The following is a 57,671-nucleotide window of genomic DNA, read 5'->3' as shown; positions in this document are numbered from 1 at the left end:
TCGTTCCCGCGGGCGAGGTCGGCCGTGCCATCCTCACTCCGCTGCGGGCACTGGACGAAGTCGCCTATCTGCGCTTCGCCTCCGTCTACTCCGGCTTCAACTCGCTCGAGGACTTCGAAGCCGCCATCGCAGAGCTACGCGCCGAACGCGACGACGCCTAAGCAGCCGCGCATTCGCTCAGCGGGCACGTCTTCGTAGCGGGCACGTCTTCGCTCAGCGGGCACGTCTCTGCTAAGCCACCGCGCGACGGTTACGAGTCGTCGCGGCCGCGCAGCCGGTCCGAGGCGTCCTTCATCGATTCGCTCGCGCTCATAATCTGCTCGCGCACCTTGCGGCGCAGCGTCTTACCCAGCTGGGACTTCGGCAGCTCCTGAAGCACCTCGACCTGCCGCGGGATCGCATAGTGGCTGAGCTTCTTATCGCACCAGGCACGCACCGATTCCAGATCGACGCGGGCACCGGCCTCCAGCACGAGCGCGGCGACGACCTTCTCGCCCACCGCCCCCGAGGGCACACCGACGACGGCCACGTCGACGACGCCCGGCATATTGCGCACGGCGTCCTCCACCTGCGAGGGGTAGATGTTAAAGCCGCCGGAAATGATGAGTTCCTTGCGACGATCCGCGAGCTTGATGAAGCCGTCGTCCTCCACGACGACGTCCCCGGTGCGTAGCCACCCGTCGGCGGTAAACAATTCGGCGTTCTCCTCCGGCGCGTCGAGATAGCCCGCAAAGATCTGCGGGCCCTTCGCGATGAGTTCGCCCTTCTCGCCCGGCGCCACGTCGACGCTCGGATCCTCCTGATCGACGATGCGGATATCGGTATTGGGAAAAGCGATCCCGAGCGTGCCGGGCCGGCGCTGCGGCGAGGTCGGATTGCCGACGAGCACGGGGGAGGCCTCCGTCATGCCGTAGCCCTCAATGATGAGGCCGCCCGTCGTCTCCTCCCAGCGGCGCGCGACCTCCCCGTCCAGGCTCATCGCGCCCGCCAGCGCGATCCGGATGGAGGACAGGCTGCGGCCCTTGGCCCGGGCCTCTTTTTCGACCCGGTCGAAAATCGGCGGCACGCCCGGTAGGAACGTCATGGGGCGACGACGCTGCGCCGAGAGCACCATCTCCACGTCAAAGCGCGGGAAGACGACCTGGCTCGCGGCCATGTGCGCGGCAAACAGCAGGGAGAGCGTGAGCCCGAAGGCGTGGAAATAGGGCAGCACCGCGCCGAAGGTTTCGGTGCCGCGCGCGAACTGCGGCAGCCACACGCGCCCCTCCTCGACCATCGCGACGAGGTTGCGGTGCGTTAGCGGCACCGTCTTCGGCGAGCCTGTCGTGCCACCGGTGTGCAAATAGAAGGCGGTATCGCCCGGCTTGGGGCGCTCGACGTCGTCGCTGATCGGTTTGGCGCGCTTGAGGAAGTGGACGAAGCTGCCGACGCCCGCGGGGATCGGGGCGCGCATGGTGTCCTTGAGCTCCTGGGTGCGCTTTAGCGGCAGCGAGAGCAGGCGGCGGCTGACATGCGGCAGGTCGCGCGTGAGGTCCATCGCGAGGACGACGCGCCCGCCCAGATCGCCGTCGGGGCAGACGGCGTCGAGCGATTTCTCCCACGCGATGACGACCTTCGCGCCGTGGCGCGCGAGCTGGGATTGGATCTCGTCGGCCGGGGCGAGCGGATTGTGTTCGGCGACGATTGCGCCCAGGCGCAGCGCCGCGAAGATCGCGATGGCGTGCTGCGAGCAGTTGGGCATGACGAGCGCGATGACGTCCCCGCGCCGCACGCCGAGGTTATGGAAGAGCCCGGCGGCGCGGTCCACCCGATCCGCGAGCTTCGCGTAGCTCGTCTTGCGGCCCATAAAGTCGATGGCGAGCCGATCCGGAAAATCGCGCGCCGCGGCATCCAGCAGGTCCGGCAGGACGAGCTCGGGGACCTCGATCTCGGCAGGAACGGCGGCGGGATAGTGGGCGCGGGAGCGCGCAGTGACGTCGGAAACCATGCCCCCATTCTACCTACGGGCGCGTAACCTACGCCCACGTAACCGCACGGGCGATGCGCGGGCGATGCGCGGCCGGGCTAGAGGTAGCCCTGCCCGGAATGCGCGGCCAGCGTCACGCCCTTGCGGTCGATGATGCGCAGCCGGATCGTGTCCGGCAGCTGCGTAATCCCGGCGATAAAGGCGTCGTCGATATCGGAGGCGATATCGGTAATGACGTAGCCAATCTCCGCGGCCGTGCCGAGGATCTGGCCGGTGATGTTCACCCCGTGCTCGGCGAGCGACTGGTTGATGAGGGCGAGCACGCCCGGCGTATTGCGGTGGACGTAGGTGAGGCGGAACTTCGTGTCCTGGCTGGGGTCGAGCGCGAGCCGCGGCAGGTTGACCGACATGCTCGTCGTGCCATCCATCACGTAACGCGAGATGCGGGTGCCGACGAACTGCGCGATCGAGACCTGCGCCTCCAGCGTCGAGCCGCCAATGTGCGGGGTGAGGATGACGTTGGGCAGGCCCCGCAGCTCGGAGGTAAACGGATCGCCGTTCGCGTCAGGCTCGTCGGGAAACACGTCGATCCCGGCGCCGGCGATATGCCCCTCGATGATGTAATCGCGCAGCGCCGAGGTATCGACGACGAAGCCGCGCGAGAGGTTCAAAAAGATCGAGCCGGGCTTCATGGCCGCGAACTGCTTGGCGCCAAAGAGCGAGGCGTTGGAGCTGACGCCGTCGACGTGCAGGGTGACGATATCGGCGGTACGCAGCAATTCTTCCAGGCTGCGCATCCGGCGCGCGTTACCGAGCGCGAGCTTTTCGGCCTTGTCGTAAAACACGACGGACATGCCGAGGGCTTCGGCGACGACGGACAGCTGCGCGCCGATATTGCCGTAGCCGACGATGCCGAGCACCTTGCCGCGCACCTCGTGGGCGCCGGCGGCCGATTTTTCCCACCGGCCCTCATGCAGGGCGCGGTCGCGCTGGGTCAGGCGCCGCAGCAGCGCGATGATTTCGGCGATGGCGAGCTCGACGACGGAGCGCGTGTTCGAAAACGGCGCATTGAACACCGCGACGCCCTTGGAGGTGGCCGACTTCAGGTCGATCTGGTTCGTCCCGATGCAAAAGGCGCCGATGCAGCGCAGCTTGGGGCAGCGATCGAGCACCTCGGCCGTGATCGTCGTCTTGGAGCGGATACCAAGGACGGTCACGCCCTGCAGCGCCTCGATGAGCTCCTCACCCTGCAGCGCGCCAGGATGGCGCGCGACGGCGAGCCCGGCCGAGGCGAGGAACGGGTCGGCGTCGGTGTGCGGGTTTTCGAGCATGAGGGCCTTCATGGCCTCCAGCATGCCGCAGCGGGCGCAGCCGCGCGGCAAAGTTCCGCCCAGTGGGAAGCGGCGCGGGCGCTAGGCGTACCAGCCCGCGGGCAGGCCGGTGTGCACGGCGTGCAGCCGCCGCGTCGGGCGCGTCATCGCGACGTAGATATCGCCCGCGGCATCGTCGGCGATGAGCGAGGGCTCCACGAGCACGACGACGTCGAACTCCAGGCCCTTGACCTCGGTGGGGTCCATGACGACGAGCGGGGAGCGCAGCAGCGAGCCCGACGGGTTGGTCATCGCGCCGCCGAGCTGCGGGGCGAGCAGCTCGAAGGCCTCCTCGCGCAGGCCGTGCGGGGTGATGACGGCGAGGCGGCCCGGCCCCATGTGGCGCAGCTCCGCGGCGACGACCTCGGCGAGGATCCCGCGCCACGGCCCGGGAGTATCCGCGAGCGAATTCTCCGCATCGCGCGCGGCCGTCACGGGGATGTAATCGCCCGGGGCGTAGGCCTGCAGGACGCGCATCGCCGTGTCGAGGATCGTTGCCGGGGTGCGGTAGGAGACGGTGAGCGCGGCCTGGCGCACCTGCTCGCGACCGGCCTTGCCCATGATCGCGCGCCACGAGGAGGCCGGCGCCGCGGTGGAGCGCTGGGCGAGATCGCCGACGGCCGTGATCGAGCGCTGGGGGCAGCGCCGCAGCAGCGAACGCCACGCCATGGGGGAGAGCTCCTGGGCTTCGTCGACGACGATGTGGCCGTAGGCCCACGTGCGATCGGCGCGGGCGCGTTCGGCCAGGGTGCGGCGCGGGCCGCGGTCGGCAAAGCGCGCGGCGAGTTGTTCGGCCGAGACGATGCCGCCGCCGAGGTTTTGGCCCTCGATCGCTTCGGCCGCGAACTCGACGTCGGCGCGAGCCTGGCGTTCGGCCGCGATCCGCTCCTGGCGCGCGGCCGCGCCCTCGTGTTCGCCGAGCAGCTCGGCGAGCTCGTCGAGCATCGGGATGTCCTCGATCGTCCACTCGCTGCCCGCGCCGCGGTAGAGCAGTTCGCGCTCACGCTCGTCGAACTCCTCGCCGTATTCGGCGAGCACGTCGCGGTTGGCGTAGAGCTTTTCTAGCAGGCCCTGCGGCGTCGTCGGCATCCACGCGAGATTCAGGGCGACGCGCACATCACGCGCCTGGCGCACGTCCTCGTACAGGAAGGCGTAATCCTCCTTCTCATCCATCCCGCGAGCCTTTGCGTAGGCGCTCGTGAGCTGCTTGAGCAGCGGCAGCACGAAGCTCACGCGGGCGACATTGTGGGGGGCGCCGGTGCGGCGGGCGCGCTCCATCGCCTCGGCGATCTGCGCGCGGGTCAGCGTCAGGCGCGTGCCCTCGATCGTGAGCACGCGGTCCTCCTCGGGCACGCGCTGCAGCCCGCGCACGGCCCGCTCGGCCAGGCGCGACATGAACAGCGAGCCCTTGACGTCGGCGACGTCGAGCTCATCGTGCTCGGTGGCGCGCACCCCCGGCAGCAGCGAGCCCATCGTCGTCGCGACGACGTTCGTCTCCCCGAGGGAGGGCAGCACCTGGTCGATATAGTCCAAAAAGATCGAGGAGGGCCCGACGAGCAGGACGCCGCGCTTTTCCATCCGCTCGCGGTGCGCGTACAGCAGATAGGCGGCGCGGTGCAGCGCGACGGCCGTCTTACCCGTGCCCGGCCCGCCCTGCACGACGAGGATGCCGTCGGGCTGATCGCGAATGATCGCATCCTGCTCGGCCTGGATCGTCGCGACGATATCCGTCATCCGGCCATCGCGCGCCTGGCTGAGGCTCGCGAGCAGCGCGCCCTCGCCGGTGAGGGTTTCGGCAAGTTCCGGGCCGGCGGCGGCGACGTTGAGCAGATCGTCTTCCAGATCGACGACGGTGCGCTCGCGGGTCGTGATGTGGCGGCGGCGGACGACCTCGCCCGGGTGGGCGGCCGTCGCCTGGTAAAACGGGCGGGCATTTGGAGCGCGCCAGTCGATCAGCAGCGGTTTGCGATCCTCGTCGCTGATCCCCATCCGCCCGACGTACAGCCGGGTATCGTCGGCGAGGTCGAGGCGCCCAAAGACGAGGCGGTTTTCGACGTTGTCGAGCCGGGCGAGGGTGTCCTCGTAGTGCGTGGCGAAGGCGTCGCGCTCGGCGCGGGCCTGCGCGCTGCCCGTGGCCTCCTGGCGCCGCACCTTGGCGAGCTGGTGACGGTAGTGGGCGCGCAGGGCATCGAGTCGCGCGTAAATTCGCGACACGGCCCGCTGCTCGACTTCGATTTCCCTCATGGCGCGGCGAGAGTTGGTCTGCACGGAGGCTAGCCTTTCATGGCAAAAATGGCGGCCTTCCATTATCCGCCACCGCGCGCCGAATGCCAAGAGGTAGGCGGGCGGCGGCAGGTGGGCGGCGCGTGGGCGCCGCACCTTGGCGAGCGCGGGAATGTCCGGCGCTCGGGCCGCGTTAGGGTAGATAGAAGGACCTATTTCGGAGGTGGAACATGAGCGAACACGAGCAGAGTGCGGGCCAAACGCGCCGCCAGCGGCATGGCCGCACCGAGTTTCCGCTCGATGACGGCGCCGTGACGCGCCACCGTGCCACGCCGCAGGCCGATGTTTTCATTCACGCCCTCGGCAGCCGCGGCGAGCCCGGCCAAGCGAACTATCTGCTGGCGCAAAACCTGCTCACCAGCCTGCACGGCGAGCGCGTCTTCACCTTCGATCCCGATCAGTTCATCGACTATTCCTCCCAGCGCCCGCTCGTGACGCTCGACCGCAACCGCTTCGTCGACTATCAGCCCGTCGAGATCGCGATCGACGTGCTGCGCGATGACGAGGGCCGCACGGTCGCACTCCTGCACGGCCCGGAACCGGACCTCGGCTGGGAGAAGTTCTCGCGCCACGTCGTCGAAATTGTCAAGGAGTTCGACGCCGAGCTCGCGATCGGTGTGCGCTCCATCCCGATGACGGTGCCGCACACGCGGCCCGTGCACGTCATCCAGCACGCCAACCGCGAGGGGCTTGGCGCCGATGAGGAGATCGTCGACGGCGTCGCTCAGTGGCCGGCGTCGATGGCCTCAACGATCGAATACAAGCTGGGCCAGGCCGGGATCGACGCGATCGGCTTCGGGGCGGGCATCCCGTTCTACATCGCGCAAAATCCCTATCCGCAAGCCGCCGCCGAGCTCATCCGCAAGATTTCGGACGTCTCGGGCCTTGCGCTGCCGCTGGGGGACCTGGAGGTGGCGTCCTTGCAGGTTTCGGCCGCGATCAGCAATGAGCTCGAGGGCGATGCGCGCATGGAGCAGATGCTCGGGTGGATGGAATCGCAATACGACGAGCGCTCCGAGGCGGGCGCCGAGCAGGGCCAGACTAGCCTCGCCGACATTCCCAGCGCCGACGAGATCGGCGCCGCCGCCGAGGCCTTCCTCGCGGACTTCATCCGCGAGCAGTCCGCCCGCGAGGGCGAGCGCGGGCGCGAGCACTTTGGCGAACTGCCGAGCAACGGCGATCAGGCGGCAGACGCGAGCGAGGACGCGGCAGACGTGAGCGAGGATACCGACGCTAGCCTGCGGCCGGATGCTGAGAGCAGCCCGCGGCCGGATACCGACGCCGGCCCGCGGCCGGATGCTGAGGGCGAGGAGCCCCGCTAGCCCACGTCATGCCACGATAGGGGCGTGCCCTTCACCATTCCTGCGCGCCCCTCGGTGGCGATGCGCGTCTGGCTGGCCGCCGTCGTCGTCTACATCATCGCGATCGCCGGGCGGACGAGCTTCGGCGTCGTCGGCGTCATCGCAAGCGACCGGTTCTCGATTTCTGCCGGGGCGCTCGCGACCCTCGTCGTCGTGCACCTCGGCGTCTACGCGCTCGCCCAGGTCCCCGTCGGCCTAGCCCTGGACCGATTCGGGCCGCGCCTCATGCTCGGCGGCGGCGCGCTGCTGCTCGCCGCCGGTCAACTCGCCGTTGCCCTCGCGCCCAGCTACGGGTGGGCCGTCGCCGCGCGAGTGCTCGTCGGCGCCGGAGATGCGACCGCCTTCGTCTCCGTCATCCGCCTCATTCCCGCGTGGTTTCCCGCGTGCCGCATCCCGCTCATGACGCAGCTGACGGCGATTCTTGGGCAGGCCGGCCCCATCATCTCCGCGGTGCCATTCCTCGCGACGGTCCGCGGCTTCGGCTGGAGCGCCGGTTTCATCTCGCTCGCCGCGGCGGGCGTGCTCGTCGCGCTGCTGGCCTTCCTCGCGATCCGCGACGTCCCCGGTGGCGGGGCTGCCGCCGCGCCGCCGCGCGATCGCGTCGCGACGATCATGTCCTCGGTGACGGCGCACCCCGGTGCCTGGCTCGGGTTCTTCACCCACTTCACGCTGCTGTTTTCGCCTAACGTCTTCCTCATCCTGTGGGGCATGCCGCTGCTGACCGTCGGGCAGGGCTACTCCGCCGCCACCGCTGCGGCGCTCATCTCCTTGAACTCGCTCGCCGGCGTAATCGCGGGGCCCGCCGTCGCCGCGATGCTCGTGCGACACCCGTGGCAGCGCGCCCTGCTTGTCCTATTCATCATCGGCGTGCTCGCGGCCACCTGGGCGGCCGTCCTTGTGCCGAGCGGGCAGCGACCGCTGTGGCTGTGGGCCCTGCTCGTCATCGTGCTCGCCTTCGGCGGGGCAGGCTCCTCCATCGGCTTCGACATCGCGCGCACCTCGCTGCCGCCGCACCATTACGGGACGGCAAGTGGGCTCGTGAACATGGGCGGCTTCATCTCCTCGATCGCCGCCGTCTGGGGCATCGGCCTCGTCCTCGACTACCTCGCGCCCGATAAGAACTACACGAGCGATGACTTCCGGCTGGCGCTCGCGGTGATGGTGCCGATCGCGCTCATCGGCGTCGCTGGAATCGTCATCTCGCGTGCGCTCATGCGGCGTCGACTCGCCACCGAGGGTGTGTATCCGATGTCGGTGCCGCAGATCGTGCGGCATGTGACGCGCGGCGGGCGGTTGCCGCGGCGGCGCCGGCGCGGGGTCGAGGGCCCGCAAGGGCACTGAGGGCCGACGAAAGGCGTCGGCCTGCGAGCGAGCTGAGCGCTCGGGATCGAGGAACTAGGCGACGCTCTCGTCGTCAGCAATGCTGGTGCCGACGGGGGTAGCGTCGTCGGCGGCCGGCCCTCGGTAGGGCTTGAACCGGTCGTGGATGACCGGGCGCTGGTCCGGATCGACGCGCAGCGGCGGGATCAGCTCGGGTAGGCCCGCGGCGGTCATGCGGATCCGCCAGTTCTCGGTGTCGCCCGTGTCGTGCTGGACCTCGCGGTGGTGGAAGGCGCACAGCAGGACGAGGTTCGACATCGTCGTCGGGCCGCCAAGCGCCCAGGCCTCGATGTGGTGGGACTCGCAGCCCGCGGCGGGCACGGTGCAGCCGGGATAGACGCAGCCGCGATCGCGGATGGCCAGCTCGCGGCGGAGCTTGGCGCCGACGACGCGGGAGCGGGGGCTGGAGCCGCGCGGCAGGCCGTGCTCATCGAGGTCGACGAACATGACTTCGGCGTCGCACGCCAGCAGCCGCAGGTGCAGCGCCGAGAGATGGTGGCCGCTATCGAAGCGACGATGCCAGTAGCGTGAGGCGGTGGTGCGCAGGGCCTCGACCATCGCGCGGGCGCGGGCTCGCGCCACGTTTTCTTCCGGCGACGACGGTGGCGGGTAGTCCTGCCGTGGCGGCGCGATGGAGCGCGGCATCCTCACGATGGAATGCGGCAGCGGGACGAGGGACGTCGGTTGCGGAGCGATGGACTCCGGTGGTGGGGTGGATGGTTGTGTCGGTGGCGGCGGTGGATCCTCATATTCGCCGGGCAGTGGTCGCGCGAAATCCGGGGCGTCGGCGATATCGCCGTCGACAAGCGGCGGCCAGGCGTCGAATATTGCCATGGGATCCGCTTCGGCAGCCTCGGCGAGGTCGCGTTCGAGGTCGGTATCGCTCACCAGGTCCGCTGCGGCGGGCTCGGGAGCGGTAGAGAAAAGATCCGCGGGCGGCGCGAGTTCGGCCTCGGTGATGCCAAGGAGCTGGCAGGACTCGGCGAGCAGGGAACGGAAGTCAGCGGTGATGACGATGCGGGGGCGGTCGCCGCCCAGCATCGGGGAACCGCCCGCGCGTTGCTCTTCGGTGATGACCTCCAGGAAGGCGTCGGCGAGGTACTTGCGCACGGTAGCGGGGGAGGTATCCCGCGCGAGGTCTGGGCTCGCGGCCTCCGGCCCCGTCGATGAGGCTCCGGCGGTATCACGCGACTGGGAGAACTTGGCTTGGGCGCGAGCGTTGAGTATCGCGATGGCGTTCAGTGCGTCGACCGTTGCGAAGGTTCCGTTGATATACGTCGTGTGGCCGTCAGCGCTCGTCGAGATTGACAGGGAGCGCGCGGCTCGCACGCGCGCCGTCGCGCGGGCGGCGGCCTCTTCCGCATCGTTCGTCGAGCGCGCGGCAATCGACTCCGTCAGGCGCGCGGCTTCCGTCTTGAAGGTGCGGGGTTCGAGATCGCGAGCGAGGTTGATGAGGGCCTGCTCGGCGGCGACGAGGATGCTCGGATCCGCGATGACGTGCGCCTCGCGGGAGAGGATCTCGAGCTGGGTGAGCGCGGTGTGCCGGTGCGCGTCGGTGATGCTGCCTTCACGCAGCGCGGCGAGCAGCGCGGGATAGCGGGAGGTGGCCGTGGCCTGCTTGACGAGGCGGGTCGCGGTGCCCTGGGTGGAGTTTGTCGTCGTGCGAATCCATGTGGAGGTGGGCTGGCCCGTGACGCGGCGCGTCGTCTCGTCGGCCTCGACCGCAGCGATCAGATCATCGCGCAGACCCGCGAGATTCGATTCGATCGCAAAGGTCAGGCGAGCGGCCTCCAATTTCTCGGCATCGCTCACGGCGGTGAGCATCGAGGCGTCAATAGCGGCGAGCGCGTCATGTGCGCTGCGCAGCTGCTCGAGCATCGTGCCGGTTGTCATGCAAGCGACGCTAATGGCCGTCGTCGTACCCGACAAGGGCCGACGCCTGGCCTGTGGATAACTGCTAGGGGGCGGTCGGGGCCTCGTCGTGCAGGACGGGCATCGTGCCCGCAAAGTCGCGCAGCTTCTCGCCCGCGACGACGGTGACAGGCAGCGGCAGGCCGCGGCAGGCCCGGGCGAGCGCGGTCACGTCGAAGGGGATCTTCGCGGCGACGATGAGGGCGTTGCCGTAGCGGCGGCCGCGCAGGATCGCCGGGTCGATGATCATGGCGACGTGCGGGAATACCGCCGAGATCGTCGCGACCTCACTGCGGGCCATGGCCAGCGGCGGACGGTCGGTGAGGTTAGCGAGGAACAGCCCGCCCTCGGCGAGGGTGTGGGAGGCGGAAAGCGCCACCTCATAGGTGCGCATATGGGCGGGCACGGCGCCGCCGGTAAAGGTGTCGCGCACGACGACATCCCAGCGATCTTCCGGAAACCGCTGCAGCGCAGCGCGGGCTTCGGCGACGCGGATCTTCACCTCGGGCGCGCGCGGCACGTCGCAAAACTCGCGGGCGAGCTCGGCAAGAATCGCATCCCATTCGACGACGAGTTGGCGCGAGCCGGGGCGGGAGGCCGCCCAGGCTCGGGCGAGCGCGCAGCCGGCGCCACCAAGGTGCAGGGCTCGGATGGGTCCGTCGCCGAGCGCGACGCGGGCGGCGAGGTCCATCTGCTGCATGTACTCAAATTCCAGGTGCGTCGGATCGTCGAGATCGATGTAGGAAGATTCCATCCCGTCGAGGACGAGGAGCGCGGCGCGGGGCGTGATGGCGTCGAAGGTGAGGGAGCCGGTGGAGGTCGTCAGGGTGCCAGCGGGAAAAGCGGTGGGAGAGCCGGATGCTCGAGTGCGGGCCATGCCGATAGCCTAACGAGGAAGGGAGGTGGCAGCGATGTCGCGAGGGATCCGGCCGGCGATTGCCCGACATTGGGGCGATGACGATACCGGTTGCACCGTGCTGCACGTCGACATGGACTGCTTTTTCGCCTCCGTCGAGCTGCTTTACCGCCCCGAACTGGCGGGAAAGCCCCTCATTGTGGGCGGGTCGGGCAACCGGGGCGTCGTCACGAGCGCGACCTATGAGGCGCGAGCCTTCGGGGTGCACGCCGCGATGCCGATTAGCCGGGCCCGGCGGCTGTGCCCGCAGGCCGTCGTCGTGCCGAACCGCAAGGGGGTCTACTCCGAGGTCTCAGCGCGCGTGATGGACGTGATCTCTCGGGTTTCGCCGACGGTCGAGCAGGTCAGCGTCGATGAGGCCTTCATTGACGTGGCGGGCTCGCTGCGGCGCATGGGATCGCCGACGCACATCGCACAATGGATCCGCGCGCGCGTGCGCGAGGATGTTGGCGTGCCCGCGAGCGTGGGGGTGGCGAGCGTGACGCACGTGGCGAAGATGGCCTCTACGTTCGCCAAGCCCGATGGGATGATGCTCATTCCTCATGCGCGCACGCGCGAGTTCCTTTACGGACTGCCCGTCGCAGCGATGCCGGGGGTGGGGGCGAAGGGCACGGAGGTGTGCGAACGCTACGGGCTGCACACCGTCGCGGACCTCATGGCGGTGCCACCGGCGCGCCTTGGAGCGTGGCTCGGGCGCGCGCAGGCGGCCGCGCTGCGGCGCTATGCGGCGGGCGAGGAGGTGCGCGGCATCCATCCGGAGCGGCGGGAAAAGTCCGTGAGCTCCGAGGAGACGTTCGCCACCGATGTGCGCGATCGCGACGTCCTGGAGCGCACGATCATCGGCCAGTCCCACGGGCTGGCGCGCCGGCTGCGCGCGGCGGGCCTGCTCGGATCGAGCATCGGGATCAAGGTGCGGATGGCGGACTTTTCCACGCTCACGCGCTCGGTGTCCATCGGCGTCGGGACGGACGTGGGCGGTGAGATCGCGCAGGCGGCGCTCGCGTTGCTCGACAAAATCGTCATCCCGGACTCCGGTATCCGCCTCATCGGCACGAAGGTGGACCAGCTGCAGGACCGCTCGCGCGGGGTGCAATTGGCGCTTGATGACGACGGTCGCACGCGCAAGGCGGAGAGCGTCGCCGACCAGATTGCGGCCCGCTTCGGCAGCGATGCAATCCGACCGGCGAGACTGCTAGATCAGCAGTGAAACCCCAGTGGCAATTGGGTCCTTAACGACGTACGATAAAAGCCCGAAACAATGCCGCGAGGCCAAGGAGGACGTCATGGCTCTCAGCGAATATGAGCAGCGCGTCTTAAAGGAGATGGAGCAGCATCTGCGGGCGGATGATCCGAAGCTCGCTCAGCAGATGGGTTCTGCGCGTCCCCAGTTTGACGCGAAACGGATCTCGCTTGGCATTTTGGGCTTTATCGTCGGCCTGCTCGGGCTGATTGGCGGCGTTGCTGCCAGCCAGATCTGGCTCGGGGTCCTCGGGTTTGTGGTCATGCTCGGCTCGGTGCTGTGGGCGATGTCGCCCACGCGCGGTGGGCGGGTCGCCCGCGGGGGAGCGCGCCCCAAGCCGAAGGCGCCTACGTCGGGTTCCTCGTTTATGGATAAGCAGGCCGAGCGCTGGGAGCAGCGCAAGGACGGCCGCTAACCTCCACTTCCCTCCCCTTCTCCTGGCCGCCCGGTCTCCGGGCGGTTTTTTCTTGCCCCTTTTCGGGTCCTCGTCCGGCCCGAATGTGGCTCATCCCTCCACTGCCCGCCACTTGCTGGTTTTCCGCGAGATCACGCGAATGTCGTCGGGAAAGAAGGAGGCAAAACAAGCAAATAACGCTTGCGCGTGGAGCAAAGTGGAGTATTGTGGAGGCAATCGGCGGTTCGTGGCAGGACGGAGGTGGATCCGAATGTTCCTCGGGACGTATGAACCGAAGCTGGACGACAAGGGTCGACTCATCCTGCCCGCCAAGTACCGTGAGCAGCTCGCTGGCGGCCTCGTCATCACCCGCGGACAGGAACGATGCCTGTACGTCTTTCCGATGCGGGAGTTTGAGGCGATCCACGAGCAGCTGCGCGCGGCACCCCTGACGAGCAAGCAGGCGCGGCAGTACCTGCGCGTGTTCTTGTCCGGGGCGGCGGACGAACAGCCCGATAAGCAAGGCCGGATCACCATTCCCGCGAACCTGCGCTCCTATGCCGGGCTCGGTCGGGATCTTGCCGTCATCGGCATGGGGACCCGGGTGGAGATTTGGGACAACGAGGCATGGCAGGACTACCTGTCGGCTCAGGAGTCCGAATTCTCCGACACGGAAGACGAGATTGTTCCCGGTGTCTTTTAGCAAGACGCGTGGACTTACTCCGATGCTCCGGCGAACTTCCCCGTCGCCGGATCAGCCGGAGTGGGTCCAGACCTCTTGTGAGCACCTCGAAACTGAAAGGGCGTGAGTATGGCGGGCACGACGCGGCACATCCCGGTGATGCGCGATCGCTGCGTCGAGCTGCTGTCTGCAACGCCCAAGGGCGTCATCATCGACGCGACGCTGGGCCTTGGCGGCCACAGTGAGGCGATCCTTGAGGCGAACCCCGAGCTCGTCGTCGCGGGGATCGACCGCGACGACCGCGCCATCGCCCTCGCGAGCGAGCGCCTGGCGCGCTTTGGCGATCGCTTCCATACCTTTCACACCACCTACGACGAGATCGGCGACGTCGCCGAGCAGATGCGGGAGCGCGCCGGGCTCGCCGTCGTCGGCATTTTGATGGACCTGGGTGTCTCCTCGATGCAGCTCGATGAGGCCGAGCGCGGGTTTTCCTATGCGCGATCCGCGCCGCTGGACATGCGGATGGATCCGACCAGCGAGGTCACGGCCGCCTCGATCCTCGCAACCGCGAGCGTCGGGGAGCTGACCCGAACGTTTCGGACCTACGGCGAGGAAAAGTACGCCAACCGGATCGCGGCCCGGATCGTCGAGGCCCGCGAGCAGGTGCCACTGACCACGACCGATGAGCTCGTGGCGATCATCCGCGAGTGCATCCCGCAATCCGCCAAGCGCACCGGCGGCCACCCCGCCAAGCGCGTCTTCCAGGCGCTGCGCGTCGCCGTCAACGACGAACTGCGGATCCTCGCCGAAGCGTTGCCGCGCGCGATCGACGCCCTCGATGTGGGCGGCGTCCTCGTCGTCGAGTCCTACCAGTCGCTGGAGGACCGCATCGTCAAGCAGGTCTTCGCCGCCGGCGCAACGAGCACGGCGCCGCTCGACCTGCCCATCATCCCCGAATCCGCCAAGCCCCGCTTGAAACTGCTCACCCGCGGCGCCGAGCGCGCCGATGAGCGAGAGCTCGAAGCAAACCCCCGTTCGGCCCCGGTACGGCTGCGCGCCGTGCGCAAAATTAGGAGTACGACATGAGCATGCTCGCGACTGCCGCCCGCCCACGGCGGACAACGACGACGATCGAGCGGCCGAGCCTGTCGGTCGTGCGCACCCCGGCGCTGCGCCGGTCCATCGCGCCGTTCCTCACCCTGCTGATCACGATCCTTGCCACGGCCATGGGGCTGACGCTCATGCTCAACACCCAGATGGCTGTGACCTCCTACGAGATTCGCGACACGCGCGCCCAGTTGGTCGAGTTAACCGAAACAGCACAGACACTGAAAGCTGAGGTCGAGACTCTCGGCTCACCCGAATACCTTCGCGGTGCCGCGGGCAAGATCGGGATGGTTCCGGCCTCGACGACGTTCATTATGAACCTGCAGGCAGGCACGATTACGGCCCTGCAGGAGGGCCAACAGTAGAGGAGACGCGCGATGGCACGGTCGCAAACTTCGCTCTACGCGCGCGTCAAGGCCTGGTGGCACCGGTCCAATAAATTCCTCGTCCTGACACTCGTCGCGCTGCTCGCCGGGTTCACCAAACTCATCTGGCTGCAGATCATCATGGCTCCGGCCCTCGCCGAGCAGGCGCGCGATTTTCGCACCAAGACCTTCGAGATCTCCGCGCCGCGGGGCCCCATCGTCGACGCCGAAGGCAACGTGCTCGCCGCTTCCACGCAGATCGTGCACGTCGGCGTCAACCAAATCAAGGTGCGCGACTACGTCCAGCGCGGCGAGGACGGCAAAACGATCGTCGGCGTCGGGCCCGCGGCGGCTGCCAAGCAACTTGCGCCGCTGCTCGGCGAGGATGCGGCCGTGCTCGGCGGCAAGCTCACCGGCGATTCCACCTACCGCGTGCTGGCCAAGAACCTCACGCCCGCGCAGTGGCGCCAAATCAAGGACTTGCGCATCGATGGCATCGAACCGGATTTCCGCTCGGTTCGCACCTACCCCAACGGCACGACGGCCGGCAACATCATCGGGTTCGTCAACAAGGAAGGCGTCGCCTCCGCGGGCCTGGAGATGAGCTACGACAAGGACCTGACGGGCATACCCGGCAAGGAACGCGTGGAGGTCGGCATCGGCGGCCCCCACATCCCGACGGGCCTGAACGAAAAGGTCGATGCCGTGCCGGGCTCGACCGTCCACCTCACGCTGCTGCGCGACCTGCAAGACGTCAGCCAGCAGGCGGTGCAAAACGCGAAGGACACCTACGGGGCGAGCTGGGCGGCCGCGATCGTCCAGGAGGTCGGCACCGGCAAGGTGCTCGCGATCGCCGATTCGGACACCGTCAACCCGAACGAATACTGGAAGTCGGACGCCGCCAACCAGGGCGCCCGCTCGATCTCCGCGGTCTACGAGCCGGGCTCCACCGGCAAACTCCTGACGTACGCGACCGCGATCGACCAGGGCAAGGTCACGCCCGAATCGCACTTCGAAAACCCCTCGCGCTATACGACGCCAAACGGCCAGGTCATCAAGGACTTCGCCGATCACGGCGTCGAAAAGCGCACGGTGGCGGGCATCCTCATGCGCTCCTACAACACGGGTACCGTCAAGATCGGCGAGACGATCTCCGACCAGGTGCGCTACGACTACTTCAAGAAGTTCAACCTCGGCCAGGTCATCGACGTCGGAATGCCCGGTCAGTCCGCCGGCATCCTCGTGCCGCCCGATAAGTGGGATGGCCGGCAAAAATACACGACGATGTTCGGCCAGGGCTATGCCGTCACGCTGCTGCAAAATGCGGGAATCGTGCAGGCGATCGCGAACAAGGGGCAGTGGGTAGCGCCCACCCTCGTGGCAGGCGTGACCGACGCGCAGGGCGTCTACCGCGCGGCCGAAACTCCCGAGCGGCACGAGGCGATCAGCGAGAAGACGGCGCAGGAAATGCTCACGATGATGGAGGGCGTCACCCAGCCCGGCGGCACCGGTATCCGCGCCGCGATCGACGGCTATCGCGTCGCCGCGAAGACGGGTACCGCGCAGGTCGCGGGTCCGACGGGCGCGCTGACGCAAACCGCGGGCGTCTTTAACGCCGTCATTCCGGCGGATAACCCGCGCCTCGCGATCTCCGTCGTCGTCTATAACCCGTCCTCCGGCTTCCAGGGCGGCATCGTCGCCGCCCCGGTCTTTAAGGAGATCGCGACGTTCGCGGTACGCTATCTAGGCATTCCGCCCTCGGGTAAGGCCCCGGAGCTTTACCCCGTCGATTACGAGTAACCTCAAGTTCTAAGGACCTAGCTGCGTGACTGATGAGTTGCTGCTCCGCCGCCCGCGCGTTTTCGGGCTGAGCGTATGGGATCTAGCGAGCGCGATCGGCGCGCGCGTCGTGCGTGATGCCGGCGAGGGGCCGGTCACGGGCGTCTCGGTGGACTCGGCAGACACCCGCGCCGGGGAAGCCTTCATCGCGATCGGCGGTTTCACTACCCACGGCGCGAAGTACGCCGGGCAGGCGATCACCGGCGGGGCGCGCGCCATCATCACCGACGTGCAGGGGCTCGACCTCATCGACGACGCGCCAGGCGTCGCGCTGCTCGAGGTTGCCGATCCGCGGGCCGTCGTCGGGACGGCTGCGCGCCTGGTCTATGGCGATCCCGCCCGCGACGTGCAGGTCATCGGCGTGACGGGCACCAACGGCAAGACGACGACGTCGACGATCCTGTCGCAAATCCTCGCGCGCGCGCATGGGGAATCGGGCCTGTTCGGCACGGTCGAGGTGCGCCTTGGCCAGCAGACCTCTGTCTCGCCGCGCACCACACTGGAGGCGAGCATCGTGCAGCGGCTGCTGGCCCTTGCACGGGAGGATCACGTGCCCGCCGTCGCGATGGAAGTCTCCTCACATGCCGCCCACCTGGGGCGCGTCGCGGGCGTGCGTTTTGCCGCGGTCGGGTTCATCAACCTGCAGCATGATCACCTGGATTACCACCGCACGATGGAGTCCTATTTCGAGGCCAAGGCGACGATCTTTACGCCCGAATATGCCGAGCGCGCCGTCGTGTGCGTCGACGATGAGTGGGGCGAGAGGCTCGCGGCGCGCTGCGAGATCCCGGTGCTGACCGTCGCCACCGACAAGCCGGCCGATCTCGTCGCCACCGAGATTACCTCGATCCCGGCTGGCACGCGCTTCACCGTCATCGACGGCGAGGAACGCCACGTTATCGAGATGCCGCTCACCAGCCAGATCATGGTGCAAAACGCGATGGTGGCGATCGGATTGGCGCGCACGCTCGGGATCGACTGGCAGGACGTGACGGACGCGATGGCGACCGTCTCGCCCGCGCCCGGGCGCATGCAGGTCGTCGCGGCGCGAAGCGAGCGCTACCCGCTCGTCATGGTCGACTATGCCCACACCGCCGAGGCGATCGAGGCGATCCTCACGACGCTGCGGGAGCTGACCCCGGGTGAGCTGACGATCGTCTTCGGCTCGGACGGGGACCGCGATCGCGTCAAGCGCCCGGATCTGGGGCGGGTCGCCGCGCGGCTCGCCGATCGGCTGTATGTGACGGACGAGAATCCGCGCAGCGAGGATCCGGCCACGATCCGGGCCGAGATCCTGGCCGGCGTTCGTGAGGTGCGCCCGAATATGGCGGGGGTCATCGAAGGGGAGACGCGCCGGCAGGCGCTGACCGATGCGATCCTTGCCGCGGGGCCGCGCGATACCGTTGTCGTCACGGGTAAGGGCGCGGAGCCCTACCAAGAAATTCAGGGCGTCAAGCACCCGTATAACGATGTGCCGGTCGCCCGCGAAGCGCTCACGCAACGGGAGGATGCATGATCACGCTGAGCGCCGCCGAGATTGCGGCGGCAACCGGGGGAGAGCTCGCCGGCGGGCTCGCAGCCGATGCGAGCGTCACCGGCCAGGTCATCACCGATTCGCGGGAGGTCGCGCCCGGGGACTGCTTCGTCGCGATCGCGGGCGAAAACATCGACGGGCACCGCTACGTCGCCAGCGCCGCTGATGCCGGTGCCGCCGTCATCCTCAGTGAGCAAGACGTTGCCGTCCCGCACGTGCGGGTCGACTCCACCGTGCAGGCGCTCGGCGCGCTCGCCGCCCACGTGCTGCGAGCCTTGCGCGAGCGCGGCGAGATCAGCGTCATCGGCGTGACCGGATCCTCCGGCAAGACGACGACGAAGGACTTGCTCGGGGCGGCGCTTTCCGCTTTCGCGCCGACGATCTGGCCCGTCGCGAGCTTCAACAATGACATCGGCCTGCCGCTGACGGTGCTGCGCTGCGACGAGAACACGCGCTACCTCGTCGCCGAGATGGGTGCGTCGGCCGCAGGCGAACTCACCCGGCTCACGACGATCGCGCCGCTCGATATCGCGATCGTGCTTATGGTCGGCCACGCCCACGTCGGAGGCTTCGGATCGCTCGCCGACGTCGCGAAGGCCAAGAGCGAACTCGTCGCCGCGATCCGCCCCGGCGGCACCGCCATCCTCAACGCCGATGACGCGCGAGTTTCCGCGATGCGTCCCACCCACGCCGATGGCAGCGCCCTTGCGGCCGATCACGTGCGCTACTTCTCCGCGCGCGGTGAGCTCGCCGGGCGCCCGGGTCTTGCCGCCGCGGACATCCGCGCAGACGCGCTCGGCCGCGCAAGCTTTAGTCTCAGCGGCATCGAGGTGCGCCTGCCGATCGTCGGCGTGCATCACGTCAATAATGCGCTGGCGGCGCTGTCCGCCGTCGCCGCGCTGGGCCTGGATCTGTCTCGGGCGGTGCGCGCGATCGAGGACGCCGAGATCAGCCCGCACCGGATGGCGCTGACCGAGCGCGCCGATGGCGTAACGATCCTCGATGACGCCTACAACGCCAACCCCGAGTCGATGCGCGCCGCGATCGATGCGCTCGCCAGGCTCTCGGCCACGCGCCGCATCGCGCTGCTTGGCACGATGCTCGAAATGGGGGGCGAGGCCGAAGCCCAGCACGCCGAGGTCGGCTCCCATGCCGCGGCCGCCGGCCTGAACTGGGTGATATCCGTCGCAGCCGATGCGATCGCCACAGGTGCTCGTGAGGCAGCTCGCGGCGAACTTCGCGTCGACGCCCTGGAAACCAACGAAGCTGCGCTCGCGCTGCTTGAAGGTGAGCTTCGTGACGGTGACGTCGTCTTAGTCAAAGGTTCCAACGGCGCCAGGCTATGGTCGGTAGCGGATCATCTCGCAGCAGATCAGAAAGCCGGCGCATGACCGCGATTTTGTACTCAGGCACCATCGCCCTGGTGCTGTCCCTGTTGGGGACGCCGCTGTTCATCAAGTTCCTCGTCAAGCGCAACTATGGACAGTTCATCCGCCAGGACGGGCCGGCCGCGCACTTCACCAAGCGCGGCACGCCGACGATGGGCGGCGTCGTCATCATCCTTACCACGGTCCTGGGTTACGCCGGCGCGAACCTCATCGCCGGCCGGCTGCCGAACGTCTCGGCCGTGCTGCTGCTCTACCTCATCATCGGGCTCGGCATCATCGGCTTCCTCGACGACTACATCAAGATCTCGCGCGAACGCTCCCTTGGGCTGAACCCGCTCGGCAAGATCCTCGGCCAGGCGTTCATCGGGATCACGTTCTCCGTCGCCGTCTTGCTGTTCCCGAACGAAAACAACCGCACGCCCGCCTCGATGCGGATCTCCTTCGTGCGTGATTCGCCGATCGACCTCGCCTTCGCCGGCGTCGTCCTCGGGATGATCCTGTTCGTCATCTGGTCCAACTTCCTCATTACGGCCTGGTCGAACGCCGTGAACCTGACCGACGGGCTCGACGGGCTCGCGACCGGCGCCTCCGTCATGGTCTTCGCCGCCTACACCGTCATCGCGATGTGGCAGTCCAACCAGTCCTGCCAGTTCCTGGCAGAGCCCACCCAGGCGTGTTACGAAGTGCGCGATCCGCGAGACCTCGCGATCCTTGGTGCGGCCCTCATGGGCGCGTGCTTCGGGTTCCTGTGGTGGAACGCCTCGCCCGCCCAAATCTTCATGGGCGATACCGGCTCGCTCGCCCTCGGCGGCGCCGTCGCGGGCTTTTCCATCCTCACCCACACCGAGGTGCTCGCCGTTGTCATCGGTGGCCTGTTCGTCATCATCGTGATGTCCGACGTCATCCAAATCGGCTCGTTCAAGCTCACCGGCAAACGCGTCTTTAGGATGGCGCCGCTGCACCACCACTTCGAACTCAAGGGCTGGGGCGAGGTCACGATCGTCATCCGGTTTTGGATCATTGCCGGCCTGTGCGTCGCGCTCGGCCTCGGCCTGTTCTACGGGGAGTGGGTGTCACTCAGTGGCTAGCACCTCCCGCACCCGCGTTGATCTTTCCGGCGCGCGCGTCGCCGTCGCCGGGCTCGGCGCCTCCGGCAAGGCCGCGCTCGAGGTCCTCGGCACGCTCGGCATGGACGCGCTCGGCGTCGACCACTCCGAGGCCGCCATCGAGGCCGCCGCCGAACAGCACCTGCCCGGCCGTCTCGCCCACGCCACGAGCGATGAAGACTTTGCCGACCTCGCGACGCGCGATCGCGATATCGTCGTCGTCTCGCCCGGCATCACGCCCCACACGCCGCTGTATGCCCGCGCCGCCGAACGCGGCGTCGAGGTCATCAGCGAGATCGAGCTCGCCTGGCGCGTGCAGGCCCCGAAGGCCGACGGCAGCTTCGCGCCCTGGCTCACGCTCACCGGCACGAACGGCAAAACGACGACGGTGACGATGACGAGCGCGATCCTCACCAGCGCGGGCCTCGTCGCGCCCGCCATCGGGAATGTCGGCACCCCTGCGGTGCTCGTCGCCGCCCGCGGCGGCGTGGACGCGCTGCCCGCCGAACTCTCCAGCTTCCAACTCCATTCGACGTCCTCGGTGCGAGCGCTCGCCTCGGCATGCCTGAACATCGACGACGACCACCTCGACTGGCACGGCTCGGCCGCCGCCTACGCCGCCGCGAAGGCGCGCGTGCACCGCGGCACGCTGCGCGCCTGCCTATATTCGCGTCACGACGACGCAACCCGCCAGATGGTCGAGGAGGCTGACGTCACCGAGGGCGCCCGCGCGATCTCGATTGGCACCGATACGCCGCCCCTGGCGGGCCTCGGCCTCGTCGAGGATATGCTCGTCGATCGCGCCTACCACGCGGAGCGCCACACCCAAGGCGTCGAACTCGCAACACTCGCCGACCTCGCCCACCTCGCGCCCGGCGGCAGCCTGCCCGGCCACGTCGTCATCGATGCGCTGTTCGCTGCAGGCCTGGCCCGGGCCGCCGACGTGCCGCCGGAAGCGATCGCCGCGGGCCTGCGCTCCTTCGCGCCTGGCGCCCACCGGATCGAAACGATCGCCGAGATCGACGGCGTGCGCTACATCAACGACTCGAAAGCCACCAACGCCCACGCCGCCCGTGCCTCGCTCACGGGTATGGCCGATGGCAGCGTCGTGTGGATCGCCGGGGGACTGGCCAAGGGGGCGCGCTTCGAGGAACTCGTCGCCGATGTCCGGCCCAAGCTCAAGGCCGCCGTCCTCATCGGCGTCGACCAGGAACCCCTGGCGACCGCACTCGCCGCCGAGGCGCCCGAGATTCCGGTGCGTGTCATCGATCCCGCGCACCGCAGCGTCATGGCCGCCGCCGTCGCCGCCGCGCGTGAACTCGCGGGCAAGGGCGATACCGTCATGCTCGCGCCCGCGTGCGCCTCGATGGATCAGTTCGCGAACTACGCCTTGCGCGGTGAGGAATTCGCCACGGCCGTGCGCAACGGCTAGTCGCGGCGTGTTAGGCACGCCGCACACCATTCGCACCGCACAATAGGGGAGAGGGAAGGGGAGTCATGCCGGTCACGTTGACGCAAGAAACATCGAAGCGCTCGCTGACCCGTACCCACCCGGGCGCGCTGTCCTACTACCTCATCCTCGGCTCGGCCGTCGTCCTGCTCGTTTTTGGCATCACCATGGTGATGTCGGCGTCGACGGTCACCTCCATCAAGGAGGGGCGTACCCCGTATAACGACGCCACCCGGCAGATGGGTTTTGCCGCCGCCGCGCTGATCCCGGCATACGTCCTGTCTCGGTTGTCCATTCCCACGCTGCGCAAGATCGCTCCGTTTGCACTGCTTGGCTCCTGGGCGATAGGCGCGTTGATCTTCACGCCGCTAGCTGTCGGCAAGGGCGGTAACGTCGCCTGGATCCGAATTCCGGGCCTGCCGTTTGCGATCCAGCCCTCGGAGTTCATCAAACTCACGCTCGCGCTTTTCCTCGCTTCGATTCTCGCCGCGCATCTGCGACACCTGGAGAACTGGCGCCACCTCGTCGTGCCACTGGGCGCTGTTGGGGTCTCGATGGTCCTTGTCCTAGGTGGTCACGACCTCGGTACCGCGCTCGTCATCGCGGTCATGGTCGCTGCGATGCTGGTCTGCGCGCGGCTGCCGAAAAAGTGGTTGGGCGTGCTCGCGATCTTGGCGCTCGGGGCCGTCGTGTACATGGTGATCGACAACCCGACGCGCATGGCCCGAATCATTCAGTTCCTGCCCGGCATGGAACACGCGACCGAGGGCACCTCCGATGCGCTCGGCTATCAGCCGCGCCACGGCCGCTGGGCCCTTGGCACCGGTGGCGTCTTCGGGGTCGGACTGGGCGCCTCGCGCGAGAAGTGGGCCTACCTACCCGAGGCGCACAACGACTATATTTTCGCGATCATCGGCGAGGAACTCGGCCTCGTAGGAACCTCGCTCGTGCTCGTGCTCTTCGCCGTTTTGGCCTGGGGAATCTTCCGGCTCTACCGGGTGTTGACCGACGATTTCTCGCGGTTACTCGCGGCGGGACTCGGCACCTGGATCATCGGGCAAGCCTTCATGAACATCTTCGTTGTGCTGGGCCTTGCGCCGGTCATTGGCGTGCCGCTGCCCTTGATCTCTTCTGGCGGTTCCTCCCTCGTCAGTACGATAATGGCCATCGGAGTCTTGCTGGCCCTGGCTCGAACCGAGCCCGGCGCTAGCGTGGCCCTGGCGCAATCGACATCCGCGGTGAGGCGGTCACTATCGGTGATCGGCCGCCGTGCAAGGAGAAGTTCGTGATTCACTCGATCGTTCTGGCCGGTGGGGGCAGCGCGGGACACGTCAACCCGCTGCTCGCAACGGCCAGCGAAATCGCTGCCCGCTACCCGGCCGCCCGGATTACGGCGCTCGGGGTAGCAAGCGGATTAGAAACGGAATTGGTTCCGGCCGCGGGCATCAACCTCGTGACGATCCCGAAGGTTCCGATGCCGCGCAAACCCACCCCGAGCGCGCTCACCTTCCCGGTGAAGTTCCGCTCCGCGATCTCTCAGGTGCGCGGGGTCTTGGCCGACGTGAAGGCCGACCTCGTCGTCGGTTTCGGTGGTTTCGTCGCCACCCCCGCCTACCTCGCTGCCTGGCGCGATGGCATCCCGTTCGTCATCCACGAGCAAAATGCCCGGCCCGGCTACGCCAATAAGCTCGGCGCCAAGCGCGCCGCCGTCGTCGCCCTGACCTTCCCTTCGACGCCGCTTGCCGCTAAGCGCGGCCGGACCGTGACGACGGGTTTGCCCATCCGCGGTCCGATCCTGGATCTCGCGATGCGCCGGCGCGGGGGAGACGGCACGTGGGCGCGCAGCCAGGCCGCCGAAAAGCTCGGCCTGAACCCCGAGATGACGACCGTGCTTGTCACCGGGGGCTCGCTCGGCGCCAAGTCCATCAACGCCGCCGCCGCGGAGATCGCGCCCTACTTCGCCCAGCGCGGCGTGCAGGTCCTGCACCTGACCGGCAAGGGCAAGGCGGGCGAGGTGCACGCCGCGCTCGCCGATCACGGCATGGAGCTCGGCACCTACCACGTGCGCGAGTACCTGCCCGCGATGCACGAGGCCTACGCAGCCGCAGATATGGTCATCTGCCGTTCGGGCGCCGGCACCGTCGCCGAACTCACCGCGCTCGGGCTGCCCGCGATCTACATCCCGCTGCCGATCGGCAACGGGGAGCAGCGCCGCAATGCGGCCGATGTGCTCGCCGCCGGTGGCGGCTTGCTGCTGGACGATTCGGACCTCACTCCGGCCTCCCTCACGGCGACAATCAGCCCGTGGCTGACCGACCCGAGCGCGCTCGAGCAGGCCGGAGCGGCCGCCGCCCGCGTCGGAGCAATCGACGGCGCCGCGAAACTCGTTGACGAAATTGAAAAGGTCCGGCGATGAACCGCGAGCGCTACCACTTCATCGGGATCGGCGGTGCGGGGATGTCCGTCATCGCCGAGTTGCTCTCGGCCCGCGGCCAGATCGTTCAGGGCTCGGATGCGAAGGACTCCGCGGCGCTGCAGCGCCTGCGCGCCAAGGGCATCCACTGCTTCATTGGCCACGACGGCACGAACCTGCCCGCTGATTTCACCGTCGTGCGCTCCACGGCGATCAAGGACACAAACCCGGAACTCGCGCTCGCCATCGATCGCGGCCAGCAGATCCTGCACCGCTCCGAGGCCCTCGTACGCGCCGCCGAAGGCTTGGACTTTGTCGCGGTCGCCGGGGCCCACGGCAAGACGACGACCTCCGGCATGCTGGCCGCCGCCCTCGTGGAGGTCGGCACCGATCCGTCCTATGCCATCGGCGGCACGGTCCTCGGGCTCGGCTCCGGAGCGAGGCTTGGCACCGGTTCGGTGTTCGTTGCCGAGGCCGATGAATCCGACGGCTCGTTCTTGAACTACGCGCCGCGCGTCGCGATCGTGACGAACGTCGAACCCGATCACCTCGACCACTACGGGTCGGAGGCGGCCTTCAAGCAGGCCTTCCTCGACTTCGCCTCGCGCCTGACCGAGGGCGGGCTCCTCATTTGCTGCGCGGATGACCCGGGCGCTGCCGACCTGGCGGAGCGCGCTGCCGCCGAGGGGCTGCGCGTCGTCACCTATGGCCGCTCCAAGAACGCTGATGTCGGCGTCGCGGGCGATGACGTCATCATCGATGATCGCCACTATCGCCTCGCGCTGCAGGTGGCAGGGGACCACAACCGCCTGAACGCTGCCGCCGCCCTCATCGCCGGTATCGAACTCGGCGTGCCCGCCACCCTTATGTCGCGTTCGCTCGGCGCCTTCGCGGGTACCGGACGCCGCTTTGAACAGCGGGGCTATGTGCGCGGCGTGCGCGTCATCGATGACTATGCGCACCACCCGACGGAGGTCGCCGCCACGATCGCGACCGCCCGCACCCAGGTCGGTGCCTCGCGCGTCATCGTCATCTTCCAGCCGCACCTCTTTAGCCGCACCCAGGCGTTCGCCGATCGGTTCGCCGGAGCGCTCAAGGGCGCCGATTCCGTCATCGTTACCGATATTTTCCCGGCCCGCGAGGCCCCGGTTGCGGGCGTGACCTCCGAACTCATCACGGATAAGCTCCCCAAGGCCCGCTACGTCGGCGACATGGATGAAGCCGCGCGCCTGGCCGCAAGCCTCGCCCGCCCCGGCGACATCGTGCTCACCATGGGAGCCGGCTCGATTACCGAGGCCGGCGCAACCGTCATTTCCGCACTGTCGGAGCAGGCGCGGTGAAACCACCGCCACGCCCAAGGCCGCGCATCCACCGGCCGGGCCTGAACGAGGACGACCGTCAAGCGCTCATCACGCCCGAGGAGGAGGCCGAGGACCGGGCCAAGCCCGAGCCCCGCGCCGAAGCTGAGCGCTCGCCCGCCCCGATCACCCAGCTCGCCGCGCGCGCCAAAGAAACCCTGCGCCGGGACCACTCGCCCGTCACCTCGCTGAACCGAGTGCGCGATGAACGCCGCCGAGCCGTGTGGCACGCCCGCAAGCGCTATGCCTACTGGGCCGCCGCGGCCATCGTGCTCATCGCGGCGCTCGTGTGGGGCGCATTCTTCTCCCCGCTGTTTGCCCTGACGACGATCAAGGTGAAAACCGAGGGGCCCGAGGTCTCGGAATCGGCCGTGACGGCCGTCCTTGAGCCCTACCGCGGGACGCCACTGCCGCGCCTGTCCACCGGCGATATGCGCGCGGCCGTCGAGGCACTCACGGTCGTGGAAACCGTTCAGGTCGCACGATCGTGGCCGAAGGAAGTCATCGTGACGGTCAATGGACGCGAAGCCGTCGCCGCCCAGCAACTGGCCGATTCCGGCGAGTTCGAACTCCTCGATGCCCACGGCGTCGTCCTTGGCAAGCGCGGCGAAGCCCCCGAGGGCATCCCCGTCATCTCTGTTGGGGGAGAAGAACACCTGCGCGGCGCGCTCATCCAGGACGTCCTCACGACGCTTGGCGCCCTGCCAGATGTGGTGCGCTCGCGCCTGAGCTCCGCCGCGATCGACGGCGACGGCCTTATGAGCTTCACACTCGATAATTCCGCCCGAGTCATCTGGGGTGGCTCGAACGATATCGAGCTGAAATCGCGGGTGCTGCAGGTACTGCTCACCCAGGAGGCCAAGGTCTACGACGTCTCCGCGCCGCGAACCCCCGTGACGAAATAACTCGATTTCCCAACACGCCGTGTCGGTCGTTGTTCTGCCTCGTGCAAGCGCGTACTTTGCTTGCGCCTAACGACGACAAAAGTTTCACCTTCAACCTGAGCTTGAAGGTTGAAGGCTCGCAACGAGAGGGAAACCCGTGACATCACCACAGAATTATTTGGCCGTCATCAAAGTGGTCGGCATTGGCGGCGGTGGCGTCAATGCGGTGAACCGCATGATCGAAGAAGGGCTCGAGGGCGTCGAGTTCGTCGCGATCAACACCGATGCCCAGGCCCTGGTCCTATCCAACGCCCACTCCAAGCACGACATCGGCCGGGACCTGACCCGCGGCCTCGGTGCCGGCGCCGATCCCGAGGTCGGTCGCAAGGCCGCCGAGGATTCGATCGAGGAGATAACCGAAGCCCTGCGCGGCGCCGACATGGTCTTCGTGACCGCCGGTGAGGGCGGTGGCACCGGTACCGGTGGCGCGCCCGTCATCGCCAAGATCGCTCGCGAGATCGGCGCCCTGACGATCGGTGTCGTCACCCGCCCCTTCGCCTTCGAAGGCCGCCAGCGTTCCACCAAGGCCGAGGCCGGTATCGAGGCGCTGCGCAAGGAAGTCGATACTCTGATCGTCATTCCGAACGATCGCCTCCTGCAGATCTCGGATCGCAACGTCTCCGTCCTTGACGCCTTCCGCGCCGCGGACCAGGTGCTGCACTCCGGTGTTCAGGGCATCACCGACCTCATCACGACGCCGGGCCTCATCAACCTCGACTTCGCCGACGTCAAGTCGATCATGAAGGACGCCGGCTCCGCCCTCATGGGCATCGGCTCCGCATCCGGCGAGGACCGCGCCGTCCAGGCCGCCGAACTCGCGATCTCCTCCCCGCTGCTCGAGGCCTCGATCGACGGCGCGCACGGCGTGCTGCTCTCGATCCAGGGCGGCTCGGACCTCGGCCTCTTCGAAATCCACGAGGCCGCGCGCCTGGTCCAGGAAAACGCTCACCCCGAAGCCAACATCATCTTCGGTGCCGTCATCGACGATGCCCTCGGCGACGAAGTCCGCGTCACCGTCATCGCGGCCGGCTTCGATCAGCAGCCCGAGGGCCGCAAGCCCGCCGGCGGTCAGCAGGCCCCGCAGCGCCCGGCCCCCGAGCCCAAGCGCGAAGAGCCCGCACCCGAGCCCGCCGAGGATCGCACCCCCGGCCAGGTCGCCGACCGCCAGGGCCAGCACTCCGTACCGCGCACCGCTCCCGCCGTGCCCGGCTTCACCGAGTCCGACAAGAGCCCGGAGCCCGAAGAGGCCACCCCCGAGCTCGATGTTCCCCCGGTCTTTCCCGACGGGGGCCGCAACCAGTCCAAGGATGACGACCTCGACATCCCGGACTTCCTGAAATAACGAGCCCTCGTTAGGTGCGTTATTCCCTCCCATGCGGGCCGGGAGCGCTCGCGGTCATCACGACCGCGGCAGCTCCCGGCCCGTTCGAGCACTGCGGCGCCGTCGAGCTGACGCGCGCCGCCCAGATCCACTCCGACATCGTCCTTGAATCCGCCGCCCCCGGCGTCATCGGGGAAGGCGATGCCGTCATCACCCGCGAGGCCGCCCTCGCCCCCGCGGTCCTGACCGCCGACTGCGTGCCCGTCCTCATTGCGAGCGAATCCGGCACCGTGCGGGCGGCCACCCACGCGGGACGCAAAGGCCTGCAGTCGCGCATCATCACCAAGACGATCGAGCGATTGCGTGAACGCACGGGCGAACCGCTGTGGGCCCTCATCGGTCCGCACATATGTGCCCGCTGCTACGAGGTACCCGCCGAGCTGCAAGAAGAAGTCGCGCGCGAGCGGGACGAAGCCCGCGCCACCACCTCGTGGGGTACCCCAGGCCTGAACCTCACCGCGATGGCGCGCCGCGAACTTGCCGACGGCGGCGTCTGCAATGTCGAGGTCGACGTGCCCACCGAGCAGTGGTGCACGCTGGAAAACGAGGCGTGGTGGTCCTACCGGCGAGACGGAACGTCCCGGCGAATCACGAGCGCCCTCCTGATCGATGACACGCCGAGCCCGTTGCCGCCCGGCGCCCAGAATCACCCATAACGTAAAGACACGAGTACCCACACGAGTTTTGAGGAGATCCCGATGGCTGGATTCCTTCGCAAGTCCATGGAATATCTGGCGCTGTCGCAGCCGGAAGAAGAGACCGAGGAAGTCTACGACGACTTCACCACCGACATTGTCAACAACGTGAAGGACACCGTGGACGAGACGCCTGCTGCTCCCGTGACCCCCATCCACCGCGCCGCCTCCGCCGGCCAGCGTTTCGACGTGCACGAGAACACCTCCTCCCAGGAACTCTCCCGCATCGTCACCTTCCACCCCACGGCCTACAACGAAGCCAAGGTCATCGGCACCGCCTTCCGTGAGGGCATCCCGGTCATCTTGAACCTGTCTGGTATGTCGGAAGCCGACGGCAAGCGCATGCTCGACTTCTGCTCGGGCCTGGCCTACGGCCTGGAAGGCGGCATCGAGAAGGTGACCCAGCGGGTCTTCCTGCTCTCGCCCGCCACGGTCGAGGTCTACCGCGACGCGGAAGACTCCGACCCGGTCAAGCACCTCGGCTAAGAAGGACCCCACACTTTCGTGTCCATACTCTTTGTGCTGCTGGCGCGCCTGTGTTCGATTTACCTGCTGATTCTTTTCGCTCGTGTGATCCTCGATTGGATTCAGGTATTTAATCGTTCCTGGCGTCCCAGCGGCCCCATCCTGGTGATCGCCAACGTCATTTACGCGCTGACCGATCCGCCGGTGAAGGCCCTGCGCGGGATCATCCCGCCGCTGCGGCTCGGCGGCATCGCGCTAGACGTTGGATTCCTCGTCATCGTCTTCGGCGTGATCATCTTAGAGCGCATTTTTATCTCGCTTGCTATCGCGGTCTAATCTCAATCTCGTACCGCGAATACTCAGCCAGAGAATGCGCATCGTAGCGATGTTTCGGGTATTGTAATTTTTAGCGCGCAGACCCTGCGCTGCGCACATCTGCAACTACGACCACGAGGTGACGACAATGGCGCTGCTAACAGCGGACGACGTCCTCAACAAAAAGTTCCAGCAGACGAAGTTTAGGGAAGGTTACGACCAGGATGAGGTCGACGATTTTCTAGACGAAGTAGTCAACACGCTGCGAGCCGTACAGTCCGAGAACGAAGAGCTGAAGGCTAAGCTGCAGGCCGCTGAGCGCCGGATTTCCGAGCTGGGCGCCGGCGGCGGCGATTACCAGCCCGCCGAGGAAACCCCCGCCCAGGTGGACGAGCCCGTCGCCGAAGAAGTGGAGACCCCGGCCGAGCCCGAGGTCCACGCGGAGCCCGCCGAAGAGCAGGCCGCGGTCGAGCCCCAGGCCCACGCCTTCGCCGCTCCCGGCGAGGGGGGCGATTCCGCCCAGTCCGCAGCCGGCATGCTCGCCCTCGCGCAGCGCCTGCACGATGAGTACGTGCGCAACGGCCAGGACGAAGGCGAACGCATCGTCACCGAGGCCCGCCAGCAGGGCGACAGCATCATCAAGGAAGCTGAAGACAAGTACAACAACACGCTTGCTCAGCTGGAGAAGGAGCGCTCGCTGCTCGAGCGCAAGATCGATGAGCTGCGCACCTTCGAGCGGGATTACCGCTCGCGCCTGAAGAGCTACCTCGAGGGCCTGCTGCGTGACGTCGAGGCCTCGCCTGAGACCCTGTCCTGACACCCCCTTGCACAACGGCGGCACCGTAGAACGTGCCGCCGTTGTGCATGTCCAGAACGGAACTGAATTGGTGCAACGCGAACGCGCACCGCGGGCGGCCTTCGGCATCGGGATGGCCATCGCGCTCGCCTGCCTAGCCATCGACCAGGCCACAAAGATCTGGGCGCTGTCCGCCCTTGAGCCCGGCGTCTACCACCCGGTCCTCGGGCGCGCCTTTGGCTTAACGCTCGTATTCAACTCCGGCGCCGCCTTCTCCTTCGGCTCGGGCGCCACCTGGATCTTCACCATCGTTGCCGCGGCCTGCGTCATCTGCGCCACCTACGCCCTGACCCGCATCACCCACCCCGCGTGGATCATCGTCGTCGCGGTTCTGCTCGGCGGCAGCGCGGGCAACCTCATCGACCGGATCTTCCGAGCCCCTGGCACCTTCCAGGGTCACGTCGTCGACTTCCTGTCATATTCGAACTGGTTCGTCGGAAACGTTGCCGACATCTTCATCGTCGGCGCCGCGATCGCGCTCGCCATCTTGTCCTTCACCTCCGATCCGCGGCCCGGCCGCAAGCTGCTGACCGACGACGGAACGGCATTTGATGACGAGGAGGCAGCCGGCTCATGACCGCCGAGCGGCGCTACCTGCCCGTCCCCGATGGATTGATCGGCCAGCGAGCCGACGCCGCGCTGGCGCGGATGCTCGGGATGTCTCGCTCCAAGGTCGCCGACCTGCTCGATGCCGGCCATGTCTACGCCAGCGGCATGCCGCTCGCGCGCAGCGCCAAACTCAGCGGTGATATGCTGCTCGACATCACGATCCCGCAAGAAGAACCGCCTGCCGACATCGTCGTCGCCGGCATGCGGATCCTGCACGAAGACCCCGACATCATCGTCGTCGACAAACCCGCTGGCGTTGCCGCCCACCCGTCCTCGGGCTGGGAGGGCCCAAGCGTCGTCGGATCGCTGCGTGCCTCCGGCTTCCGCGTCTCCAACCTGGGACCGCCCGAGCGCGAAGGGATCGTCCATCGCCTGGACGTCGGGACCTCCGGACTCATGGTCGTGGCCCGCTCCGATCGCGCCTACTCGGCCCTGAAGCGCGCGTTTAAGTATCGCGAGGTGAAAAAGAAGTACCTCGCCCTCGCCCAGGGCACCGTCACCCCCGCGGTAGGCACGATCGATGCGCCCATCGCTCACCAGGGCGGCAAGCAGTGGAAGATGGCGATCCGCAACGACGGCAAACCCGCGATCACGCACTATGAGGTCATTGAAGAGCTGCCCGGCGCGAGCCTCGTCGACGTTGACCTGGAGACCGGGCGCACGCACCAGATCCGGGTGCACTTCTCCGCGATCAAACACCCGCTCGTCGGGGACCTGACCTATGGCGCAAACCCGAAGGAGGCCGAAGCCCTCGGCCTCATCCGGCAGTGGTTGCACGCCTACGAATTGAGATTTACCCACCCCGGAACCAGGGAGACCGTGACGTTCCGGAGCGAGCCGGCCGAGGAGCTTGCCGCCGCGCTTGCAACGCTCAGGGAAGGACGAGAGTCATGATCGATATCCGCGTCGTCAGCGACCTGGCAGACATCCAGGCTGCGCGAGGAATCCGCTACGAGGTCTTCGTTATCGAACAGCAGGTTCCGCTCGTTCTGGAAGTCGATGCGAGGGACGCGCTGCCCGATACGATCCAGGTCCTCATGACGATCGAAGGCAAGCCGGCCGGTACCGGGCGGCTCTTACCGGACCACGATCACCCCGGCGTCGTGCACGTCGGCCGCCTCGCCGTTCTTGAGCGCTATCGCGGTCAGCAGCTGGGAGCGCGCCTGCTTGCCGAGCTCGAAGCCGAAGCGATCCGCCAGCTCACGCCGGACCCTTCCGCGGGCCTCATCAGCGAACTGTCGGCACAGGAGTACGCCCTGGACTTCTATCGCAAGGCGGGCTACGAGACGATCGGGCGGGAGCGTTACCTCGATGCCGGAATCTGGCACCACGACATGCGCAAAACACTCATCGCTCCCGTGCAATGAGGTTGCTCACCGCTGAATTCACCAGTCGCGTAGACCATGCGGAAACCGCCGCCGCCGCGTTCGACACCCCGGCGGACCAGGCGCCTGCGTAACCGCCCCGCTAGGTAGAGTTGGGGCCATGGCTTCCGAGGACTTCGTTCACCTGCATGTACACACCGAGTACTCCATGCTGGACGGTCACGCGAAGATCGACAAACTCTGCCAGGAAGTCGCTCGGCTCGGCCAGCCCGCCATAGCCATCACCGATCATGGCTATGTCTTCGGCGCTTACGAGTTTTGGAAGACTGCCACCTCCTACGGCCTCAAGCCCATTATTGGTGTCGAGGCCTATATGACGCCGGGAACCTCCCGCAAGGACCGCTCGCGCGTCACGTGGGGTACGGAAGCCCAGCAGCGCGCCGGCGATGATGTCTCGGCCCGCGGCGCCTACACGCACATGACGCTACTTGCTCGCACCACCGAGGGCATGCACAACCTGTTCCGGATGGCCTCGCTCGCCTCAATGGAAGGCCAGCTCGGCAAGTGGCCGCGCATGGACCGCGATCTGCTGCAGACCTACTCAACCGGCCTCATCGGCACGGCTGGATGTCCCTCGGGAGAGGTTCAGACCAGGCTTCGGCTCGGCCACTACGACGAGGCGCTGCGTGCGGCCGGCGAGTTCCAGGACATCTTCGGCAAGGAGAACTTCTTCGTCGAACTGATGGACCACGGACTGGAAATCGAAACCCGGGTCCGCCAGGATCTGCTGAAGATCGCTCGCCAGCTCAAGGCCCCGCTCATCGCGACGAACGACTCGCACTACGTCAAGCCGGAAGACGCCATCCCGCACTCCGCGCTGCTGTGCTTGCAGTCCGGCTCGACGCTGTCGGATCCCGATCGCTTCAAGTTCGATTCCGATACCTTCTATATCCGTCCCGAGGCAGAGATGCGGGCGCTGTGGCCCGAACTGCCCGAGGCCTGCGACAACACGCTGCTCGTAGCCGAGATGTGCGACGTCAAGTTCACTACCACCGCGGACGGCGCGAACTACATGCCGCACTTCCCGGTCCCTGCCGGGGAGAACGAAGAGTCCTGGTTCATTAAGGAAGTCGAAAAGGGCCTGCAGCTGCGCTTTCCTGGGGGCGTTCCCGCGCACGTGCGCGAGCGGGCGGACTACGAGGTCAAAGTCATCTTGCAGATGGGCTTTCCCGGCTACTTCCTCGTCGTGTCCGACTTCATCACGTGGGCGAAGAACAACGGCATACGGGTCGGTCCGGGGCGTGGCTCCGGTGCCGGTTCGATGGTCGCCTACGCGCTGCGCATCACCGATCTCGACCCGATCCAGCACGGTCTGCTCTTCGAGCGATTCCTTAACCCGGACCGCGTCTCGATGCCGGACTTCGACGTCGACTTCGATGAGCGCCGCCGCGGCGAGGTCATCGACTACGTCAACGATAAATACGGTGAGGACCGCGTCGCGCAGGTCGTGACCTTCGGTGTCATGAAGGCCAAGCAGGCCCTCAAGGACTCCTCTCGCGTGCTCGGCTACCCCTACGCGATGGGCGACCGCATCACCAAGGCGATGCCGCCCACGGTCATGGGCAAGGACATCACGATCCCCGGCATCTTCGATCCAAAGGACAAACGCTACGCCGAAGCTGCGGAGTTCCGCGAGATGCACGGCGAAGATCCGGACGTGCAAAAGATTGTTGACATGGCCAAGGGGATCGAGGGGATTACCCGCCAGTGGGGTGTGCACGCCTGCGCGGTCATCATGTCCAGCGCTCCGCTCATGGACATCATTCCGCTGATGAAGCGGCCCGCCGACGGCACCATCATCACGCAGTTCGACTACCCGACGTGTGAGACCCTCGGCCTGCTGAAGATGGACTTCCTCGGGCTGCGCAACCTCACGGTCATCACCGATGCACTCGATAACATCGTGAAGAACGGGGGAGCGCCACTCGATCTCGATCACGTACCGATCGATGATAAGGCCACCTATGAGCTCATGTCGCGCGCGGAAACGCTCGGTGTATTCCAGCTCGATGGGGATGGCATGCGCGAGCTGCTGCGCCTCATGCGCCCCGATAACTTCGAAGATATCTCCGCTGTGGGCGCGCTGTATCGTCCCGGACCGATGGGCGCGAATTCTCACAAGAACTACGCCCTGCGCAAGAACGGGCTGCAGGAGATCACGCCGATCCACCCGGCCCTGGAAGAACCTCTCCAGGAGATCCTCGGCACGACCTATGGTCTGATTGTCTATCAGGAGCAGGTCATGGCGATCGCCCAGAAGCTCGCGGGCTACACGCTCGGCCAAGCAGACTTGCTGCGTCGAGCCATGGGCAAGAAGAAGAAAGCCGAGCTGGACAAGCAGTACGAGAGCTTCCACTCCGGCATGATCGAGCGCGGCTATCCGGAAGACTCGGTCGAGACGCTGTGGAACATCCTGCTGCCGTTCTCTGATTACGCATTCAACAAGTCGCACTCGGCGGCCTACGGTCTCGTGTCCTACTGGACCGCATACCTCAAGGCCAACTACACCACCGAGTACATGGCGGCGCTGCTGACAAGCCAGCAGGGTAACAAGGATAAACTCGCGGTCTACCTTGCCGAGTGCCGTCGCCTGGACATCACCGTGCTGCCGCCGGACGTCAACTCCTCGGAAGCGACCTTCACACCGCAGGGCAAGGACATCCGCTTCGGTCTCGGAGCGATCCGTAACGTCGGCGCCCACGTCGTGGAAGGCATCGTCGAAGCTCGCACAGAAAAGGGCGACTTCACGAGCTTTGAGGACTTCCTGGACAAGGTGCCGGTCCAGGTGTGTAACAAGCGCACGATCGAATCCCTCATCAAAGCCGGCGCCTTCGACCAACTACAGCCCTCACGCCGGGCGCTCGTGGTCTGCCACGAAGATTTCGTCGACGAGATCATCTCGATCAAGCGTAAGGAAGCGGCCGGCCAGTTCGACCTGTTCTCGGCAGTCGACGATGAGGAAGAATCCACCAACTTCACCTCCGTCGTACCGGACATCCCGGATTGGGACAAGCGAGAAAAACTCACGTTCGAGCGCGAAATGCTCGGGCTCTACGTCTCCGACCACCCGCTGTCCGGCCTCGAACATGTCCTGAGCATGCACGCGAACACGACGGTCGCCTCACTCATGGACCAGCCCGAGCGCCGCGACGGCGACCGGGTAGAGATCTGTGGCCTCATCTCGGCGGTCCACCGCAGGGTGACGAAGCTCGGTAAGCCCTGGGCATCGCTCGAGATTGAAGACCTTACTGGCGGTGTCACGGTGAACTTCTTCCCGCAGACCTACCAAACGGTCGCCACCGAGATCACCGAGGACCTGGTCGTCGCGATCAAGGGCCGGTTCCGCGCTGAAGAAGGACAGTCACCCACGATTGCTGCGATGGAGATGTCCATTCCCGATGTCGACATCGACTCCGGAGCGCCCGTGCACATCTCGCTGCCGGCACACCGCTGCACCCAGTCCACGATCAAGTCGCTCACCCGGGTACTTTCCAGCCATCACGGACCGAGCGAGGTGCGTGTACATCTGACATCGGCCGGACGCCGGACCGTTGTGGCTCTCGCCGATGCCTATCGCGTGAAGCCAGGACCGGCACTGTTCGGTGATCTTAAAGCGCTGCTCGGAGCGAACTGCCTGCGGTAAGAATCGTGTGCGCCCCAGTATTCTCCGTTAGGACGCACGTTTGCCTCAAGCTTTCGATTGGCAGATAGCGGTAAGCGAAGAGAGACTACTTACAGAGTATTCGCAAAATATGAGGGAACATGTAGAGCTTGTTCACAAAGTTTGGATGGCCTAGAATTCTGCTCGCCTTGCTAGTGGTCACTGTGGCCATTCTATGGCTAGTTGGATCTTTGGAGTTTGCAGAGGTCTCTTCCCTAGCTGCTTCAGCACTGGCCGCTATAGTCGCGCTATCAATCAACGAGACTGTTTCAGCGCGCAGACGAACGGAAATAGAGGAAGAAGTTACCCGGAAGGAACGCGAGCGAGAAACGCTCGTCTTGCAGAGGAGAGCTGAAGTTTACAGTCAAGTTCTCACACACTTGAGTTTTTCCTTTACGGGACGGTCGGGCTCGTCGCCTGTCGAAACGCATTCTCCCTACCCCGAACAAGTGATTCGTACACTCATCGCTTTCTGGGGTTCTCAGGACTTCATTGAGGGGTACCTGAACTGGAAAAATCTAGTGAGGCCGTTTTCAGGCAGAGGCACAGTTTCTGTTCCCAGCGATGTCATTCCTAAAGTGCGAGAGGCATTTGCTGCCCTTATCCGCATTGCTAACAGGGATGTGAGTATTGGTGGGGAAGATAAGGATGTTCTAGATATACAGTTGGTCATCTTTGATGACAACGATTTGGTTGGCGGAATGCCTGGAGCTGCATTCTATCCGCCTAATTAGATGAGATTTTGAAAAGCGAGCGCGATCGACTCGCTGAACAACACGAAGCGGAGCTCGGCGATGCCGTCATTCTTTGGCTTGTCAGCTTCCTGCCGCGCCGCGCCAACCAGCACCTCGGCGACCTCATCCATATCCCAGCCGTAGGCCCCGGCCGAGATCGCGGGAAACGCGATGGACTCGACTTCCAGCAGGCGCGCTACCTCGAGGGAAGAGTGCAGGCAGTTTGCGAGCAGCTGCGGGTCGGACTCGCCGCGGTGGCGGTTCGGCCCAACGGTGTGAATCACCCACGAGGCTGGCAGATCGAATCCCGGCGTCGAGACGGCTTCGCCCACGGGCAGGCCGTCGGGGTACTGGGTTCTGCGCACTTCGGTGCAGGCGCCAAGGAGCTGCGGGCCGGCGGCGGCATGGATCGCGCCGTCGACGCCGCCGCCTCCCATGAGCGAGGAGTTCGCGGCGTTCACGATTGCGTCGACGCGGGCCTCGGTGATGTCGCCAGTGACAGCTGTGATCTTCATGACTCGATCGTAGTAGGAGTCCCAGTTTTCGCTGGACGGCCCGGGTTCTGGCGCCCGCGCTCAACTATCCTGGCATCATGCTCAACCGGATCGATTTGCGGACTACTGACCTCGCGACGTGCGACATCGAGGAGCTGCTGCCGCGCGCGGCGCTCGACGTGAGTGAGGCCCTGGCTCAGGTACAGGGCGTCATCGACGATGTGCGACATCGCGGGGCGGCGGCGCTGATCGAGCAGGCCGAGCGCTTTGACGGGGTACGGCCCGAACACCTGCGGGTGCCGGCTGCGGAGTTGAAGCGGGCGGCGGACGAGCTCGACCCGGAGCTGACGGCGGCGCTGAAAGTCGCGATCGAGCACGCGCGGGCGGGGCACTCGGCGCAGCTGCCGCGTGAGGTGACAACCGAGATCGTGCCCGGCGGCACGATCCGCCAGCGCTGGATTCCGGTGCGACGCGTCGGGCTATATGCGCCCGGCGGGCTCGCCGTCTACCCGAGCTCCGTCGTCATGAATGCCGTTGCGGCGCAGGTCGCGGGCGTGGCGGACATTGCGCTCGCGAGCCCGGCGCAAAAAGAGTTCGGTGGGCTGCCGCACCCGAGCGTGCTCGCCGCGTGCTACCTGCTGGGCGTTGACCAGGTCTACGCCGTTGGGGGAGCGGGCGCTATCGCGATGTTTGCCTATGGCGTGAAGAACGCCGACGGCTCGGCGCTGTGCGAGAGCGTGGACGTGGTGACCGGCCCGGGCAATATTTACGTCGCGGCCGCCAAGCGTGCGGTTGCCTCGCGCTGCGGGATCGATGCCGAGGCCGGCACGACCGAGATTGCGGTGATCGCCGATAGCGCCGCCAATCCGGCGTTCGTCGCGGCCGACCTGCTGTCCCAGGCCGAGCACGACCCGGCGGCGGCGTCCGTGCTCATCACGGATTCGGCCGAGTTCGCCGATCGCGTCGATGCGGAGCTGGCCGCCCAGGTCGCGGCGACCCGCCACCGCGAGCGGGTGCGCACGGCTCTTTCGGGCCCGCAGAGCGCAACGGTGCTCGTCGCGAGCATCGAGGACGCGATCACCGTCGCCAATACCTACGCCGCCGAACACCTGGAGATCCAGACCGAGGACGCCGAAGGCGTCGCGGCGCGAATCCGCAATGCGGGCGCGATCTTCGTCGGGCCCTACACGCCGGTGCCCGCGGGCGACTACGTCGCCGGCTCCAATCACGTCCTGCCCACGGGCGGCACGGCCCGGCACGCCGCGGGGCTGAGCGTCATGGCCTATATCCGGCCCGTGCAGCAGGTGACGTACAGCCAGGAGGCGCTCGCCGCCATCACGGAGCCGCTCGTGACCCTCGCACGCGCCGAGGACCTGCCCGCGCACGCGTTTGCCGCCGAGGTTCGCGAGGCATAGCTCGCCGCCAGCTGGCATCGCTCCGACATAATAGAGGGGCATTGTTTCTCACTGGAAGGGGCTCATCATGGGCGTTGAACTGATCGAGGTTGTCTCACCCGAACTCCTCGAGGCCGTAAACCTCCTCATCCCGCAGCTGTCGAGCTCGACGGGGGAGCTGACGCTCGAGGACGTTGAGGCCGTCGTCCACCAGGAGGGCGTCTACCTGTTCGTCTACCGCGATCCGGCAACCGAGGCGCTCCTCGGCATGCTCACGCTCGCCACCTTCCGGATCCCGACGGGCCTGCGCGCCTGGATCGAGGACGTCGTCGTCCACGAGGATGCCCGCGGCCAGGGGGCCGGCCAGCAGCTCGTCGAGGCCGCCACGAGCTACGCCGAAAAGCTCGGCGCGCGCAGCATCGACCTGACCTCCCGCCCGAGCCGCGAGGCCGCCAACCGGCTCTACCAGCGCTGCGGGTTTGCCGCGCGCGAGACCAACGTGTACCGCTATTCCGCCGTCGACTAAGAAAGCCCCGATGACCTCCATTCCGCTTCGCGATGACCTCGTTGGCAGCTCGCCGTATGGCGCCCCCGAGCTTCGGGTGACGGCCCGCCTAAACGTCAACGAAAACCCCTACCGCCCCTCCGACGAGGTTGCGCAATCGATCGCGCAGTGCGTCTTTGCGGCGGCCAAGGACGCTAATCGCTATCCCGAGCGCGATTTTCCGGCGCTGCGGGAGGCGCTCGCGGACTACCTCGCGGCGGAATCGGGGGTCAGGCTGGCCCCGGAGCAGATCTGGGCGGCTAACGGCTCGAACGAGGTCATGCTCCACCTCATGCAGGCCTTTGGCGGGCCGGGGCGCGTCGTGCTCTCGAGCAATCCGACCTATTCGATGTATCCCGAGTACGCGCGCGATACCTTCACCGGCTACCAGCTGGTGGCCCGCCGCGCGGACTTCTCGATCGACGTCGAGGCCCTCGCGATCGCGGCCGCGCGTACCAACGCTTCGCTCATCCTCATCGCCTCGCCCAATAACCCGACGGGCACGGCCACCCCGCTTGCCGACCTGCTCGATCTCGCGACGCGGGTGCGCGGCGTCGGGCCGAACGGTTCGGACACGCTTCTCGTCGTCGATGAGGCCTACGCCGAATTCCGGCGCGCGGGCGTTGATTCCGCACTCACCTTGCTCTCGCAGGCGCCGAACATCGTCGTGACGCGCACGATGTCGAAGGCCTTCGGGATGGCGGGGCTGCGGCTCGGCTACCTCGCGGCAACCCCCGAGATCGTCGACGCGCTGCGCGTCGTGCGGCTGCCCTATCACCTCTCGGCGATCACGCAGGCCGCCGCGATTGCGGCGCTGTCCCACCGCGAGGAACTCATGGCCCAGATCGCGCACCTGCGGCAGCTGCGCGATGAGGCCGCCGCGTGGCTCGAGGCACGCGGCTTTGAGGTCGTCGACTCCGATGCCAACTTCCTGCTGTTTGGACGGTTTCCCGATTCGCACGCGGTGTGGGCACAATTGCTGGATAAGGGAGTGCTGATCCGCGAGGTCGGACCCGAGGGGTTCGTGCGCGTGAGCATCGGCACCGACGACGAGATGGACCTGTTTTACCGCTCGCTCATGGAGGTTACCGGTGGCGCGCTATAGCAAGACGAAGACCAAGGATCGCACCGCGCGCATCGCGCGCTCGACGAGCGAATCCCAGATCACGCTCAGCCTCAACCTCGACGGCACGGGCGTCTCCGATATCTCCACGGGCGTGCCGTTTTACGACCACATGCTCACCTCGCTCGCCAAGCACTCGCTGATCGACCTCACGATCGCCGCGACGGGCGATACCCACATCGACGCCCACCACACGGTGGAGGACACGGCGATCTGCTTCGGCCTGGCGCTGAAGGAGGCCCTCGGCGATAAGCGCGGCATTAGGCGCTTTGCCGACGCGACCGTGCCGCTGGATGAGGCGCTCGCGCTCGCCGTCGTGGATCTCGCCGGGCGGCCCTACGTCGTGCACGAGGGCGAACCCGAGGGACAGCAGTATCACCTCATCGGCGGGCACTTCACGGGCGCGCTCATGCGCCACGTCGTCGAATCGATCGCGCTGCACGCCGAGATCTGCATCCACCTGCGGCTGCTCGCGGGCCGGGATCCGCACCACATCGTCGAGGCCCAGTTCAAGGCGCTCGCCCGAGCGCTGCGTTTCGCCTGCGAGAAGGACCCGCGCACGGACGCGATCCCCTCAACGAAGGGCGCGCTATGAGCGAGGAGAACGTCGACGACATCTTCGCGCAGATGATGCGCGCCGAGGGGCTCGACAAGCTCGGCGAAGAGGACATCGCGGCCGATGAACGCCGCGCGCTCGCCGTCATCATGACGCCGATCGCCTCCGCGCAGGCGCTCGCGGGCCTCTGCGCGATGGCGGGGCTCGACCTGAAGGTCATCGACTCATCGACGGGCGCCGTCGCGGCCGCCGAATTCACACCCGAAGAGGACTGGAGCGTCGAGGCGCTCACGAGCGGCGTTGCCGTGCCCGCCTTCGCCGATGAGGCTGCCCGGGCGCTGTCCAAGACCTCCCGTATGGGCGCGGTGCTGCTCGTCGTCGAGGTGAGCGTTGATCCCGAGGGTGGGCAGGGCACGGCGGGCCAGATGATCGCGCGCAACTATGCGAACGGGGAGCCCGGCGAGGACATCTCGCCCGGGCTCGTGCTCGCGAGCGCCGATGACGTCGTGGAAAACCTTTTGCTGGGCGAGGTCACCCTCGCCGAGCTGCCCGAGGTCCACGACTCCTCCAAGCTCTCCCGGCTAAAGGCCGCCCGTCTGTTCATGCGCGGACTGCGCCGCGGCCCGAAGGGCGAGGCGAGTGAGTAAGGTCGTCGTCCTGGACTACGGCTCGGGCAACGTCCGCAGCGCCTGCCGCGCCCTGGAGCGCGTCGGCGCCGATGTCACCCTCACCGCCGATTTCACTTCCGTGCTCGAGTGCGATGGCCTCGTCGTGCCGGGCGTTGGCGCCTATGCCGCCTGCATGGCGCAGCTGCGCGCCGTCGACGGGGACCGCCTCATCGAGCGGCGCCTGGCCGGCGGGCGCGCGGTCCTCGGGATCTGCGTCGGCATGCAGATCATGTTCGACGGCGGAAACGAGCACGGCGAATACACGAGCGGCCTTGGCCAATGGCCGGGCGATGTCACCCGGCTGCAGGCACCCGTCGTGCCGCACATGGGGTGGTCCACCGTTGCCGCGCACCCCGAGACCCAGCTGTTCGCGGGCATCGAAGACGAGCGCTTCTACTTCGTCCACTCCTATGCCGCGCACGAGGACCCGGCCGCGCTGTACGGCGAGTCCAAGACGAGAAAGCCGCTGACCTCCTTTACCACCTACGGTGAGCGCTTTGTTGCTGCAATCGAAAACGGCCCGCTCGTCGCCACCCAGTTCCACCCCGAAAAGTCCGGCGAGGCCGGGCTGACGCTGCTCGCCAACTGGCTGCAGCGCCTGTAACGAAAGGACCCCCGTGTTAGAGCTGCTACCCGCGGTCGACGTCGTCGATGGCCAGGCCGTTCGCCTCGTGCAGGGCGAGGCCGGCACCGAAACCGGCTACGGCGATCCGCTCGCCGCCGCCCAAGACTTCGCCGACCAGGGCGGCACCTGGATCCACCTGGTTGACCTCGACGCCGCCTTCGGGCGCGGATCGAACGCCGAGCTGCTCGCCAGCATCGTCGCCGCCCTCGACGTCAACGTCGAGATGTCCGGCGGGATCCGCGACGACGCCTCGCTTAAGCGGGCGCTCGCCTCCGGCTGCCGCCGCGTGAACCTGGGGACCGCCGCGCTGGAAAACCCCGAGTGGACCGAGCGCGCCATTGCCGAGCACGGCGACCGCATCGCCGTCGGGCTCGACGTGCGCGGCACGACGCTCGCGGCCCGCGGCTGGACGGAGGAGGGCGGCGAGCTCTTCGAGGTGCTCGAGCGCCTCAATAAGGCCGGGTGTGCGCGCTACGTCGTCACCGACGTCACCAAGGACGGCACGCTGAAGGGCCCGAACCTGGAGCTGCTCGCCAAGGTCTGCGCCGCAACCGACGCGCCCGTCGTCGCCTCCGGCGGCGTCGCTGAACTCGAGGACGTCGAGGCCCTGGCGGGCATGGTCGATACCGGCGTCGAGGGCGCCATCATCGGCAAGGCGCTGTACGCCGGGAACTTTACCCTCGCCCAGGCGCTGCAGGTCGCCGCGGGCAAGAGCGCAGCCGAGGCCCGCCGTGGTTGAGGCCCACCTGCCCGAGGGCGTCGCCGCCCCGCCGCCGCCCACGCCGAAGAAGTTCTTGCGCGCCAACCCGTTCAGCAACGACGACGGCTCCTGCCCGCCCGCACTAGCGGCGGCCCTTGCCGCCGAGGAGCGGACGATCGCCGTCGTCGCGGCCCTGGCAACCGAGCGCATCCTGCTGCCCGTCGTCCCGCACGCCCACCCCGGCCGCACTGCCGACGGCGGCGTCGTCGAACACGCAAACATGAAGCACGACGAGGACGAGGTCGACAACGCCTGCGAATCGGCAAAGCTCGTCTCGGTCGAACTTGCCGACGGGCGCCACGCCATGCCCGTGTTCTCCTCATATGACCGGATGCGCGAGTGGAACAGCGCCGCGCGGCCCGTGCCCACCGAGGCGCCGCGCGCCGCCCTCGCGGCCGCGAGCGAAGCCGATGGGCTCATGCTGCTGGACCCGGGTAGCGAGCACGCCACCCTCATTCCGCGCCCCGCCGCGTGGGCCCTCGCCCAGGGCCGCGAGTGGATTCCCGCACAGCGCGATCCCGAGCTCGGGGGCCTGATCGCCCGCACCCTCACGGGCGTCCCGCACCTGGCGGGCGTGCGCGTGGAGCCGGGTAAGACCACGGAGATTAGGATCGTCATCGCCCTGCGTCCTGGCCTTGATGCCGAGCAGCTGCGCGCGAGCCTGACCGAGGCCAGCGAACGCTTAAAGAACAACGACGACGTGCGCTTGCGCGTCGAATCGATGGAGCTCTACCCGATTTCGCTCGCCGAAGCATAAGCCCCGAACCCGGCGGCCGCCCGGGTAGGGAGCCTCCGGGCGCACGCGATCTACGGGATTGGAGTGTGGGCCTCGGCTCGCGCGCTGCGCGCGCTTCGGTAACGGCACGCATTCCACTTGATTGGGTACAAGTTCTAATCGGCTGTTTTTCGCGCGCCGTGACTCACACGAGTCTGTAAGTTTGAGTAGGTTGTGATTATGGAGATCGCTAATACGTGGGATGAAATAGACCTACCAATCCTCCTCGCTTGCGCGCAGGCGACAATGGGCGGGAATGCTGCAGATGTTGAGTTGATTGCACAAATCGCTGACCAAAGTGAAGACACGGTCGTTGCCTCACTGTGCCGACTAAAACTCGTATATATCAACACTGACGAGATGGCGATCATCCAAGAAGGGCCAAACGGTTTCGAGGACGTACCGAACGCGATCACCGTAAGAGGTTTGACTGAGAAAGGCTTGCGAGTTGCTGGGGCTTGGCCGTCACCTGAAGCCACTGTCGAGGAGCTCCTCAAGAGCATTGATGAAGAGATAAAGAAGCTTGAAGTCGATTCTCCGATGCGTGGAAAGTGGGTGGCGCTTCGCGATTCAGTTTTGAACTTAGGAGCGGGTACTGGCGCCAATGTGCTTGGCCCCCTCATTCTCAACGCCTTGGGACAATAGAAGGCGTATCACCGGACGCGTGCTTCGACTTGAAAGTCGTCCTGCGCGCGCTTTCGTAGCGGTACGCGAGACAATGGAGGCGTCCGCGTCCCGACGTTTCTAGGTGGAGACCATCACTACGCATCCCAGCCAGCGCCCCGCCCGCGAGGTGGCAGCCGACTTCGACGTCGACATCGAATCGGGCCTCACGAGCGAGCAGATCGATAAGCTCCGCGAACGCTATGGCCGCAACGAGCTGCGCCAAGCGCCGCCCGTGCCGATGTGGCGCAAGGTGCTCGCCCAGTTCCAGGACCCGCTCGTCTACCTGCTGTTCATCGCCATGGCGATCTCGCTGGTCGCCTGGCTCGTCGAGGGCGCGGCGGGAGCGCCGATCGATGCCATCGTCATCGCCCTCATCGTCATCGCCAACGCCATCATCGGCCTCATCGAAGAACGCAAGGCCGAAGGCGCGGTCGCGGCGCTATCGTCCATGACGGCCGCAACATCCACCGTTCTGCGCGACGGGGCGCTTACGACGATCGAGTCCGCGGACCTCGTCCCCGGGGACATCCTCGTCCTTTCCGAAGGCGACGCCGTCGGCGCCGACGCACGCCTCATCTCCGCGACGAGCCTGCGCGTGCAGGAGGCCTCGCTCACGGGGGAGTCGGAGGCGAGTGCGAAGCAGACCGAGGCCCTTCCCGGGCCCGCCCCGCTCGGCGACCGCACGACGATGGTCCACAAGGGCACGGGCGTCGTCCAGGGTGTCGGCCGCGCGGTCGTGACCGCCACCGGAATGGACACCGAGGTCGGCGCGATCGCCGACATGCTGGAGTCAACCGAAGCCGATCAATCGCCCCTGACCCGCGAGATCGACAAGGTCTCCAAGTTCCTCGGCATCCTCGTCATCGCGATCGCCATCGTCGTTATGGGGGCGCTCTTCCTCCTCAACGACGTTGACGACGTCTCCGAGGCGGTCGAAATCCTGCTCCTCGGCGTATCCCTGGCCGTAGCCGCCGTACCCGAGGGCCTGCCCGCGATCCTCTCCCTCGTCCTCGCGATCGGCGTGCGCGCGATGGCGCGGCGCAACGCCATCATGAAAAATCTCCACTCCGTCGAGACGCTCGGCGCCGCCTCCGTCATCGCGTCCGACAAGACCGGCACGCTGACGCGCAACGAGATGACGCTGCGCACCATCATCACCCGCTCCGGCCAGCTCGAGGTCTCCGGCACCGGCTATAGCCCCGACGGCGAGATCCTGGGCGAGCCGAGCGCTACGACGCTCGCCGAGGCCCGCGCCGTCCTCATCGGCGGGGCGCTCGCGAACAACTCCCAGCTGACACACGACGGCGAATGGTCGATCGAGGGCGATCCGACGGAGGCCGCCTTCCTCGTCGCGCTGCGCAAGGTCGTGGGCGAGGAGCCCGACTTCGAGCGCCGCGGCGAGATCCCCTTCACTTCCGAGCGCAAGATGATGTCCGTCGCTGGCGTGCGGGGCAGCGGGGAGCCGATCCTCTTGACCAAAGGCGCGCCCGACGTGCTGCTCGCGCACTGCGCCACTGAACGCTCCGGCCACGACGCGGTAGCGCTCAGCGATGAGCGCCGCAGCGAGATCCTGCGCGAGGTTGAGCGCCTGTCGGCAGAGGGCTATCGAACCCTAGGGGTGGGCTATCGCGCGCTCGAGCACGCGGGCGAGGAACTCGCCGCGGACCTCGAGGAGGACCTCACGTTTGCCGGCGTCGTCGGCATCATGGACCCGCCGCGCGAGGAAGCCAAGGACGCCATCGCCGAAGCTAAGGCCGCGGGCATCCGCCCAATCATGATCACGGGCGACCACCCTCGCACCGCCGCGCGCATCGGCGCCGACCTCGGCATCGTCGAACCCGGCGCCCGGGCCCTGACCGGCCCCGACCTCGATACCCTCAGTCCCGAGCAGTTCCGCGCGGCCGTGCGCGAGGTCAGCATCTACGCGCGCGTCTCGCCCGAGCACAAGCTGCGCATCATCGATGAGCTGCAAGACGAAGGCCGGATCGTCGCGATGACCGGCGACGGTGTGAACGATGCGCCCGCGCTGAAAGCTGCCGATATCGGCGTCGCCATGGGCATCACCGGCACCGAGGTCACAAAGGAAGCCGGCTCGATGATCCTGGCCGACGACAACTACGCCACGATCGTTGCCGCCGTGCGCCAGGGCCGCGCCATTTTCGATAACATCCGCAAGTTCCTGCGTTTCCTGCTGTCGTCCAACATGGGCGAGGTCATGACGGTGTTCTTCGGCGTCGTTTTTGCGAGCTTCCTGGGCCTGTCGCAGACCGCCGGCGCCGGGCTCGCCGTGCCGCTGCTCGCGACCCAGATCCTGTGGATCAACCTCGTGACTGACTCCGGCCCCGCCCTCGCGATGGGGGTCGATCCGGAGGACGGCAACGTCATGGAGCGCAGGCCCCGGGACCCGTCAAAGGCGATCATTGACCGCCACATGTGGGGCCGGATCGGCTTCATCGGGGTCATCATGGCGACGGTCTCGCTGCTGGCAATCGACATGTTCCTGCCAGGTGGTCTCGTCACGATCGAGGCAGACTCGCTCACCGTAGCCCGCACCGTCGGCTTCACCACGTTGGTCTTCTCCCAGCTGTTTAATGCGCTGAACTCTCGCTCCGATCACCACAGCGCGTTCCGTGGCCTGTTCGCCAACCGGTGGTTGTGGGCGTCGATTGCGCTCGCGATCGCGCTCCAAATTGCCGTCGTCCATGTGCCGTTTATGCAGGTGGCTTTCTCCACCGAGTCGATGACCCTCGCCCAGTGGGGCGCCGCCATCGGACTCGCCTCTATCGTTCTGTGGTCCGAAGAGCTTTCCAAGCTCGTGCGGCGGTGGATTGTCAGCACTTCGGCTATTTCTCATCGGTCTCATGCACGATGAAGCTACGGCCCCCTCGATGCTCGGGAAGGATCTGAAAAAGGGGCCTCGCCCGCAGCGTTCCTAGTGTGCCTTACACACTGTCTCACCCAGCGTTCGCGATCCCGCTGCGCAGACTTGGCCTTCCTACCACGGCGCTCGCGTTGGAGCTATTCCGCTACCCACTCGGTCACGGGGATCCTCACGCTGTGCCTCGCCACCGGCACAGCGCTCTGGATGTGGTGGCTATGCGTCCGGCACCCGCTGTACGACGCGCTGCCGGCCTCCTGGCGCAACTCGAACACAGACATTGATCCGTGGCGAAGAACCAGGCGCCGCAAGGGCCGGTCAAGGATGGTCATGGCCGGCCTCTTTATCCTCGGTCTGTGGATTGGGGCCGCCGGTCACGTTCTGGTCGATGAGTTCACGCATGAAGGACGCTGGGCCCACACGGCTATTGCTTGGTATGACACGCTGATTGCCTCGGACTGATCGTCGTCTTTCTAGCCATTCGAAGCTGGCTCCTCGAGCGCAAGCGTGAGGACACCGAGCTCGACTCAGGAGTAGAGGAATGGTTTTCGACAACGGGGGAGGCCTTCTGCAAACGCCGTAGGCTACTCATGAGGACGGCCCTCATCGGTGGCACCATCGTCGGCATGGGTAAGGCTGCAAGCATCATGCTCACGGACAGCGGCCGGAGCTACCCTGGGAGCGATCATGTGGCATGTCGTGAGCCAAGCAAACCGATCCCGCGAGTCTCGGCCCCGCGATGAGGAATCGGGGGATAAGGCGCTGCAGGAATTGGCGCACGCCACACCGCCGACCCCTGGCGCATCGAAGTGATTCTGGTAAAGTAGCTTGCTGGTAGACGGTCCATACCGTCATTGCAAAGCGGAAGCCTGCTTCCCACCCAGGTGCCGACCTTCGGATAATCCCGATGACTGGTGCCGGGTCACGATACCGCAGCCTTTGGCATGCGGCGTCATTGTAGGCCTCCGTGCGCACCCCGCTACGGAGGCCTTTTCTTCGTGGTGGCCCCTCAAACTGCAAGGAGCGATCACATCAACGAGCCACGCATTAACGATCGGATCCGCGTGCCAGAGGTCCGTCTTATCGGACCCGATGGCGAGCAGGTCGGTGTCGTTCGCGTCGACGCAGCAATGAAACTCGCAGAAGAGGTGAACCTCGATCTCGTCGAGGTAGCCCCCGATGCTCGGCCCCCGGTGGCCAAGCTCATGGACTACGGCAAGTACAAGTACGAAGCCGCCATGAAAGCACGCGATGCTCGCCGCAACCAGGCGAACACGCAGCTGAAGGAAATCCGGTTCCGCCTGAAGATCGACGACCACGACTACGAAACGAAGCGTGGGCATGCGATCCGCTTTTTGAAGGGTGGGGACAAGGTCAAGGCGATCATCCAGTTCCGTGGCCGCGAGCAGTCGCGACCGGAGATGGGCATTCGTCTCCTTGAGCGCCTAGCCGATGACGTCGCCGAGTACGGAAATGTTGAGTCGCAGCCCCGCCAGGACGGACGCAACATGACCATGGTGATTGGACCCATGGCGAAGAAGGTTCAGGCCCGTTCCGAACAGCGTCGCCGCCGCGAAGCCAAGCAGGCCGAGCAGGCAGCCGCACAGGACGCCTAACCGCCACTATTCGTGAATCGCCCGGTGCCCACCGGTTCCGGGCAGGACAACAGCGCCGCAAGGCGCACACCTGAAGGACACAGGATATGCCGAAGAACAAGACGCACTCCGGTGCGAAGAAGCGCTTCCGCGTGACCGGCAGCGGCAAGATCATGCACGAGCGCCGCAATAAGCGTCACCTGCTGGAGCACAAGCCGACCAAGCGCAAGCGTCGTCTGTCGAAGGACGTTGTGCTGGCCAAGGCGGAAACCAAGACCGTCAAGCGCCTGCTCGGTAAGTAACCGGCGCACTGAAGACTTTTTAGAGAATCAAGGAGAAGTAGATGGCACGCGTGAAGCGGGCAGTTAACGCCCATAAGAAGCGTCGCACAACTCTGGAACGCGCCAAGGGTTACCGTGGCCAGCGTTCGCGGCTTTACCGCAAGGCCAAGGAGCAGGTCACGCATTCGTTCGTGTACTCCTACCGGGACCGCAAGGCGAAGAAGGGTGACTTCCGCCGCCTGTGGATCCAGCGCATCAACGCGGCCGCTCGCGCCGAAGGCATGACCTACAACCGGTTCATGCAGGGCCTGCGCCTCGCCGAGATCGAGGTTGACCGCCGCATGCTCGCCGAGCTCGCCGTGAACGACCCGGCCGCCTTCAAGGCCCTGGTCGCCGCTGCGAAGAAGGCTTTGCCGGAGGACGTCAACGCTCCCAAGGCTTCCTAGTTGAGCAACTCAGAGCGCCCGCCAGTGCTCGCTAACCCCCGATCCGACCGGATCCGGAAGGTGGCAGCACTCGGCGGGCGCTCTGTGCGTTCCCGCCAGGGTCGCTATCTCATCGAAGGACCCCAGGCTGTTCGTGAAGCCGTGAGGTTCGCGCCGACCTCGATCGTGGACCTCTATGCAGATGTGTCCGTAGCGAACGTCGCGATCGGTGAAATCGCGCGGGAAGCTGAATCCGGGGGAGTACGCACCTCGATTGCAACAAGCGAGGTCATGCGCGCGATCTCCGCCGACTGTCAGGGAGTCGCGGCAGTTGCCGAGCTACCACTCGCGGTAGCTGCTGCAGATCTGGCTGAGGCGGTGAGCGGTGGCCACCTCGTGATGTGTCTGCCGCAGATCTCCGATCCGGGTAACCTCGGCACCCTGATCCGGATCGCTGATGCTGCCGGCGCTGATGCCGTCATCATCGGTTCCGGATCCGTGGAGCTCACGAACCCAAAGGTCATTCGATCCAGTGTCGGTTCGGTGTTCCACCTCCCGATCGTCACCGATACTGAGTTTGATTCCGTCGCCCAGCTACTGCGCGAGCAGGGGTACATCGTGGTTGGGGCTGATGGCCATGCACACAACGAACTGCCCAACGTTCCCGCACTAAAGCGAGACCGGCTCGCTTGGGTTTTCGGCAACGAAGCCCACGGTCTGAGCGCAGCCGAGCGCGCGGCATGCGACGAGCTGGCAAAGGTGCCGCTACTCGGGCGCGCTGAATCTCTCAATGTCGCCGCAGCAGCGGCAATTTGCATGTACACCCGGATTTGGTAAACCAGTCACTCGCCCGTAAAGAATGGGCTTTCCGTGATGTAAGTGCGCAGGAACTCGCTAAGGAATACTCTCTGGCCCTGGGGGTATGCTGAGTCATAGGAAGTGCGTAATGCAAGGTTGATCCCCTCCAGGTAGATTGAAAACTTCATCAACTCGCTACGCTCGCCGGTTCTTTCGCAGCTGATCTTGTCACCTATGTTCGGAATCCGTTTGTTTTCGGGCGCCGCACGCAATGCAACGAGTTGGAGGTTCTTCCCCCTCAGTTTCCTATGGTCTGAGAGGATTGCCGCGCGCAGAACTCGGTCGATTCTGGCGCACCATCTAGGCCAAGAGGCTCAGATCCAGGGATTCACCTCGGCGTTAGACTGGGCGTACCACCTCAGTTTTCAAAGGGGCCCCATCTTATGCTTATGCTCGATACCGCCAACGTGGATAAGGCCAAGGAACTCGTTCGCACCGGCCTTTTCAAAGGTATTACGACGAATCCCACCATCCTCGCCCGCTCGAACTTGGGGCAGGACGCCATCCCCGGACTCTACGAGGAGTTTTGCAAGCTCCCGTTCGAGCACATTTTCTTCCAAGCTATCGGCTACAGCACCGGTGAACTCCTGGAATCGGGTCTGGAAATCGCGAACCTCGGACGCAACATTATCGTGAAGGTGCCCGCCTCCCGCGAAGGCTACGAGGTTGTGCACGAGCTCCACTCACGCGGCATCCCCACGCTGCTGACTGCGGCCTACCATCCCACTCAGGCGATGGCGGCCAAGGAGCTGGGCTGCTGGGGGATTGCGCCCTATGCCGGTCGGCTCGAAGATCTCGGCCAGGACCCCGTCAAGACCATCGCCACGATGGTCGACATTCTGCGCGGCACCGGGGTGCGCACGTTCGCGGCTTCGCTGCGGAGCCCCGACATCGTGGGAATCCTGGGGGCCCGGGGCGTTCCGGATTTCACGATGAGTGTGGAGATCGCCGAACGTATCATCGACAATCCGCACACTCTTGAGGCAGTCGATGCGTTCATGCGTGACTCAGAAAAGATGAGTCACCACGACCACAACCTCGAGCGCTAAGACCAAACAGAACGGCGCCGCTCAGATACATGAGCGGCGCCGTGTGGTCAGCGGTAGGAGAACTGACCTAGATGGAGACGTCTCCAACGAGGTGGACTTCGTATCCCATGGCCTCAAACATTGCGGCCTTGGCAGTGAGAGCCTTGTCTGCGGTCTCCGCGTCGGGAGCGTAGACGACGTTCAGGTGGTTCGCCTTGTGGCGGGCCATCATCTGATCGCGGGTGACACCGTGCAAGATGGCGTTCATGATCGGCCACTCGGGGTTGGTGCCATCCAAGCGGCGCTGGACCTCTTCTTCGGGCATCTCCACACACGTGCCTCGTCCGAGGTCGACATGGAGCTTGCCGTCCATGACGAAGACGCGTGACCAGACGATCTCGCCGGGCTTGCTCGTGCCCTGCAGTGTGCCGCCGCCGAGCGGGAAGAAGTAGTAGGACTGGCGGTAGGAGTGGGCATTTTCGTAGCCGCCCAGGTGCGAGGCGGGAACGGCGCCAGAGATCTCCAGCACCCACACGAACTCGTCGTCCCACATTCCGCCCCAGCGCACATCGTGCAGGGTCGTGGCAGGATCCAGGCCCATGGCGGTCCAGATGCGGTTGGTGACGAGCGCATCGACGGCGACGCACTGATCGACTTCGTTGAAGTGCGGCAGCGCCTTGCCCTCGTAGAGCACGCGGTCACCTTCGCGTGACTTCACCGGCGGGCGGTTCGGATCGTTGAGCAGGCCCTCCACGAGATCCGACGCCGGCACGACGTCCTTCAGGCCCTGCTGGTACTGGATACCGACGGCGTCAGCGCCGAAATCATCGGCCATGCGAAGGGCCGCGATGTACATCTTGCACTGCGAGCGGACCTGCTCATCGGTCAGGTTCTCCTTCTCATCGCCCTCATTGTTGATGTGGAAGGTCATGCCCGCATTGTCGAGCCAGGCCCGAACCTCATCGGCCTCTTCATCGGAGACGGTCTCCATCTCGGCCACGAGGGCCGACTGGGACAGGCGCTCCTTGTAGATGCCGGCCGGGTTGATGAGCTCGTCTTCAAGCAGGGCGTTGTACATGCCCATGCAATATTCATCGAAGACGGCCAGGATGGCCTTTTCTTCCTTGAGCTGGCGGGCGAGCGCGACGCCCAGGCGCTTTTCTTCCGAATCGGCAAGCTCAGGCAGATCCTTCACGTGAGAGGTATCGTGCTCGATCGAACCGGTCTCGAGCCACTCCTTGAGCTTGTCCTTGAACCAGTCGTCGGTGAACTCCTCGCTCCAGAGTGCGGAGTAGTCGATGCCGGCCTTGGTCATCGATCCGGTCAGGTTGAGCAGGCCGACGAGGCCCGGGAAGTCACCGGCGAAGTTCGCGACGACGAGGATTGGGCCCTCGTGGTCACGCAGGCCGTGCAGTAGGTGGTGGGAGTACTGCCACACAGCCTCAATGACGACGAGCGGGGCGTCCTTTGGGATGGTCGCAAAGACCTCCATGCCGCGCTTTTGGGAGTCAATGAAACCGTGACCGGTCTCAGGATCGACGTCGTGAGCCCGCTCAACGTCCCAACCGAAGTCCTTGGCTGCTGCGGCGAACTGGCTCTCAACCTCTTGTTGCTTGTCCCAGGTCTTGACGTTCGTGGTCAAACGCAGATCGCCATTGGCAACGACATACAAAGTCTTGTCTTTGGCCTTGGGGCGCTCAGCAATGGTTGGGAATGTGTAACTCATCTTCACTTCCTTGGGTTATGCGGTTACCGAGTGAATAGTCGGAGGTGCGGTGGCGAATTCGGTCTCGATTGTCGGTGGCAGGACGATCGACTTGGTGGGCGCAGCGCTAGATTCAATGCGCTCCATCAGCATGTGGGCGGCGTGGGATCCCATCTCGCGCATGGGCATGCCCGCGACGAGGATTCCTGCCGGTGGATCAAGGATGAAGGGCAACTCACCGAAGGAGAAGATGCCCATCTCCGGCGGATGGATCGAGGCTCGGGCGAGTTCCCGCAGGGCGCCGACGGTCAGGCGGTTGTTGGCCGCAAAGATCGCGTCTGGGGGAGAATCCAGCGCCAAGAGTTGGCGCACCGCGCTTATGCCGCCATCGATCGTGTAGCTCGTGCGAACGAGGAGATCGGGCCGGGCGTTCTTTTCGAAGGCGTCCCAGACTCCTCGGCGCCAGCCTTCGGCCCGGTTGTCCGCGGTTTCGGTCCCGGGAGGCCCCGTTATGCAGGCGATGTCGCGGTATCCGTGTGAGGCGAGGGCGAGCACAGCATCGCGTGCACCCTGGACGTTGTCGATGATGACGGAATCGAGGCTGTTGAGTCGTGCCGTCCGGTCGATCGTGACGACAGGAACGCGATGGAGCTCGGCCAGCGAGTAGTCCGTTTGGGCGTTGACCGGTGCCGAGATGATTCCGGCCACCGGCTCGGAGATAACCGCCTTGAGGTATTCGGCTTCCTTGACCGGGTCTTCGTCGGTATTGCAGATCATGACGGCGTAGCCGCGGGAGCGAGCGATATCCTCGACCGCTCGCACGATGGTTGTGTAAAAGGAGTTCGCGATGTCAGGAACGAGCATGGCGATGAGCTCGGAGGCCCGGGTGCGGAGGCGTCTGGCGTTGCGGTTCGGTACGAAGTCCAGTTCTTGCACCGCGGCCATGACAGCGGAAATGCTCTTGGGGGAGGTCCGTCCGCCGTTGAGCACGCGAGAGACCGTCGCAGGCGAAACGTTCGCGAGTTGAGCCACATCGTAAATCGTTGTCATGACCGGGCTAGCTCCTTGCCGAACCGAGGGAGATCATCAATCTTCTTTACCGTACGGTAGACCTCGGTAAATCGTTGAAGCTCATCGCGATACTGACGAGTCTGCGGCTCGAAGGTCGCGGTGATGCGCGATGCGCTCCGGGCGTCGCTAAAGCTGAGCTGGCCGAGCCCCACCAGGCCGGTGATTCCGGCGCCAAGCGAGGTGGCGTTGGTTGTGACGTTGCGGCGGTTGATTGGCAGTTGCACGATATCGGCGAGCAGTTGGAGCCAGCCGTCAGATTGCGCGCCGCCGCCAACGGCATCGAGGGAGCGTGGGGAGGTATCCTCGGGTGCCACGGCCTCTAGGCACAGCGCGAGCGTGAAGCTGATGCCAAGGAGTGCGGCCCGCGTGATGTCGGCACGGGTGTGTCGCGGCGTGAGTCCGATCGTTGCGCCCCGAGCATCGGCATCCCACCAGGGAGAGCGCTCGCCGAGGAGGTAGGGGACCATGATGAGATCGGGGTCCGGATCCGTCAGGCTCAGGGCCTCAGAGATGAGGGTGGGGGTGTCGCTTCCGACGAGTCGGGCGATCCACTCAAGAGTGCTGCCCGCATTCTGGGTCGTAGCACACGGGCAGTAATGGTCCGGGGTGATGGCCGCGAAGGTGAAGCCGCGGCGCTGCGGATCCGACAACACGTCATGCGTCGTAGCGGCCACCCACGCGGAGGTACCGAGCGAGAGGTAGGGCGGATCATCGCTTGCGGTGCAGCCGGCTCCGATGCTCGCGATGGGGCCATCGCCGCCGCCAACGATGACGGGGATGCCCGGTTGCAGTCCGAGTTCGGCTGCCGCGTCCGTGCGCAGCGCTCCGAGCGTGTCGATTGAGGAATGGATGGGAGGGAGGATGTCGTTTGAGATTCCGGCTGCGGCGAGGACCTCATTCGACCACGTCTTGTTCTTGATGTCGTAGGCGCCCGTGGATGAGGCATCGGAGTGGTCGGTCGCGACCTCTCCCGTCAGGCGGTAATTGACGTAGTCCTTGGAGACGCAGATGCGAGAAATCTTCGAGAAGTTCTCGGGCTCGTGGTCACGGACCCACATGAGTTTAGGCAGCGTGTAGGTCGCTGCGAGGCGGTGACCTGTGACCTCGTAGCTATGTTCGTCCCCGAGGGCTTCGGTCAGGTCCGCGGCTTGGGCGGCAGCGCGCTGGTCGGACCAGATGGGCGCGGGCCGGATGGGAGTGCCGGATCGATCCAGACAAACGAGGCCCATCATCTGGCCGCTGACGCACAGGCCCTTGATCGCTGCCGGGGGAGTCGCGGTCTTCGCGAGCAACTGCTGCGAAGTACTGACGACGGCGCGGTACCAGTCGTCGGGGTTCTGCTCTACGCGAGCGCCCACCAGATATGCGGTCGGGTAGGAGGCACTCGATGCGGCGCGAATGGTGCCGTCGTCATCGTGCAGGGTCGCTTTGGTCGCCGATGTTCCGATGTCAAAAGCAATGAGCACGATGTCCTCCTTTCATGAAATGCGGGGGCAGACCGGCGGCCTGCCCCCGCAAGAGATCTGGCCGTTCTACTTACTCGTAGAGGTTGGGCTTAATCTCGTCGCTGTCCATGTTGTCCTTGGTGTACCAGGCGAAGCCCGAGTCGATGACCGGTTCGAGGCTCTCGCCCTTGATCGCGGCGATGGCAGCCTTGACGGTCTCGTAACCGATCTTCACCGGCGACTGGGTGATAGCGCCTGCCATGGACCCGTCCTTGATCGCATCCAGCTGCGGCTTGCCGGAGTCGAAGCCGACGACCGTCACCTTGCCGACGTTGCCGGACTCCTTGACGCCCTGAACAACGCCGATGGCTGCGGCTTCATTGGTGCCGTACATGCCGGTGATGTCAGAGTTCGAGCTCAGGATGGCCTTGGTAACGTCAGCAGCCTTACCGACCTCACCCGCGTACTGTTCCTGGATGACCTCAATGTCCGGAGCGTTCTGTTCCATCCACTCCTTGAAACCGAAGCAACGGTCCTTGCCCGTCTGGGAGGTCTGGTCGTGGCAGACCAGGCCGACCTTGCCCTTGTTACCGAGGAGTTCGGCCAGCTGCTTGGCGGCTTCCGCGGCAGCGGCCTTGTTATCGGTCTGGACAGTCGTGACCGGAATATCGGACTCGACACCGGAGTCGAATGCGACGACCGGAATGTTGGCGTTCTTCGCCTCCTCCAGCAGCGGTGCGGCGGCCTTGGAGTCAAGCGCGGCAAACCCGAGTGCTGCCGGCTTGGTGTTCAGCGCGGTCTTCAGCTGGTCGAGCTGCTCGGTGATGGCCTGTTCATTTGCGGGGCCAACGAATTCGACCTTGTAACCGAATTCCTTGCCGGCTTCCTCCGCGCCTTCCTTCACTGCCTGCCAGAAGCGGTGCTGGAAGCCCTTGGATACGAGGTAGATCGTCTGCTCCCCGCCGCCACCTTCGGTGGATCCTGTTGCTCCGCCGGTATCGGAGGGAGCATTATTTCCTCCGCCGCAGGCAGCCAGGCCGAGCGACAATACGGCTGCAACGGCGATCGTCTTGAGTCGACGCATGGTTTCCTCTTTCGTTGATGTGTTGTGTTGGACTAGACCGCGGCCGCGCGGCTGCGGCGGACGTTATCGGCAAAGACGGCCAGAAGGACGACGATGCCCGTGACGACGAGCTGCCACTGCTGGGCAACTCCCATCATTTGGAGGCCGGTTGTGAGCGTGTTCATCAGTAGGGCACCGATCATGGTGCCGATGATGTTGGCTCGACCACCAGCCAGGGACGTGCCACCGATGACGACGGCGGCGATAGCTTGCAATTCGAGGCCCAGGCCCTCAGCAGGCTGGGAATATCCGAAACGCGCGCTGTACAAGATGGCACCAATAGCGGTGAAGAGGCCGGCCACCATGTAGATGATGATCTTCCACTTCTTGACGTTGATGCCCGAGAGGCGAGTTGCTTCTTCGTTCGAACCGATCGCGAGCGCGTAGCGCCCGACGAGAGTCTTGGAAAGCAAGAAGGCGGCGATGATGGTGCACACGATGAAGACGAGTGCTGCGTTCTTCAAACCCGGAATGACGTTGCCATTGGAGATGGCGTAGTAGGTGGGCGACTGGATCTGGATCGAGGATGCCTTGGACAAGATGAGGGAA

54 protein-coding genes (2 of these 54 cut by a window edge) are annotated in these 57,671 nt (G+C 66.0%); 43 read left to right on the top strand and 11 right to left on the bottom strand.

The features are described from left to right. Positions 1–161, top strand: the 3' end of a protein-coding gene (gene nrdR, locus BLU67_RS08070) for a transcriptional regulator NrdR (protein WP_092564768.1). 295 nt of this gene lie to the left of the window's left edge; 161 of the gene's 456 nt are visible here — the last part of the coding sequence; its start codon lies beyond the left edge, outside the window; the stop codon is at positions 159–161. An 89-nt stretch (positions 162–250) separates the two neighbouring features. On the opposite strand, the gene BLU67_RS08065 is transcribed toward nrdR, so the two are convergent. The 3 genes from BLU67_RS08065 to BLU67_RS08055 all read right to left on the bottom strand — a co-directional run bounded on the left by BLU67_RS08065 (position 251) and on the right by BLU67_RS08055 (position 5,604). Then, on the bottom strand, positions 251–1,987 hold the full coding sequence (locus BLU67_RS08065; RefSeq protein ID WP_092564765.1) for an AMP-binding protein: 1,737 nt from the start codon (positions 1,985–1,987) through the stop codon (positions 251–253). A 77-nt stretch (positions 1,988–2,064) separates the two neighbouring features. Beyond that, positions 2,065–3,309 carry a phosphoglycerate dehydrogenase gene (serA, locus tag BLU67_RS08060; RefSeq protein ID WP_222842432.1) on the bottom strand — a complete coding sequence of 415 codons (1,245 nt, stop codon included), beginning with the start codon at positions 3,307–3,309 and terminating at the stop codon, positions 2,065–2,067. A gap of 69 nt (positions 3,310–3,378) precedes the next feature. Next, on the bottom strand, positions 3,379–5,604 hold the full coding sequence (locus BLU67_RS08055; protein ID WP_222842431.1) for a HelD family protein: 2,226 nt from the start codon (positions 5,602–5,604) through the stop codon (positions 3,379–3,381). Positions 5,605–5,789: 185 nt separating this feature from the next. Here BLU67_RS08055 and BLU67_RS08050 point away from each other — a divergent pair, with 185 nt between their 5' ends. Next, positions 5,790–6,941: a PAC2 family protein gene (locus BLU67_RS08050; RefSeq protein WP_092564761.1), complete on the top strand. Its 1,152-nt coding sequence runs from the start codon at positions 5,790–5,792 to the stop codon at positions 6,939–6,941. Positions 6,942–6,965: 24 nt separating this feature from the next. Then, on the top strand, positions 6,966–8,321 hold the full coding sequence (locus BLU67_RS08045; protein ID WP_222842430.1) for an MFS transporter: 1,356 nt from the start codon (positions 6,966–6,968) through the stop codon (positions 8,319–8,321). Positions 8,322–8,375: 54 nt separating this feature from the next. Here BLU67_RS08045 and BLU67_RS08040 read toward each other — a convergent pair whose 3' ends face one another. Together BLU67_RS08040 and BLU67_RS08035 are read right to left on the bottom strand one after the other, a co-directional pair. After that, positions 8,376–10,253, bottom strand: a complete 1,878-nt coding sequence (locus BLU67_RS08040; RefSeq protein ID WP_092564759.1) for an HNH endonuclease signature motif containing protein — start codon at positions 10,251–10,253, stop codon at positions 8,376–8,378. A 64-nt stretch (positions 10,254–10,317) separates the two neighbouring features. Continuing rightward, positions 10,318–11,148 (bottom strand): spermidine synthase, encoded by an 831-nt coding sequence (locus tag BLU67_RS08035; RefSeq protein WP_176780746.1) that lies wholly within the window; start codon positions 11,146–11,148, stop codon positions 10,318–10,320. A 34-nt stretch (positions 11,149–11,182) separates the two neighbouring features. Between BLU67_RS08035 and dinB the strand changes: the two genes are divergently transcribed. The 24 genes from dinB (at position 11,183) to BLU67_RS12110 (ending at position 37,108) form a co-directional block, all read left to right on the top strand. Continuing rightward, on the top strand, positions 11,183–12,394 hold the full coding sequence (gene dinB, locus BLU67_RS08030; RefSeq protein WP_092564808.1) for a DNA polymerase IV: 1,212 nt from the start codon (positions 11,183–11,185) through the stop codon (positions 12,392–12,394). A gap of 76 nt (positions 12,395–12,470) precedes the next feature. Continuing rightward, a complete protein-coding gene (locus BLU67_RS08025) occupies positions 12,471–12,842 on the top strand; it encodes a DUF3040 domain-containing protein (protein WP_092564757.1) in 372 nt (123 codons plus the stop codon). Between the two features lie 250 nt (positions 12,843–13,092). Further along, positions 13,093–13,524 carry a division/cell wall cluster transcriptional repressor MraZ gene (gene mraZ / locus BLU67_RS08020; RefSeq protein WP_092564755.1) on the top strand — a complete coding sequence of 144 codons (432 nt, stop codon included), beginning with the start codon at positions 13,093–13,095 and terminating at the stop codon, positions 13,522–13,524. 108 nt (positions 13,525–13,632) lie between these two features. Continuing rightward, entirely contained in the window at positions 13,633–14,589 is a 957-nt protein-coding gene (rsmH, locus tag BLU67_RS08015) for a 16S rRNA (cytosine(1402)-N(4))-methyltransferase RsmH (RefSeq protein ID WP_092564753.1), read from the top strand. Beyond that, positions 14,586–14,975, top strand: coding sequence for a cell division protein FtsL (locus BLU67_RS08010; RefSeq protein WP_092564751.1), 390 nt, complete (start codon positions 14,586–14,588; stop codon positions 14,973–14,975). The genes rsmH and BLU67_RS08010 overlap by 4 nt, the downstream gene beginning before the upstream one ends. 12 nt (positions 14,976–14,987) lie before the next feature. Then, positions 14,988–16,775 carry a peptidoglycan D,D-transpeptidase FtsI family protein gene (locus BLU67_RS08005; RefSeq protein WP_092564749.1) on the top strand — a complete coding sequence of 596 codons (1,788 nt, stop codon included), beginning with the start codon at positions 14,988–14,990 and terminating at the stop codon, positions 16,773–16,775. Between the two features lie 25 nt (positions 16,776–16,800). Then, the gene (locus BLU67_RS08000; protein ID WP_092564747.1) at positions 16,801–18,330 is read left to right on the top strand and encodes a UDP-N-acetylmuramoyl-L-alanyl-D-glutamate--2,6-diaminopimelate ligase; all 1,530 of its coding nucleotides are present in this window, start codon (positions 16,801–16,803) and stop codon (positions 18,328–18,330) included. Further along, positions 18,327–19,739, top strand: coding sequence for a UDP-N-acetylmuramoyl-tripeptide--D-alanyl-D-alanine ligase (murF, locus tag BLU67_RS07995; protein WP_092564745.1), 1,413 nt, complete (start codon positions 18,327–18,329; stop codon positions 19,737–19,739). Before BLU67_RS08000 ends, murF begins: the two co-directional genes overlap by 4 nt. Then, positions 19,736–20,824: a phospho-N-acetylmuramoyl-pentapeptide-transferase gene (mraY, locus tag BLU67_RS07990; RefSeq protein WP_092564743.1), complete on the top strand. Its 1,089-nt coding sequence runs from the start codon at positions 19,736–19,738 to the stop codon at positions 20,822–20,824. The genes murF and mraY overlap by 4 nt, the downstream gene beginning before the upstream one ends. Continuing rightward, positions 20,817–22,274: a UDP-N-acetylmuramoyl-L-alanine--D-glutamate ligase gene (murD, locus tag BLU67_RS07985; RefSeq protein WP_092564741.1), complete on the top strand. Its 1,458-nt coding sequence runs from the start codon at positions 20,817–20,819 to the stop codon at positions 22,272–22,274. Before mraY ends, murD begins: the two co-directional genes overlap by 8 nt. Before the next feature lie 65 nt (positions 22,275–22,339). Then, positions 22,340–23,581, top strand: coding sequence for an FtsW/RodA/SpoVE family cell cycle protein (locus BLU67_RS07980; protein WP_092564739.1), 1,242 nt, complete (start codon positions 22,340–22,342; stop codon positions 23,579–23,581). Then, entirely contained in the window at positions 23,578–24,708 is a 1,131-nt protein-coding gene (gene murG, locus BLU67_RS07975; protein ID WP_092564737.1) for an undecaprenyldiphospho-muramoylpentapeptide beta-N-acetylglucosaminyltransferase, read from the top strand. The genes BLU67_RS07980 and murG overlap by 4 nt, the downstream gene beginning before the upstream one ends. Then, complete coding sequence (murC, locus tag BLU67_RS07970; protein WP_092564735.1) at positions 24,705–26,045, top strand: UDP-N-acetylmuramate--L-alanine ligase; 1,341 nt, start codon at positions 24,705–24,707, stop codon at positions 26,043–26,045. Before murG ends, murC begins: the two co-directional genes overlap by 4 nt. Next, positions 26,042–26,968, top strand: a complete 927-nt coding sequence (locus tag BLU67_RS07965) for a cell division protein FtsQ/DivIB (RefSeq protein ID WP_092564733.1) — start codon at positions 26,042–26,044, stop codon at positions 26,966–26,968. The genes murC and BLU67_RS07965 overlap by 4 nt, the downstream gene beginning before the upstream one ends. Before the next feature lie 136 nt (positions 26,969–27,104). Further along, complete coding sequence (gene ftsZ, locus BLU67_RS07960) at positions 27,105–28,349, top strand: cell division protein FtsZ (protein WP_092564731.1); 1,245 nt, start codon at positions 27,105–27,107, stop codon at positions 28,347–28,349. 14 nt (positions 28,350–28,363) lie between these two features. After that, positions 28,364–29,044 (top strand): purine nucleoside phosphorylase YfiH/LACC1 family protein, encoded by a 681-nt coding sequence (locus tag BLU67_RS07955; RefSeq protein ID WP_092564729.1) that lies wholly within the window; start codon positions 28,364–28,366, stop codon positions 29,042–29,044. A gap of 42 nt (positions 29,045–29,086) precedes the next feature. Next, complete coding sequence (locus tag BLU67_RS07950; RefSeq protein WP_092564728.1) at positions 29,087–29,569, top strand: cell division protein SepF; 483 nt, start codon at positions 29,087–29,089, stop codon at positions 29,567–29,569. 18 nt (positions 29,570–29,587) lie between these two features. Continuing rightward, positions 29,588–29,884 (top strand): YggT family protein, encoded by a 297-nt coding sequence (locus BLU67_RS07945; protein WP_092564726.1) that lies wholly within the window; start codon positions 29,588–29,590, stop codon positions 29,882–29,884. Between the two features lie 127 nt (positions 29,885–30,011). After that, positions 30,012–30,680 (top strand): DivIVA domain-containing protein, encoded by a 669-nt coding sequence (locus BLU67_RS07940; RefSeq protein ID WP_092564724.1) that lies wholly within the window; start codon positions 30,012–30,014, stop codon positions 30,678–30,680. Between the two features lie 70 nt (positions 30,681–30,750). Further along, on the top strand, positions 30,751–31,296 hold the full coding sequence (gene lspA, locus BLU67_RS07935) for a signal peptidase II (protein WP_143027377.1): 546 nt from the start codon (positions 30,751–30,753) through the stop codon (positions 31,294–31,296). Beyond that, positions 31,293–32,222, top strand: a complete 930-nt coding sequence (locus tag BLU67_RS07930; protein ID WP_092564720.1) for an RluA family pseudouridine synthase — start codon at positions 31,293–31,295, stop codon at positions 32,220–32,222. Before lspA ends, BLU67_RS07930 begins: the two co-directional genes overlap by 4 nt. Beyond that, positions 32,219–32,695 (top strand): GNAT family N-acetyltransferase, encoded by a 477-nt coding sequence (locus BLU67_RS07925; RefSeq protein ID WP_092564718.1) that lies wholly within the window; start codon positions 32,219–32,221, stop codon positions 32,693–32,695. The genes BLU67_RS07930 and BLU67_RS07925 overlap by 4 nt, the downstream gene beginning before the upstream one ends. Before the next feature lie 118 nt (positions 32,696–32,813). Further along, positions 32,814–36,356, top strand: a complete 3,543-nt coding sequence (dnaE, locus tag BLU67_RS07920; protein WP_092564716.1) for a DNA polymerase III subunit alpha — start codon at positions 32,814–32,816, stop codon at positions 36,354–36,356. A 128-nt stretch (positions 36,357–36,484) separates the two neighbouring features. After that, positions 36,485–37,108: a hypothetical protein gene (locus BLU67_RS12110; RefSeq protein ID WP_143027376.1), complete on the top strand. Its 624-nt coding sequence runs from the start codon at positions 36,485–36,487 to the stop codon at positions 37,106–37,108. Here BLU67_RS12110 and BLU67_RS07915 read toward each other — a convergent pair. Next, the gene (locus BLU67_RS07915; protein WP_092564714.1) at positions 37,105–37,623 is read right to left on the bottom strand and encodes an O-acetyl-ADP-ribose deacetylase; all 519 of its coding nucleotides are present in this window, start codon (positions 37,621–37,623) and stop codon (positions 37,105–37,107) included. The genes BLU67_RS12110 and BLU67_RS07915 overlap by 4 nt on opposite strands. 77 nt (positions 37,624–37,700) lie before the next feature. Here BLU67_RS07915 and hisD point away from each other — a divergent pair, with 77 nt between their 5' ends. The 16 genes from hisD (at position 37,701) to BLU67_RS07830 (ending at position 51,799) form a co-directional block, all read left to right on the top strand. Next, complete coding sequence (hisD, locus tag BLU67_RS07910; RefSeq protein WP_092564712.1) at positions 37,701–39,017, top strand: histidinol dehydrogenase; 1,317 nt, start codon at positions 37,701–37,703, stop codon at positions 39,015–39,017. Positions 39,018–39,084: 67 nt separating this feature from the next. Beyond that, the gene (locus BLU67_RS07905; protein WP_092564710.1) at positions 39,085–39,522 is read left to right on the top strand and encodes a GNAT family N-acetyltransferase; all 438 of its coding nucleotides are present in this window, start codon (positions 39,085–39,087) and stop codon (positions 39,520–39,522) included. 10 nt (positions 39,523–39,532) lie between these two features. Continuing rightward, positions 39,533–40,645, top strand: coding sequence for a histidinol-phosphate transaminase (locus BLU67_RS07900; RefSeq protein ID WP_092564709.1), 1,113 nt, complete (start codon positions 39,533–39,535; stop codon positions 40,643–40,645). After that, on the top strand, positions 40,632–41,258 hold the full coding sequence (gene hisB, locus BLU67_RS07895) for an imidazoleglycerol-phosphate dehydratase HisB (protein ID WP_092564707.1): 627 nt from the start codon (positions 40,632–40,634) through the stop codon (positions 41,256–41,258). The genes BLU67_RS07900 and hisB overlap by 14 nt, the downstream gene beginning before the upstream one ends. Then, entirely contained in the window at positions 41,255–41,866 is a 612-nt protein-coding gene (locus tag BLU67_RS07890) for a hypothetical protein (RefSeq protein WP_092564705.1), read from the top strand. The genes hisB and BLU67_RS07890 overlap by 4 nt, the downstream gene beginning before the upstream one ends. Continuing rightward, the gene (hisH, locus tag BLU67_RS07885; RefSeq protein ID WP_092564703.1) at positions 41,859–42,491 is read left to right on the top strand and encodes an imidazole glycerol phosphate synthase subunit HisH; all 633 of its coding nucleotides are present in this window, start codon (positions 41,859–41,861) and stop codon (positions 42,489–42,491) included. The genes BLU67_RS07890 and hisH overlap by 8 nt, the downstream gene beginning before the upstream one ends. A 13-nt stretch (positions 42,492–42,504) precedes the next feature. Continuing rightward, the gene (gene priA / locus BLU67_RS07880) at positions 42,505–43,251 is read left to right on the top strand and encodes a bifunctional 1-(5-phosphoribosyl)-5-((5-phosphoribosylamino)methylideneamino)imidazole-4-carboxamide isomerase/phosphoribosylanthranilate isomerase PriA (protein WP_092564701.1); all 747 of its coding nucleotides are present in this window, start codon (positions 42,505–42,507) and stop codon (positions 43,249–43,251) included. Continuing rightward, positions 43,244–44,029, top strand: a complete 786-nt coding sequence (locus BLU67_RS07875) for an SseB family protein (protein ID WP_176780745.1) — start codon at positions 43,244–43,246, stop codon at positions 44,027–44,029. The genes priA and BLU67_RS07875 overlap by 8 nt, the downstream gene beginning before the upstream one ends. Positions 44,030–44,227: 198 nt before the next feature. After that, positions 44,228–44,692: a hypothetical protein gene (locus tag BLU67_RS07870; protein ID WP_143027375.1), complete on the top strand. Its 465-nt coding sequence runs from the start codon at positions 44,228–44,230 to the stop codon at positions 44,690–44,692. Between the two features lie 103 nt (positions 44,693–44,795). Next, entirely contained in the window at positions 44,796–47,585 is a 2,790-nt protein-coding gene (locus BLU67_RS07865) for a cation-translocating P-type ATPase (protein WP_222842429.1), read from the top strand. A 63-nt stretch (positions 47,586–47,648) separates the two neighbouring features. Next, positions 47,649–48,053, top strand: coding sequence for a DUF4184 family protein (locus tag BLU67_RS07860; protein ID WP_092564695.1), 405 nt, complete (start codon positions 47,649–47,651; stop codon positions 48,051–48,053). 482 nt (positions 48,054–48,535) lie between these two features. Next, on the top strand, positions 48,536–49,207 hold the full coding sequence (infC, locus tag BLU67_RS07855) for a translation initiation factor IF-3 (protein ID WP_092564804.1): 672 nt from the start codon (positions 48,536–48,538) through the stop codon (positions 49,205–49,207). Positions 49,208–49,293: 86 nt separating this feature from the next. Beyond that, positions 49,294–49,488: a 50S ribosomal protein L35 gene (gene rpmI, locus BLU67_RS07850; RefSeq protein ID WP_092564693.1), complete on the top strand. Its 195-nt coding sequence runs from the start codon at positions 49,294–49,296 to the stop codon at positions 49,486–49,488. Positions 49,489–49,529: 41 nt separating this feature from the next. After that, positions 49,530–49,913: a 50S ribosomal protein L20 gene (gene rplT, locus BLU67_RS07845; protein WP_092564691.1), complete on the top strand. Its 384-nt coding sequence runs from the start codon at positions 49,530–49,532 to the stop codon at positions 49,911–49,913. 141 nt (positions 49,914–50,054) lie between these two features. Further along, positions 50,055–50,729, top strand: coding sequence for a TrmH family RNA methyltransferase (locus tag BLU67_RS07840; RefSeq protein ID WP_176780743.1), 675 nt, complete (start codon positions 50,055–50,057; stop codon positions 50,727–50,729). Between the two features lie 410 nt (positions 50,730–51,139). Then, entirely contained in the window at positions 51,140–51,799 is a 660-nt protein-coding gene (locus BLU67_RS07830) for a transaldolase family protein (RefSeq protein ID WP_176780742.1), read from the top strand. A 67-nt stretch (positions 51,800–51,866) separates the two neighbouring features. Here BLU67_RS07830 and BLU67_RS07825 read toward each other — a convergent pair whose 3' ends face one another. The 5 genes from BLU67_RS07825 to BLU67_RS07805 all read right to left on the bottom strand — a co-directional run. Then, positions 51,867–53,504 carry a fucose isomerase gene (locus BLU67_RS07825; RefSeq protein WP_092564683.1) on the bottom strand — a complete coding sequence of 546 codons (1,638 nt, stop codon included), beginning with the start codon at positions 53,502–53,504 and terminating at the stop codon, positions 51,867–51,869. 15 nt (positions 53,505–53,519) lie between these two features. Next, complete coding sequence (locus BLU67_RS07820; RefSeq protein ID WP_092564681.1) at positions 53,520–54,533, bottom strand: LacI family DNA-binding transcriptional regulator; 1,014 nt, start codon at positions 54,531–54,533, stop codon at positions 53,520–53,522. Continuing rightward, entirely contained in the window at positions 54,530–56,020 is a 1,491-nt protein-coding gene (gene xylB, locus BLU67_RS07815; protein WP_092564678.1) for a xylulokinase, read from the bottom strand. Before xylB ends, BLU67_RS07820 begins: the two co-directional genes overlap by 4 nt. 70 nt (positions 56,021–56,090) lie before the next feature. Then, entirely contained in the window at positions 56,091–57,083 is a 993-nt protein-coding gene (locus BLU67_RS07810; RefSeq protein ID WP_092564677.1) for an ABC transporter substrate-binding protein, read from the bottom strand. 32 nt (positions 57,084–57,115) lie between these two features. Then, a protein-coding gene (locus tag BLU67_RS07805; RefSeq protein WP_261977072.1) for an ABC transporter permease crosses the window boundary here: on the bottom strand, positions 57,116–57,671 show its 3' portion. It continues 467 nt past the right edge of the window; the window shows 556 of its 1,023 coding nt (coding positions 468–1,023); its start codon lies beyond the right edge, outside the window — the gene reads right to left on this strand; the stop codon is at positions 57,116–57,118.

Source organism: Bowdeniella nasicola (assembly GCF_900107735.1).
In the GTDB taxonomy this organism is placed as follows: domain Bacteria; phylum Actinomycetota; class Actinomycetes; order Actinomycetales; family Actinomycetaceae; genus Bowdeniella; species Bowdeniella massiliensis.
Note: the sequence above shows the minus strand (reverse complement) of the source record. Positions and strands in the feature narration are given on the sequence as shown.

Bases quoted from the DNA above. Each gene is read 5' to 3' on its own strand.
- dnaE (WP_092564716.1), top strand. From the start codon at position 32,814: ATGGCTTCCGAGGACTTCGTTCACCTGCATGTACACACCGAGTACTCC.
- BLU67_RS07940 (WP_092564724.1), top strand. From the start codon at position 30,012: ATGGCGCTGCTAACAGCGGACGACGTCCTCAACAAAAAGTTCCAGCAG.
- BLU67_RS07915 (WP_092564714.1), bottom strand. From the start codon at position 37,623: ATGAAGATCACAGCTGTCACTGGCGACATCACCGAGGCCCGCGTCGAC.
- BLU67_RS08025 (WP_092564757.1), top strand. From the start codon at position 12,471: ATGGCTCTCAGCGAATATGAGCAGCGCGTCTTAAAGGAGATGGAGCAG.
- mraY (WP_092564743.1), top strand. From the start codon at position 19,736: ATGACCGCGATTTTGTACTCAGGCACCATCGCCCTGGTGCTGTCCCTG.
- BLU67_RS07870 (WP_143027375.1), top strand. From the start codon at position 44,228: ATGGAGATCGCTAATACGTGGGATGAAATAGACCTACCAATCCTCCTC.
- BLU67_RS07950 (WP_092564728.1), top strand. From the start codon at position 29,087: ATGGCTGGATTCCTTCGCAAGTCCATGGAATATCTGGCGCTGTCGCAG.
- hisD (WP_092564712.1), top strand. From the start codon at position 37,701: ATGCTCAACCGGATCGATTTGCGGACTACTGACCTCGCGACGTGCGAC.
- BLU67_RS07810 (WP_092564677.1), bottom strand. From the start codon at position 57,083: ATGCGTCGACTCAAGACGATCGCCGTTGCAGCCGTATTGTCGCTCGGC.
- BLU67_RS07890 (WP_092564705.1), top strand. From the start codon at position 41,255: ATGAGCGAGGAGAACGTCGACGACATCTTCGCGCAGATGATGCGCGCC.
- rplT (WP_092564691.1), top strand. From the start codon at position 49,530: ATGGCACGCGTGAAGCGGGCAGTTAACGCCCATAAGAAGCGTCGCACA.
- BLU67_RS07930 (WP_092564720.1), top strand. From the start codon at position 31,293: ATGACCGCCGAGCGGCGCTACCTGCCCGTCCCCGATGGATTGATCGGC.
- BLU67_RS08005 (WP_092564749.1), top strand. From the start codon at position 14,988: ATGGCACGGTCGCAAACTTCGCTCTACGCGCGCGTCAAGGCCTGGTGG.
- BLU67_RS08010 (WP_092564751.1), top strand. From the start codon at position 14,586: ATGAGCATGCTCGCGACTGCCGCCCGCCCACGGCGGACAACGACGACG.
- serA (WP_222842432.1), bottom strand. From the start codon at position 3,309: ATGAAGGCCCTCATGCTCGAAAACCCGCACACCGACGCCGACCCGTTC.
- BLU67_RS07900 (WP_092564709.1), top strand. From the start codon at position 39,533: ATGACCTCCATTCCGCTTCGCGATGACCTCGTTGGCAGCTCGCCGTAT.
- dinB (WP_092564808.1), top strand. From the start codon at position 11,183: ATGTCGCGAGGGATCCGGCCGGCGATTGCCCGACATTGGGGCGATGAC.
- rsmH (WP_092564753.1), top strand. From the start codon at position 13,633: ATGGCGGGCACGACGCGGCACATCCCGGTGATGCGCGATCGCTGCGTC.
- murC (WP_092564735.1), top strand. From the start codon at position 24,705: ATGAACCGCGAGCGCTACCACTTCATCGGGATCGGCGGTGCGGGGATG.
- rpmI (WP_092564693.1), top strand. From the start codon at position 49,294: ATGCCGAAGAACAAGACGCACTCCGGTGCGAAGAAGCGCTTCCGCGTG.
- BLU67_RS07980 (WP_092564739.1), top strand. From the start codon at position 22,340: ATGCCGGTCACGTTGACGCAAGAAACATCGAAGCGCTCGCTGACCCGT.
- mraZ (WP_092564755.1), top strand. From the start codon at position 13,093: ATGTTCCTCGGGACGTATGAACCGAAGCTGGACGACAAGGGTCGACTC.
- BLU67_RS07905 (WP_092564710.1), top strand. From the start codon at position 39,085: ATGGGCGTTGAACTGATCGAGGTTGTCTCACCCGAACTCCTCGAGGCC.
- BLU67_RS08040 (WP_092564759.1), bottom strand. From the start codon at position 10,253: ATGACAACCGGCACGATGCTCGAGCAGCTGCGCAGCGCACATGACGCG.
- BLU67_RS08050 (WP_092564761.1), top strand. From the start codon at position 5,790: ATGAGCGAACACGAGCAGAGTGCGGGCCAAACGCGCCGCCAGCGGCAT.
- murF (WP_092564745.1), top strand. From the start codon at position 18,327: ATGATCACGCTGAGCGCCGCCGAGATTGCGGCGGCAACCGGGGGAGAG.
- BLU67_RS07925 (WP_092564718.1), top strand. From the start codon at position 32,219: ATGATCGATATCCGCGTCGTCAGCGACCTGGCAGACATCCAGGCTGCG.
- BLU67_RS07830 (WP_176780742.1), top strand. From the start codon at position 51,140: ATGCTCGATACCGCCAACGTGGATAAGGCCAAGGAACTCGTTCGCACC.
- BLU67_RS08035 (WP_176780746.1), bottom strand. From the start codon at position 11,148: ATGGCCCGCACTCGAGCATCCGGCTCTCCCACCGCTTTTCCCGCTGGC.
- infC (WP_092564804.1), top strand. From the start codon at position 48,536: ATGCGGCGTCATTGTAGGCCTCCGTGCGCACCCCGCTACGGAGGCCTT.
- BLU67_RS07825 (WP_092564683.1), bottom strand. From the start codon at position 53,504: ATGAGTTACACATTCCCAACCATTGCTGAGCGCCCCAAGGCCAAAGAC.
- BLU67_RS08065 (WP_092564765.1), bottom strand. From the start codon at position 1,987: ATGGTTTCCGACGTCACTGCGCGCTCCCGCGCCCACTATCCCGCCGCC.
- BLU67_RS07820 (WP_092564681.1), bottom strand. From the start codon at position 54,533: ATGACAACGATTTACGATGTGGCTCAACTCGCGAACGTTTCGCCTGCG.